The 57,671-nt window shown below is 53.0% G+C and carries 47 protein-coding genes, 1 pseudogene and 1 riboswitch (1 of these 49 only partly in view); of the genes and pseudogenes, 16 read left to right on the top strand and 32 right to left on the bottom strand.

Annotated features, from left to right (window positions below; genetic code table 11):
• From ctaD to M1D70_RS03645, 4 genes are all read right to left on the bottom strand, one after another.
• Positions 1 to 641, bottom strand: partial view of a cytochrome c oxidase subunit I gene (gene ctaD, locus M1D70_RS03660; protein WP_374705894.1) — the 5' end (the start) only. It extends 1,207 nt beyond the left edge of the window; only the first 641 of its 1,848 coding nucleotides appear in the window; its start codon is at positions 639 to 641; its stop codon lies beyond the left edge, outside the window.
• 83 nt (positions 642 to 724) lie between these two features.
• Positions 725 to 1,774, bottom strand: a complete 1,050-nt coding sequence (coxB, locus tag M1D70_RS03655; RefSeq protein WP_009590534.1) for a cytochrome c oxidase subunit II — start codon at positions 1,772 to 1,774, stop codon at positions 725 to 727.
• A gap of 437 nt (positions 1,775 to 2,211) precedes the next feature.
• A complete protein-coding gene (map, locus tag M1D70_RS03650) occupies positions 2,212 to 2,961 on the bottom strand; it encodes a type I methionyl aminopeptidase (RefSeq protein ID WP_456289153.1) in 750 nt (249 codons plus the stop codon).
• Between the two features lie 269 nt (positions 2,962 to 3,230).
• Positions 3,231 to 3,419, bottom strand: coding sequence for a hypothetical protein (locus tag M1D70_RS03645; protein WP_006208082.1), 189 nt, complete (start codon positions 3,417 to 3,419; stop codon positions 3,231 to 3,233).
• A gap of 378 nt (positions 3,420 to 3,797) precedes the next feature.
• On the opposite strand from M1D70_RS03645, the gene M1D70_RS03640 reads away from it, so the two are divergent.
• From M1D70_RS03640 to M1D70_RS03625, 4 genes are all read left to right on the top strand, one after another.
• Positions 3,798 to 4,835, top strand: a complete 1,038-nt coding sequence (locus M1D70_RS03640; protein WP_009590528.1) for a serine hydrolase domain-containing protein — start codon at positions 3,798 to 3,800, stop codon at positions 4,833 to 4,835.
• A 165-nt stretch (positions 4,836 to 5,000) separates the two neighbouring features.
• Positions 5,001 to 5,279: a hypothetical protein gene (locus M1D70_RS03635; protein WP_009590511.1), complete on the top strand. Its 279-nt coding sequence runs from the start codon at positions 5,001 to 5,003 to the stop codon at positions 5,277 to 5,279.
• Positions 5,280 to 5,343: 64 nt separating this feature from the next.
• Complete coding sequence (locus M1D70_RS03630) at positions 5,344 to 7,308, top strand: electron transport protein (RefSeq protein WP_456289152.1); 1,965 nt, start codon at positions 5,344 to 5,346, stop codon at positions 7,306 to 7,308.
• Positions 7,309 to 7,406: 98 nt separating this feature from the next.
• Entirely contained in the window at positions 7,407 to 7,745 is a 339-nt protein-coding gene (locus M1D70_RS03625) for a DUF4870 domain-containing protein (protein WP_009593435.1), read from the top strand.
• 125 nt (positions 7,746 to 7,870) lie between these two features.
• Here M1D70_RS03625 and M1D70_RS03620 read toward each other — a convergent pair whose 3' ends face one another.
• The 7 genes from M1D70_RS03620 to M1D70_RS03590 all read right to left on the bottom strand — a co-directional run bounded on the left by M1D70_RS03620 (position 7,871) and on the right by M1D70_RS03590 (position 17,831).
• Complete coding sequence (locus tag M1D70_RS03620) at positions 7,871 to 9,232, bottom strand: nucleobase:cation symporter-2 family protein (RefSeq protein WP_456289151.1); 1,362 nt, start codon at positions 9,230 to 9,232, stop codon at positions 7,871 to 7,873.
• 39 nt (positions 9,233 to 9,271) lie between these two features.
• On the bottom strand, positions 9,272 to 9,841 hold the full coding sequence (locus M1D70_RS03615) for a xanthine phosphoribosyltransferase (protein ID WP_009593434.1): 570 nt from the start codon (positions 9,839 to 9,841) through the stop codon (positions 9,272 to 9,274).
• Between the two features lie 147 nt (positions 9,842 to 9,988).
• Positions 9,989 to 10,089, bottom strand: a riboswitch (purine riboswitch).
• A gap of 164 nt (positions 10,090 to 10,253) precedes the next feature.
• Positions 10,254 to 14,009 (bottom strand): stalk domain-containing protein, encoded by a 3,756-nt coding sequence (locus tag M1D70_RS03610; RefSeq protein ID WP_456289150.1) that lies wholly within the window; start codon positions 14,007 to 14,009, stop codon positions 10,254 to 10,256.
• A gap of 229 nt (positions 14,010 to 14,238) precedes the next feature.
• Positions 14,239 to 15,342 (bottom strand): metallophosphoesterase, encoded by a 1,104-nt coding sequence (locus tag M1D70_RS03605; protein WP_456289149.1) that lies wholly within the window; start codon positions 15,340 to 15,342, stop codon positions 14,239 to 14,241.
• 111 nt (positions 15,343 to 15,453) lie between these two features.
• On the bottom strand, positions 15,454 to 15,765 hold the full coding sequence (locus M1D70_RS03600; RefSeq protein WP_009593441.1) for a hypothetical protein: 312 nt from the start codon (positions 15,763 to 15,765) through the stop codon (positions 15,454 to 15,456).
• 223 nt (positions 15,766 to 15,988) lie between these two features.
• Positions 15,989 to 16,903 (bottom strand): TrmB family transcriptional regulator, encoded by a 915-nt coding sequence (locus M1D70_RS03595; protein WP_456289148.1) that lies wholly within the window; start codon positions 16,901 to 16,903, stop codon positions 15,989 to 15,991.
• Positions 16,904 to 17,000: 97 nt separating this feature from the next.
• Entirely contained in the window at positions 17,001 to 17,831 is an 831-nt protein-coding gene (locus M1D70_RS03590; protein WP_456289147.1) for a zinc ribbon domain-containing protein, read from the bottom strand.
• A gap of 376 nt (positions 17,832 to 18,207) precedes the next feature.
• On the opposite strand from M1D70_RS03590, the gene M1D70_RS03585 reads away from it, so the two are divergent.
• The gene (locus M1D70_RS03585; protein ID WP_009592836.1) at positions 18,208 to 18,576 is read left to right on the top strand and encodes a hypothetical protein; all 369 of its coding nucleotides are present in this window, start codon (positions 18,208 to 18,210) and stop codon (positions 18,574 to 18,576) included.
• A 171-nt stretch (positions 18,577 to 18,747) separates the two neighbouring features.
• On the opposite strand, the gene M1D70_RS03580 is transcribed toward M1D70_RS03585, so the two are convergent.
• The 3 genes from M1D70_RS03580 to M1D70_RS03570 all read right to left on the bottom strand — a co-directional run bounded on the left by M1D70_RS03580 (position 18,748) and on the right by M1D70_RS03570 (position 23,737).
• The gene (locus M1D70_RS03580) at positions 18,748 to 19,626 is read right to left on the bottom strand and encodes a M15 family metallopeptidase (RefSeq protein WP_456289146.1); all 879 of its coding nucleotides are present in this window, start codon (positions 19,624 to 19,626) and stop codon (positions 18,748 to 18,750) included.
• 186 nt (positions 19,627 to 19,812) lie between these two features.
• Positions 19,813 to 20,556: a hypothetical protein gene (locus M1D70_RS03575; protein WP_456289145.1), complete on the bottom strand. Its 744-nt coding sequence runs from the start codon at positions 20,554 to 20,556 to the stop codon at positions 19,813 to 19,815.
• Between the two features lie 79 nt (positions 20,557 to 20,635).
• Entirely contained in the window at positions 20,636 to 23,737 is a 3,102-nt protein-coding gene (locus M1D70_RS03570; RefSeq protein ID WP_456289144.1) for a DEAD/DEAH box helicase, read from the bottom strand.
• 320 nt (positions 23,738 to 24,057) lie between these two features.
• On the opposite strand from M1D70_RS03570, the gene M1D70_RS03565 reads away from it, so the two are divergent.
• Positions 24,058 to 24,270, top strand: coding sequence for a PLDc N-terminal domain-containing protein (locus M1D70_RS03565; RefSeq protein ID WP_009593047.1), 213 nt, complete (start codon positions 24,058 to 24,060; stop codon positions 24,268 to 24,270).
• A 92-nt stretch (positions 24,271 to 24,362) separates the two neighbouring features.
• On the opposite strand, the gene M1D70_RS03560 is transcribed toward M1D70_RS03565, so the two are convergent.
• The 3 genes from M1D70_RS03560 to M1D70_RS03550 form a co-directional block, all read right to left on the bottom strand.
• Entirely contained in the window at positions 24,363 to 25,652 is a 1,290-nt protein-coding gene (locus tag M1D70_RS03560) for an ABC transporter substrate-binding protein (protein WP_009593050.1), read from the bottom strand.
• Between the two features lie 140 nt (positions 25,653 to 25,792).
• Positions 25,793 to 26,629, bottom strand: a complete 837-nt coding sequence (locus M1D70_RS03555) for a carbohydrate ABC transporter permease (protein ID WP_119850127.1) — start codon at positions 26,627 to 26,629, stop codon at positions 25,793 to 25,795.
• Positions 26,629 to 27,510, bottom strand: coding sequence for a carbohydrate ABC transporter permease (locus tag M1D70_RS03550; RefSeq protein WP_009593034.1), 882 nt, complete (start codon positions 27,508 to 27,510; stop codon positions 26,629 to 26,631). The genes M1D70_RS03555 and M1D70_RS03550 overlap by 1 nt, the downstream gene beginning before the upstream one ends.
• 153 nt (positions 27,511 to 27,663) lie before the next feature.
• Between M1D70_RS03550 and M1D70_RS03545 the strand changes: the two genes are divergently transcribed.
• The 3 genes from M1D70_RS03545 to M1D70_RS03535 all read left to right on the top strand — a co-directional run bounded on the left by M1D70_RS03545 (position 27,664) and on the right by M1D70_RS03535 (position 31,925).
• Positions 27,664 to 29,448 carry a histidine kinase gene (locus M1D70_RS03545; RefSeq protein ID WP_456289143.1) on the top strand — a complete coding sequence of 595 codons (1,785 nt, stop codon included), beginning with the start codon at positions 27,664 to 27,666 and terminating at the stop codon, positions 29,446 to 29,448.
• Between the two features lies 1 nt (position 29,449).
• Positions 29,450 to 31,066 (top strand): response regulator transcription factor, encoded by a 1,617-nt coding sequence (locus tag M1D70_RS03540; protein ID WP_456289142.1) that lies wholly within the window; start codon positions 29,450 to 29,452, stop codon positions 31,064 to 31,066.
• A 94-nt stretch (positions 31,067 to 31,160) separates the two neighbouring features.
• A complete protein-coding gene (locus tag M1D70_RS03535) occupies positions 31,161 to 31,925 on the top strand; it encodes a tryptophan-rich sensory protein (protein ID WP_433938313.1) in 765 nt (254 codons plus the stop codon).
• 106 nt (positions 31,926 to 32,031) lie between these two features.
• Here the strand turns inward: M1D70_RS03535 and M1D70_RS03530 are convergent, their stop codons facing one another.
• From M1D70_RS03530 to M1D70_RS03495, 8 genes and pseudogenes are all read right to left on the bottom strand, one after another.
• A complete protein-coding gene (locus M1D70_RS03530) occupies positions 32,032 to 32,412 on the bottom strand; it encodes a RidA family protein (protein ID WP_009593048.1) in 381 nt (126 codons plus the stop codon).
• A 68-nt stretch (positions 32,413 to 32,480) separates the two neighbouring features.
• Positions 32,481 to 33,153, bottom strand: a pseudogene (locus M1D70_RS03525) (NAD(P)H-binding protein).
• A gap of 71 nt (positions 33,154 to 33,224) precedes the next feature.
• Positions 33,225 to 34,511, bottom strand: coding sequence for an MFS transporter (locus tag M1D70_RS03520; RefSeq protein ID WP_456289141.1), 1,287 nt, complete (start codon positions 34,509 to 34,511; stop codon positions 33,225 to 33,227).
• 147 nt (positions 34,512 to 34,658) lie between these two features.
• A complete protein-coding gene (locus tag M1D70_RS03515; RefSeq protein WP_009593039.1) occupies positions 34,659 to 34,934 on the bottom strand; it encodes a hypothetical protein in 276 nt (91 codons plus the stop codon).
• A gap of 32 nt (positions 34,935 to 34,966) precedes the next feature.
• Positions 34,967 to 35,170 (bottom strand): CsbD family protein, encoded by a 204-nt coding sequence (locus M1D70_RS03510; protein ID WP_009593042.1) that lies wholly within the window; start codon positions 35,168 to 35,170, stop codon positions 34,967 to 34,969.
• 243 nt (positions 35,171 to 35,413) lie between these two features.
• Positions 35,414 to 35,635: a twin-arginine translocase TatA/TatE family subunit gene (locus M1D70_RS03505; RefSeq protein ID WP_036664551.1), complete on the bottom strand. Its 222-nt coding sequence runs from the start codon at positions 35,633 to 35,635 to the stop codon at positions 35,414 to 35,416.
• Between the two features lie 86 nt (positions 35,636 to 35,721).
• Complete coding sequence (locus tag M1D70_RS03500; protein WP_009593031.1) at positions 35,722 to 36,273, bottom strand: RidA family protein; 552 nt, start codon at positions 36,271 to 36,273, stop codon at positions 35,722 to 35,724.
• Between the two features lie 22 nt (positions 36,274 to 36,295).
• Complete coding sequence (locus M1D70_RS03495) at positions 36,296 to 37,900, bottom strand: flavin monoamine oxidase family protein (protein WP_456289140.1); 1,605 nt, start codon at positions 37,898 to 37,900, stop codon at positions 36,296 to 36,298.
• A 282-nt stretch (positions 37,901 to 38,182) separates the two neighbouring features.
• Between M1D70_RS03495 and M1D70_RS03490 the strand changes: the two genes are divergently transcribed.
• The gene (locus M1D70_RS03490) at positions 38,183 to 38,434 is read left to right on the top strand and encodes a MerR family transcriptional regulator (protein WP_012818886.1); all 252 of its coding nucleotides are present in this window, start codon (positions 38,183 to 38,185) and stop codon (positions 38,432 to 38,434) included.
• Between the two features lie 22 nt (positions 38,435 to 38,456).
• Positions 38,457 to 39,227 carry a twin-arginine translocase subunit TatC gene (gene tatC / locus M1D70_RS03485; protein WP_456289139.1) on the top strand — a complete coding sequence of 257 codons (771 nt, stop codon included), beginning with the start codon at positions 38,457 to 38,459 and terminating at the stop codon, positions 39,225 to 39,227.
• A gap of 113 nt (positions 39,228 to 39,340) precedes the next feature.
• On the opposite strand, the gene M1D70_RS03480 is transcribed toward tatC, so the two are convergent.
• Positions 39,341 to 40,846, bottom strand: a complete 1,506-nt coding sequence (locus M1D70_RS03480; protein ID WP_433938307.1) for an HD domain-containing phosphohydrolase — start codon at positions 40,844 to 40,846, stop codon at positions 39,341 to 39,343.
• 329 nt (positions 40,847 to 41,175) lie between these two features.
• A complete protein-coding gene (locus M1D70_RS03475) occupies positions 41,176 to 41,895 on the bottom strand; it encodes a hypothetical protein (protein ID WP_433938306.1) in 720 nt (239 codons plus the stop codon).
• Positions 41,896 to 41,983: 88 nt separating this feature from the next.
• On the opposite strand from M1D70_RS03475, the gene M1D70_RS03470 reads away from it, so the two are divergent.
• The gene (locus tag M1D70_RS03470) at positions 41,984 to 48,046 is read left to right on the top strand and encodes a WIAG-tail domain (protein WP_456289137.1); all 6,063 of its coding nucleotides are present in this window, start codon (positions 41,984 to 41,986) and stop codon (positions 48,044 to 48,046) included.
• Between the two features lie 323 nt (positions 48,047 to 48,369).
• On the opposite strand, the gene M1D70_RS03465 is transcribed toward M1D70_RS03470, so the two are convergent.
• Complete coding sequence (locus tag M1D70_RS03465; RefSeq protein WP_456289136.1) at positions 48,370 to 49,620, bottom strand: MFS transporter; 1,251 nt, start codon at positions 49,618 to 49,620, stop codon at positions 48,370 to 48,372.
• A gap of 359 nt (positions 49,621 to 49,979) precedes the next feature.
• Between M1D70_RS03465 and M1D70_RS03460 the strand changes: the two genes are divergently transcribed.
• Entirely contained in the window at positions 49,980 to 50,498 is a 519-nt protein-coding gene (locus M1D70_RS03460; protein WP_009591816.1) for a sigma-70 family RNA polymerase sigma factor, read from the top strand.
• Complete coding sequence (locus M1D70_RS03455) at positions 50,495 to 51,343, top strand: hypothetical protein (RefSeq protein WP_456289135.1); 849 nt, start codon at positions 50,495 to 50,497, stop codon at positions 51,341 to 51,343. The genes M1D70_RS03460 and M1D70_RS03455 overlap by 4 nt, the downstream gene beginning before the upstream one ends.
• A gap of 134 nt (positions 51,344 to 51,477) precedes the next feature.
• Here the strand turns inward: M1D70_RS03455 and M1D70_RS03450 are convergent, their stop codons facing one another.
• Both M1D70_RS03450 and M1D70_RS03445 read right to left on the bottom strand, forming a co-directional pair.
• Positions 51,478 to 53,154: a glycoside hydrolase family 13 protein gene (locus tag M1D70_RS03450; protein ID WP_456289134.1), complete on the bottom strand. Its 1,677-nt coding sequence runs from the start codon at positions 53,152 to 53,154 to the stop codon at positions 51,478 to 51,480.
• Positions 53,155 to 53,352: 198 nt separating this feature from the next.
• Positions 53,353 to 55,605: an ATP-binding cassette domain-containing protein gene (locus tag M1D70_RS03445; protein WP_456289133.1), complete on the bottom strand. Its 2,253-nt coding sequence runs from the start codon at positions 55,603 to 55,605 to the stop codon at positions 53,353 to 53,355.
• A gap of 288 nt (positions 55,606 to 55,893) precedes the next feature.
• On the opposite strand from M1D70_RS03445, the gene M1D70_RS03440 reads away from it, so the two are divergent.
• Both M1D70_RS03440 and M1D70_RS03435 read left to right on the top strand, forming a co-directional pair.
• On the top strand, positions 55,894 to 56,469 hold the full coding sequence (locus M1D70_RS03440; RefSeq protein ID WP_009591823.1) for a 5' nucleotidase, NT5C type: 576 nt from the start codon (positions 55,894 to 55,896) through the stop codon (positions 56,467 to 56,469).
• Positions 56,466 to 56,696: a hypothetical protein gene (locus M1D70_RS03435; protein ID WP_009591802.1), complete on the top strand. Its 231-nt coding sequence runs from the start codon at positions 56,466 to 56,468 to the stop codon at positions 56,694 to 56,696. The genes M1D70_RS03440 and M1D70_RS03435 overlap by 4 nt, the downstream gene beginning before the upstream one ends.
• Before the next feature lie 72 nt (positions 56,697 to 56,768).
• Here the strand turns inward: M1D70_RS03435 and M1D70_RS03430 are convergent, their stop codons facing one another.
• Both M1D70_RS03430 and M1D70_RS03425 read right to left on the bottom strand, forming a co-directional pair.
• Complete coding sequence (locus M1D70_RS03430; protein WP_006208027.1) at positions 56,769 to 56,924, bottom strand: hypothetical protein; 156 nt, start codon at positions 56,922 to 56,924, stop codon at positions 56,769 to 56,771.
• A gap of 190 nt (positions 56,925 to 57,114) precedes the next feature.
• A complete protein-coding gene (locus M1D70_RS03425; protein ID WP_254664037.1) occupies positions 57,115 to 57,642 on the bottom strand; it encodes a DinB family protein in 528 nt (175 codons plus the stop codon).
• Between the last annotated feature and the right edge of the window lie 29 nt (positions 57,643 to 57,671).

Below are 57,671 nucleotides of genomic sequence, written 5' to 3'. Positions count from 1 at the left end.
TTGGCACCGAGCAAACGGTCAAAGCTGAGCAATACGAGACCTACCGTAATGGCAGGGAATGCGAACAGAATCATGGCCGAAGTGATGAACGCCGTCCATGTAAACATCGGCATTCTCATGAAGGACATGCCAGGCGCACGCATCGTAATGATGGTAGCCAGGAAGTTGATACCACCGATCAACGTACCGAGACCTGCAATCTGAAGTCCTATCGTGTAAAAGTCTACGCCGTGCGTGGACGAATAGTCGTTGGTGGAGAGCGGCGTATAGGACGTCCAGCCCGCATCAGGCGCGCCGCCCATAATCCAGCTCAGGTTAAGCAAAAGTCCACCGAACAAGAACGTCCAAAATCCGAGCGAGTTCAGAAACGGAAACGCGACGTCGCGCGCGCCGATCTGAAGCGGGATGACCGCGTTCATCAAGGCGAAGATAACTGGCATAACGCCAAGGAAGATCATCGTCGTTCCGTGCATTGTAATCAATTCGTTAAATACTTGAGCCGATACCAGATCGTTCATCGGCTTGATCAGCTGCAAGCGAATCAGAATCGCTTCGATACCGCCTATCCCGAAGAAGAAACCACCCGCGATCAGGTATAATATACCGATTTTCTTGTGGTCGACGGTTGTCAGCCAATCCATGATCCCCGTGTAGCGTTTGACGCTATGGCTAGAAGCATGAGCGTGAGCCAAGGTTTGTACCCCCTTTTAAAGTTCTTGCTGTATTAATAATCCAACTTATAATTGGCCAAGTAATCGGCAATCTGCTCGATTTCTTCGTCACTGAAGCCGAGATCCTTCGGATTAGGCATCGTGTTGCCAGGTTTTACAGCCTGAGGCTCCATCAGCCATTCCACCAGGTTGTCTTTCGTCGGCTTAGTGCCTGGTTTGCCGCTTATGTCGTTCAGCAAGATACTCGCAATCGTCTCACGGGATCCAATGCCGGTCAGGTTAGGACCCATCGCTCCGCCTTGGTCGCCCACAGCGTGGCAGGAAAGACAGTTGGTCTTGAATTTCTCGGCGAGCGCCGCATCCGCAGGAAGCACGGCTGGCTCTTTGAATGCCGCCACCCATTTGTCAAATGCCGCATCGTCAACCGCTTTCACCCGGAATTCCATGAAACCGTGAGAAGGACCGCACAACTCCGCGCATTTACCAATGTATGTATCCGCTTTGTCAGCAACCAGAGTCATGTAGTTAACGCTGCCTTCCGTGTTTGTATCCATCTTGCCGCCGAGCGATGGTACCCAGAAGGAGTGAAGCACATCATTCGTTTTTAATTGGAATGCAATTTTCTTGCCTACGGGAACAACCAGCTCTTGAGCCGTTCTTACGCCGTAGTCTGGATAATTGAACTCCCACCAGAACTGGTGAGAAGTAACTTCCACCTTAACTGCATCTGGATTGTTCCAGTCGTTCTCTCCGTAAGCAAATACCTTTTGAATAGTAGGAACTGCAAGCACGAGCACCAAGAGCAGCGGAATCGCCGTCCAAATGATCTCAAGCTTATGGTTACCTTCCACTTGCTCAGGAATTTCATCTTGTCCCTTTTTTCTACGGAATTTAACAAGCACGTATGCGGCAATTCCAAATACCACAACCATTACGACGATCATAATCGAAATGGAGAGCTTAATTAAATCCAGTTGACCTTGTGCTACCGGACCTTGTGGTCTTAAGACCGACAAATCCTCTCGGCCGCAGCCGGATAACACCAAAGCAAACATGGCCATCAAAGGAAGAAGACGCTTTACAGCCTGCCACCGTTTCATCATTGATCTACCCCACTTTTCCGATTTTCGTAGACTACCATCCGGCGCAAACAGCGGTAATCTACCTGCACAATCACGGATGAAGTAATCCTGTCAATTAAAGCAATCACTTATTAAATATAAGTTCATGGGTTGCTTTTGTCAATCATTCACAGGGAGTTCACAAATTGTTCGAAAAGTCGTCAAAGTCGCGCCATTACTGATTTTGCAATCGCTTTCAAAGCGTACCTTCCACCCCGCGACCCCTCATTCGACATTCTTCACATCCCGTCAACGACAGCCTTCATAGCTATATATACAGTCATTTCCGCCTTTTTGAATCTGTATGCAGCCCTTCCCCCTGTCAACCCGGACAAACATGATGAAGGAGGTGTTCCTCGAAAGCCGCAACCGGCCCTGCAAAGAATGCCTCCTATTATTATGGTATATTTTTCGGCATCTTAATCCGTCAGAACAACAGCATCTCCACGCGTAATGGCAATCGTATGCTCATACTGGACGCCCACCGATCCATCCGCGCTGGAGATGGTCCAGCCGTCATCCCCCCAGAACACCGCCCCTGAAGGGCCCAGGGTGAATACCGGTTCGATGGTAATGACCATGCCTGCTTTGAGTTTGAGGCCCCTTCCGGGATTTCCATAGTTCGGCACATCGGGCGGCTCGTGGATGGCGCGGCCGATGCCATGACCGACAAGCGGTTTGACGATCCCATAGCCTTCTCTCTCGGCGACCCTTTCGATCGCATGGCCGACGTCACCCAAGGTTGCGCCATGCCGCGCGGCCTCGATCCCTTTAAACAGCGCTTCGTGCGTATGCTTCATAAGCTGCCTTACTTCCGGGGAAACCTGATCCACCGCGTAAGTCCAGCCGGAGTCGGCCAGCCAGCCGTTCTTGTTCACCACCATATCAATGGTGACGACATCCCCGGATTGCAGCGGCCGCTGGTCGGGAAATCCATGGCACACCACCTCGTTGACCGATGCGCAAGTCGCGTAAGGAAAACCTTTGTATCCTTTTTGCTCGGGGAAGGCCCCGTTCCTCTCCAGAAACTTCTCGACCCTGGCATCGATCTCGCTGGTCGTGATCCCCGGTTCGATGACTTTCGCTATTTCACGGTGACAGGCGGCCAATATGCGCCCCGCCTCGCGGATATGTCCGATCTCTTCCTTCCGTCTAAGCTGTATCCTCACATCTGCCCACTCCCTTATATCCTTATCGGATCGATTGCTAACAATATATGTAGGGACCGATGCAAAATGCCCCGAGAAGCAGACTTTCCGCGTAATAGGAAGACACCAAGATTGAAAAAACGGCTAAACGCAAAAAAACCGCTTTCGGGACATTTGTCCCAAAAACGGTTTAACCATAGGCGCTAAAATGGTTCATGTCATTAGTCGTTAACAAGGTGAAGATGCGATGCGTGTCTGTGATATTTCTATAGACCAGGTGCTGTTACAGGTTACGAAACGGAGGAATTCAGCTTGCCAAGTTCATGCTCAACAACAAGAGTAAGCTCTTCTTCGTAGCCCCCCATAATATGGTACTTCCGGACATACTCCTTTACAAATTTTTTCGGATCTTTAGGCCGGAAAATTCGTGTCATTTCCCGCAGACTTTCCTTAACCTCATTGTGACCTTTCGTTGCCATGATGGATCCCTCCCAAAACGTGTGGAATAAATTACTCCGTTTAAAGAGAATGCCGAAAAGATCTACCTCATTAAGTTGAAGCCATATTGCAGTTCTTACGGTGACCATTAGGTTGATATTCAGCAACTTACCAATGCACCTGACACTATACATACCCTAACAGCATGCAACTGAATCATTAATATATTATATCATATTCCTCTGTTTGTTTCATCTTTCCCAAAAATTGTTTTTCTGTACTATGTTTTTTCGCAGCGTCATCGGTTGCGCACAGAATTGGTTAAGATACTTTTAAACGATCCTGCCGGCTGCAAGCGGCGAATGCCGTCACCGGAATCAAAGATTTGAGAAGATGAGATACAAGGAGGCCATTATATCATGGTGAAGTCACAGACTATCCTGCATTCCCCCGTTGCCTCAAGCCCGCCTATTCCCGTTGCGGAGCCTGAAGACGCAGGCCTTCGGCGCGACGTGCTCGATCGGGTAGACCTGATCATACAGAAGCAATATCCGAAAATGCGGAGCTTTCTCCTCCTTCATGCCGGCAAACTTATCTACGAACGCTATTACGGCGGCCACGGCATATCCTCGCTGAATGATTTAAGGTCAGCCACCAAGAGCTTTACGTCTGCGCTTTGCGGCATCGCCCTCTCACGCGGCGAGCTGCCTGACCTGAAAGCCTCCGTGACCGATATCTTTCAGCGTTACGTTCCCCAGCGAGCTCATCCGTTATTGCGCAACGTGTCCCTTCATCATCTGCTGACGATGACCTCGGGCTTTGCGTGGCAAACCGGTAAAAAGCTCGGGGAACCGCTCATCCACCGTTTCCATCGCAACCGGAAATGGACGAGCTTCGCCCTATCCCTCCCTGTCGTCGAACAGGAAATGGGCCGATTCCAATACCGGAGCACCGATTCCCACCTGCTCTCCGTTGCGGTTAGCGAGGCCACGGGAATGGACGCCTACACCTATGCCCGGCAATATCTGTTCGAGCCGCTCGGCATTCGCCATGCCGCCTGGTCCCCGAGCCCCGAGGGCCACAGCATGGGTCATATCGGCCTGTATCTTACCTCCCGCGACATGGCCAAATTCGGTCAATGCTGCCTGGACGGGGGACAGTGGCAAGGCAAGCCCGTTATTCCTGAAACCTGGCTTAAGCAAGCGCTCGCTCCGCAGGTGAAAGGCTATCCCGCTTTCGGCGATTACGGGTTCCAATGGTGGACCGGCATTCAGAACGGATCGGTTTATGCGCTCGCCCACGGCCATGGAGGACAGCAAATCTACCTTTTTCCCCAGTTGGATGCGGTCGTCGTATTTACGGCCGACAGCAAGGTCAGCCGCTGGAAGAATCCGCGGGTACTGCTGGAACGCCACATCCTTGATACCCTGAAATCCGCAGCGGCTTCCGCCGAATAGCTGGCAATTCGCAAACCTCTTCTTTCTTCGCAAGAAAGCGTTTGTGCCTTTTCCAAGCCTATTCACTGGCTAACATGCAAATTTCGGCGGATAGTCCCCCCTCTTTCTGGTTACTTTATGCCATATGAATCATTTCTTAAAATCAAGCTGAGAGGAGCATGCGACATGTCCGGTAAAGACAAGAATCTTCACCCGATTTCGAGAGAAGGGGTGGACGTGGACGGAACGTACACGAATGAATGGGGACGGGAGGAATACCTGAAGCGAGGAGAGGAATTCCCGTTCGATCCGCAGATGGGCTCCACGGAGTGGCGGCTGGCGGAGTATGATTTCGACAACCACCATCAAGGCAGAACAGACGAGCGTCTGGTTCCGAAAGAAAAAGGTCCGGATAAACAGGTGAATGCCGAATCTCCGCTCCGCCATGACGTGGAAGTAGATTAAAGCCCTTGCATATCGGCAGCGAAGAGATGATTCATCAGACCTGCTAATAAAAGGGTGATTTGATATGCGAAAATCGAAGCGGCTTCTGCTGTGGCTGATCCCGATCGCCATCGCGGCAGCCTTATGGCTCATAGCTAATGTCGTGGAACCGGAGTATGCCTATGTACCGCCTGCGCATAAATTGGAAAATTCCAATTCCGCCCAAATCCAAACCCGGCAAACCGATGTCATTCGCCAGTATGACCTGTGGGGCAAGACGCTTACGGTCCCGGGAACCGCTTTGCAGGATCAGCACCCCCGTTTGACAGCGGCCAATGGCGCAGTTGAGGTAAACAAAGAGATGCTTGCCCTGGGGCGCCGCACGATGTATGAGGAATCCTTTGGCAATGAGGTGTTCTTGACCGATATTTTGGGAATCGTCGACGGTCCGATGAAGCTCAAAAACGTTGCTAAAGCCCTTGCCGAGCTGAAAGGACGGGGAACCACCAATTTGCGCGTCGAGCTTGATCAGGATGTGACCATCGGCGGCAAAACCTTCCGCAAGGGGGATAAAATCGATACCGGCTTTGACGTAGCCAAAGGAGCTTATTCCCCCATTGGCGTAACGTTCAAGTATGCCGAAGGCAAAACCCGCATCGGCGTTAGCTGCATGGCCTGCCATGCCACCGTGAACCGTGATACGGGAATGGTCGTGGAGGGCGCGCCCAATTCCGATCTGAACCTCGGTTTAATGCTGGCGTTGGCCCCGAATAGCGCAGCGTATTTCACCCACACAGACGTTGCGAACCTCGTGGATTATGTCAAGAACGGGCAGCGTACCGTCATAAATTCCAAAGGGCAAACCGAAGCCCTCCCGGATCCCGCCCTGCTGGAAAAAGCCGTTGACGACAATCTGATCAAATGGGCGCCCGGCAATTTCGATACCACCGTCGATAAGGTCAGCGACGTGACCCAAATTCCCGATATGTTTACAAAGGGCGACCATCCGTACAGCTGGAGCGGCTTCGCCATCGCGGGTCCCTTCAAAGGACTCAGCACCTTCAGCAACAATGTTCACGCCCAAAATACGGATACATTGAGCCAAACCGAGGTCAGCGAGCCGCTAATGGGGATCGACAAAGAGATTTATGTGGGCACAATCCTGCAAAATGCGGCCCATCGCAAGTTTCGCTATGATCCAAGCAGCGGGCTGAAGCCGACCGAATTCTTCGACCGCCTGGACCCGAATCCCGGAACCCCCGGCGTTAATGAGGTTATCAAGATTCCGAACTTCCCCAAGGTTTCGGCCATAGCGCCGAACGGGCTGTATATCAGCTCGCCGGGTTTTAAGGCCGGGGAGCAGGTTAATGCCATGTCCGCTTATCAGAATACCGTCCGTCCGCCTGAAACCGATAAGGCTGAAGCCTCCGATGCCAAGACCCTCAGCCTCGGGGCGGAAGTTTTCAAAAAAGCGCAGTGCATCACTTGCCACGCAGGCGACTATTTTACCAACAACCGCATTATGCGTGCGGCAGAAATCGGCACCGAGCCTGCAAGGGCGAAGGCCTTCCATTTTACGCAGAACGCTTTTGGCGAGGCGGAGTTCTACCCGCCCGATACGCCTGTCCCGATTCCTCCGGACGCCAAGGCGACTAAAGTCCCGCTGGATGGTATAGACCCGGAGCAGATCAAGCTGGGCTTCGGCCATAAATCGGGCGGCGGTTATAAGGTCAAAGGATTGATCGGCCTCCGCTGGTCGGCACCGTATTTGCACGACGGGGGCGTCGCGGTCGGGCCGGAGCTGTCGCAAGCCGGAGTGCCGGCAACGCTTATGAAGGGCATTCACCCGGATCCCTACAACAGCCTGAAAGCCCTGATCGACCGCAAGCTGAGGCTGCGGGTCGTTGAGGCGAACCGCAAGGATTCGAGACTCAGGGATACCCACGTCACCGGTCAGGGACATGAGTATTGGGTCGACGAAAGCAGCGGGTTCACGCAGGAGCAGCAGGATGCGCTCGTGAAATATCTGCTCCAATTGAAAATGAAATAAGTCCGGGATATATCCATCATACTTTGTCCCATCGGCTCATAAGGTAAGGTATATAGCTTGCCTACCCCAGAACCGGTCTAAGACAAGGAGTTGATGAGATGTCCCCTTTCAAATCGTCCACAGGACTTCCCGAGAATTTGGCCGCGACGCTGTGCTATCTTCTTCCCATGGTCGGAGGAATTCTGTTTCTTTCATTAGAAAAGAGAAGCCGATATGTCATATTCCATGCGCTGCAGTCCTTGCTGGCCTTCGGCCTTCTGGCCGTCGCCCACCTGCTGTCGAGCGCGGTGCCCATCATCGGCCTTCTTGCCTCCGCCCTCCTGGCGCTGGTCGGCGTGCTGATGTGGCTGGTGCTTATGTTTAATGCCATTCAGGGAAAATGGTTCAAGCTGCCGTGGATCGGCAATTTTGCGGAGAAACAAATGCAGCGCATCTAAAGCAATGCATGCAAAAACGGCTTCCTCCCATGATTGGGAGGAAGCCGTTTTTTGGGCTTCAGCCCAAGACCGAACAGGATCAAAAAAAGCAGCCGGAACTGATCCGGCTGCTTTCGAAGATCATCTTAAGCTGCGTGCCCTTCTGTCGTCTCACCTCGCTCAGTGCGGGTCGGCTTCGTATATTTCAAGCCGTTAAAGATCAGATTCAGCACAATCGCGGTCAAGCTGCCGGCCACGATGCCGTTATCGGCAAGAATGCGCAGGTTGTCGGGCAGGCTGGCGAACAGGCCCGGCACGGTTGTGACGCCAAGACCCATGCCGACGGAACACGCGATAATGAACAGATTCTCATGACGGTTAAGGTCTACTTGATCCCCTAACATCCGAATGCCGGAAGACACCACCATGCCGAACAAGGCAACCATCGCCCCGCCCAGAACCGATGTCGGCACAAGCTGCGTCATGGCGGCAATCTTCGGCACGAATCCGATCAATACAAGCAAACCGCCTGCCACTACGATGACGTCGCGCGTCTTCACGCGGCTCATCTGAATCAAGCCAACGTTTTGGGAGTACGTGGTATAAGGGAACGAGTTGAAAATACCGCCTACCACAATCGCAAGACCCTCCGCGCGGTAACCGCGGGACAAGTCCTTGGAGGTGATGTCGCGATCCACGATTTTGCCAAGCGCCATAAATACGCCCGTCGATTCGGCAACGCTGACGATCGCTACCAGAATCATCGTCATGATCGGAACGATTTTAAACTCCGGCGTGCCAAAAAAGAAAGGCTGCGGCGCGCGGAACCAGCCGGCTTCGCGCAATGGAGTGAGATCCACCCCGCCGTATAACGCGGCAACCAGGGTGCCGAGAACTAGACCCAAAAGAACGGAGATCGAACGCAAGAAGCCTTTGGCAAAACGATTCATGATAATAATGAAGGCAAGAACGCCGAAGCCAAGGGAAATGTTCAGTGCGCTGCCAAAATCCTCGCTGCCTTGGCCGCCCCCAAGGTCGTTCAAAGCTACGGGGATCAGCGTCAGACCAATAATCGTAACAACGCTCCCTGTAACGACAGGCGGGAATACCTTAATCAGCTTACCGAATAAACCGGAGAACAGAATGACAAATAAACCGGAAGCGATAATCGCTCCATAAATAGCCGACATGCCATGCTGCTGTCCGATAATGATCATTGGACCTACGGCCTGGAACGCGCAGCCGAGCATGACCGGAAGGCCGATACCGAAGTACTTGTTCCCGAATACCTGCAGCAAAGTAGCGACCCCGCATGCCAGCAGGTCGATGGCGATGAGATACGTCAGCTGCTCCGTCGTTAAACCGAGCTGCCCGCCAACGATAAGCGGTACGATGATTGCCCCTGCGTACATTGCCAATACATGCTGCAAACCCAGCGAAAAGGTTTTGCCCGGACTCCGATTTTTATCAAAAATCGGTTCTTGCACCGCTTGTTTCTGTTGTTCCATGGCTTTTTGATTCCCCCCAATAAATTGTTAGCTTTCGTTCTATGCGAATGTCACAACGCCGTCTTCAAGTGATGCAATCCGTACGAGCGATTCGACCCGGTAGCCCGCTTCGGCCAGCAGGCGTCCTCCCGGTTGAAACGCCTTTTCAATGACGATCCCGATGCCTACCACTTCGGCACCCGCCTGCTCGACGATTCGGGCAAGCCCGAATGCCGCCTCGCCGTTGGCAAGGAAGTCGTCCACGATCAGCACTTTGTCGCCCGGCTTGATGAATTTCTTAGCGACCGTAATTTCGTTGGTCTCCTGCTTCGTGAAGGAGTACACCTTCTCCACGAAAATATCCTCACGGAGCGTCAGCGATTTCTGCTTCCGTGCAAAGATGAGAGGCACTTCCATCTCAAGCGCGGTCATGATGCCCGGCGCGATGCCGGAGGATTCGATGGTCAATACGCGAGTCACGTTCGCTTCCTTGAACAATCGCGTAAATTCCTTTCCCACCTCTTTCATCAATACCGGATCCATCTGGTGATTCAGGAACGAATCCACCTTCAGTACCTGTCCGCTTAATACAATGCCTTCCTCTTTCACTTTGTTCTGCAGTAATTGCATGATGCTCCCCCTTAAATTTGTTGTCCGCATTCCAAGCAAAAAAGCCCACTTCCTCCCTTCACCGAATCGCCGGGAAAGAAACAAGTGGGCATAAGCAGCAAAAACGCACCGTTAGCCTTCCGGTCAAACGGAATTTGACCTGGCTTGTCCGCTGCTGCTATAACCCGTAGTCCAATCATTTCCGGTGATCGGGTAGAGACATGCAGGCCGATTCCTGCACCTATACGAGAAAATGTATGATATCCGAATTCCTTAGAATGCTTACGTAATAATGTTATAGTTCCGAATGAATGAAGTATAACGCATTCCCTATGAAAAAATAAAGTGAAAATTTACGGAAATAATAAACTGCTGGTCAATTAAAAGAAAAAAAGGCTGCCCCATACGATTAATGGGACAGCCTTCCCTTGAATCAACTTGTAGGTATCACTTCGATTATCCATTCCAGGGGATCACCGATGGGCACCGATATATCGCTGTTTATATCAACCAGCTGGATACGGAGCGTATAAGTCCCGACATGAGCTTGCTGCCAGCGGAACAGGATATCGCTCCCATTCCCTCCCAGATCCATATCCCCAGCCGTTAAACCTGCATTCACCCGGTATACCCCTTCACGATCTGGAGTTGCGATCTCATACCCCTCCGTCGGAACCGTTCCCGGCCCATGCGGCTTCATTCGGAATCCGAGTACGCCCAGACTTACCGGCTGACCATGGTCATCGAGAATCGTCAATTCATAGCCAACCCGGGTATCCTCGCTCAGTCCGTACGCTTTGGAATAAAACCCCCAATACATATCAAGGGCTGCCGGAAACGGCCCTTCGCCAATGAATTCGAACTGCGAGAAGGGACTGACCTGGATGGAACGGACGCCTTCTCCAAGCACAGTCCATTGGCCTTCCTTGATCTCAAGCAGCTCAATCTTCTCCGTATAGCTGCCCGGCTCCAGCAGATCGGCATAGAACTCCAGCGGAATATCCGGCGAAGCGACCTCGCTTAACTTAAAGCCGGTACCATCAACAGACTGCAGCGTAAAGCTTCCCTCTGCGTTGGATTCCACCGTCTGCTCGCCATGACGGACAGGCAGACCCACGACCGGGATTCCATCCCTTGTCAGCGTCACCCTGACTTGAACTTCCATGTCATCGGCTAAGCCTTTCGTCTCGAAATGAATGGATCCAAAATAATTGTCTGGGCGGGCCGACAGTTCACTGCTCATATCATCGCTATATATAACCTTCACGAAAGGATCGGTCCCCGGCGGCTCCGTCGTAGGAGGTTCCGTTACCGGAGGCTCAGTCACTGGGGGCTCGGTCACAGGCGGACCGGTTACAGGCGGCGACACGCTGCCTCCTGATCCCGAGCCGCCGCCCGGGCTAACCGGCGTCGGCTGCCGAGCGCCTTTCTCCTGCTCCGCTTCTTTCCTGCCCTGGAGAAAGCGTGCCTGCTCCTCTGCGCTTAAGGATTGAAGAAGCCGCTCTTCAGCCTTCTTCTTCATTTCCTCCTGTGCTTTTCGGTTCGCTTCATCCTGCTGCTTCTTCTGCTGCTCGATCTTAGCCAGCATGTCGCCGAGTTTCTCCTGCAGCTGATCCAGCTGATTCTGCTGTTGATCTTGCTTCTTCTGTATCTCTTCCTGCTTGCGCTTCAAAGCTTCCAAGCGCGCCTGCTCCAGAGCAGGGTCGAGGCCGGCTTGTTTATCCAAATCTTTCACTTGGCCCGGATCAAATATCTTCCCCGAATCCGGGCTTGCTTCTTTCATCAGTTTATCTACTTCTTCTTGGCTGGCTTTTTTCTTATCAAGCGCCTCTTTCGCGATATTTCCGATGAGGTTATTCAAATTATCCGCGACTTTTGCCAAATCGTCCGGCGATTTCATAATCAAGTCTTGAGCGCCGGTTCCGCTTTGTCCGGACTGTAGTTCTTGCCGCTTCTTCTCGAGAAACTCCTCGTTCTCCCGGTCGATGTCGTTCTTATTCTTAATTATCTGAGCAATGATTCCCGGCGAAGCGTTCCCCATCAAATCCTCAATATCGATGAATTGTACAGGAGGGCGTCCCTCCTGTGAACCGCCTAGCGATATTTGTTGCGTGGGACTAATCATGACCGGGCCGGATGGCAGCAAGGAACCTTCTGTGCCTGTCGGCACCAGCGAAGAGCTTACTTTCCCGCTAGCGGTCACTACGTTTGTCATCCCTGTTAAGGGGTTGACGGTGATTATAAAATGCGTGCCTTGTACGCTATTGTCCGCATAACCGGTCCGCACGTCGAAACGATCCGTCGACCGGGCAAGGTCGGTAACATCATAATAAGCCTGCCCAGCCTCCAGATTCAGCCGAGTTACGTTGGAGATGCCAATCTTGCGAAGCTGCTCGACCACCAACGTCGTGTCGTTGCCTAACGTAATGACATCTTCCGTATCCAGGATCCGAAGCTTGGCGCCTCCCGTGCCGGAGCCGGTAACAATTTCATCGTCTTCGCCCAGCATCATCCCCTTGTAGGCGTCCACCTGCGCATACCCGCCGTAACGGAGCTTGGCCGAACCGGTGATTTCCACGACCTGCATGCGTCTCGGCGTAAAGTTCGAAGTGCTGAAGCTAACATTCCCCGGCTTCGTTTCCCGTTCAGCCAAATCCCGGATGATAACCAGCTTTGTGCTGGCGTTCCATTGGACATCCTTGCCCATCAGTTCGGCCACCGCTCGCAGCGGAGCCATCATCTGGCCGTTGGCGATATACGGCTCAACTTCCTTCGCCGCTCGGGAAACTTCTTTGCCCGCCTGATCCCGGGTCATATAGGGATCTCCGGCTTGCAGCGTGATGACATCCTCGCCAAGGGTTAATGTCATTTCCTTATTCTTGGCATCATAACTCAAACGGGTTCCGAGCAGCGTGCCTAACGTTCTGACAGGCACCACGGTCTGGCCCTGTTTCATAACGGCCAAGTCGCCCAGTTGGGCCACCTGATCTCCGTAAGCTGCGGTGATCCCTTGGCCTGGTTGCCAAGCATCAGGCGTCTTATAGCTGGACCATGCCCGGACGGCCCCATTGCGTTGGTCCGCGATGAACAGCTCCCCACTATCCGAAGCGACCCCAATATCCGCCGGCGCGTTGAATCGGACCTCGCTTTCAATTCCGTCCGCGTAACCTCTCGTTCCGCCGACCATGGTGGTCACGCGTTCGTCTTTCAGTTGACGCACGGCATGATTATGGGAATCTGCAATGAGAAGTCCATCCTCCACGCTCCATGCCAATCCCCGAGGCGAGTTGAAGCGGGCTGCATCCGCAGCTCCGTCCAGATAGCCAGGATCAGCGTATAACGCGTCCTTGGCGTAGCCATCGGATGACGGAACGCTGCCGGCGGCCGTCGAAACGGTCCCTTTCCCGAAATCGATATAGCGGATCGCGTGATTGCCCGAATCGCTGACATACAAATTGCCTTTACCGTCAAGCGCAAGACCTGCCGGCTCGTTAAATTGCGCTTCAGCAAGCGATCCGTTCTTGTAGTCCCCTGCCAATGCGATGACTCCGGCGCGAACCTGGACAGCACGCGTCGACGGGCTGCCAATCGTCGTTACTTCCCCATCCGGAGAGATCCGCCTAATGACGTGGTTCAGCGTATCCGCCACATACAGAATGCCGTCCTCGGTAACCGCAACGTCCTGCGGCTCGTGGAACAAGGCATCTTGAGCCTTCCCGTCCTTCAGCCCAATCCGTCCGTTGCCCGCTATGGTGTTTACTCTGCCCGCTTGATCGATTTTACGAATGGCATGGTTGCCTGAATCGGCTATGTACACTTGACCTTTTCCGTCAACGGCAATCCCGGACGGCCGATTCAAAAACGCAAGCTCGCCCTGGCCATCCAGGAGCCCGCCGATCGGAAGTCCCCCGCCGTCCCGCTTGTAGGACAAGGAGGCGCCTGCGAGAATGCTGCTCTTCCCGTCCTTTATTTTGCGAATCACATGGTTCTCCGTATCGGATACGATAACGGAGCCGTCAGGCAGCCAAGCCACACTGCCCGGTTGTCGTAATCCTTCGGAAGCCAGTGACGAGGATAGCCCGGCTGCATGCCCCGGCCCACCTGCAATCGTAGTCGATTGACCTAAAGGTAATCCGTTGCCGGCAACGAGCCTCTCTTTGCTTGGCAGAGGCGCAGTTGATGCTGCCATGGCGTCGCTTGCTCCCCCAAATACACTCCCCGCAAGGACAGCGGCTAGTGCCATCATGCCCATCTTTCTAAACCTAATCAAACCCAAACCCTTAACCCCCCTATACCTAAGTGATATTTCTAGCAAAAATCATACAATAATCCGGTCCTATCTGGATACATAATTTTCCCAATATATCTGACATCAAAAAAAAAGCCACCTCAACGGCAGCTTTCTCCGAAAATTTCATCTATTGAAACGTAACGTGGATCTGCACGATCTCGGAACGGGAGCCCAGCCGAATCGGCGGTCCCCAGAAGCCGTAGCCCGAGGACACGATGGAATGCATCCGGCCTTTTTGCAGATATCCCCAATCGTTCTCGAACAGGGCCCTCGTAATCAAATGCGCCGGGAATACCTGACCGCGGTGCGTATGCCCCGACACGATCAGATCAACGCCCTGCTGCTGTGCTTCGTCCAGCGCATTCGGCTGATGATCGAGCAGAAAAACCGGCTTGGATAAATCCGCCCCTTCCATGATCATGGACAAACCTGCGCGGTCCTGATCCTGCTTATCCCGCCTGCCTACCAGCGTCAAACCCTCCACCGTCAGTTTCTCGTCATACAGCACGGTCATGCCGCTGTCCTCAAGAGCCGATATCAGCTCCGTGATCTCCCCTTCGAATCGGTCATGATTGCCAAGCGAAGCATATACGCCATAGGTTGCCTGGATACCGGTCAAAACCCGATCTATCCCCTGGCTTAAATACGCATCCAGATCATCATCAATAATATCGCCCGGAAACAGAACCAGATCCGGCTTCAAGCCATTGATCTCCTTCACCATGCGCTCAGCGTGTGCCTTGCCTGACAAGACGCCGAAATGCATATCGGACGCCATGACGATATTCAGCTTCTCCATGGTTCCCGCATCCTTGTCCACCTGAATATCGTAAGCACGTACGGTTGGACTATAAGCGTTAAAAGAGCCGAAACCGATCGCGATCACCATCAGCACCAGCACGACGGATACCGCCGCCTTCTCCAGCCCATCTCTTCGCAATGCCGTCATCCTCAGCAGCCATAACACGATGTGCATCAACGGGAGAAGGATAATCAGCACATAAAAAACAGCCATCCAATACGATCCTATGATATTGAGAACGGTTTGATTACCGAAAAACCGTCCTGATATAAACGATGTCGATACCACGGTCAGCACGACTATGTATACCCATTTGAGCGCCATGGACGGCCCCGGCCTCAACCAGCTCCATACGCTTCGGCCAATATAATAAACCAGCAAGCCGTAAATCAACAGCGCCACGATTCCTGCAATAATAAACATCGCCATCCCCTTCCGTACATCCATTATAGCAAGCGGATTTTACAAATCCCAGCGGACGTTGGCGGAAGGCGGAGGGCTTATGATCTTCGCATGGTTCTTAATGACATCAAGAAGCCGTTACAAACCCGTGCGTTGTTTCGGCAGCAGCTCGTTCAGCAGCGCCTTCAAATTACGGTCTTCCGTATATCGCTCCTGCCCCATATCCAATTCATTCACGCGTATATACGTATAGCTTTCCGCGCCGTTCTCCGGTTTAAAGAGAAGTTCATCATGCGGGTCAGGCACCACCCGGTACTCCATTTCATGAAACATATCGAGCAGCTGCTCACCTGTAGGAGTCTCTCCCTTATCAACAAAAATCAATCCCCGCAGCTTCTTGGGGCCTTCTTTATGTCCGACTGTAAAATGAACGATGCATTCCATGCTCATCCATCTCCCTTCTTGGTTGTTATGTTATCGGTTCACATCCGTCTCATTCATGTTCTCCTGCCATCTCGGCCTTCATTCACGCCGGTTGCCGGTCTTAAGCAAATAAACGCCAAGATGAATCCCGGCGTTCCTAATCATTATGTCTATTCCATTCTACGATGAAACATGATGCTTAACTGTGACAAAAGTCACTTCCAGAAAGGTATTGATCTAAAACCTGCCCCTAGGCCGTATTGCGATTGGAGTCCCCGTTCACCTCTTCTTCGGGATCGCCTTCATGCCCCGCCAGCGGGCGGGTTATCGATGACGCAGCCTGGTCTTTCTGGTCTTCCTGCGCTTCAGCCTCCGGCTCCGCATTAAGATACTCGCTTTGAATCAGGCCAAAGTGTTCTCCGTAACGCGCTTCCAGCTGCTCGCCCATGTCCTGTTCCAACTGGAACAATACCATCTCTTGGGTAAAATGATGCAAGAGCAGCTCTGCCATGACCGGATGCTCCGTGATGACCGCTCCCGTATCATAGTCCCCGCCGCGCATCCCTAAGATGCACCATTGCCGATCGACGACAAACGAGAACTTCCGGCCGCCGGCCCTGCGCTCCGCAAGGTCGCTCCACCCGGGCCACGCCAAAGTTCTTGAGAGTCCCTGATCCGGACCGTCGCAAGCCCACAGCACCTTTACCCCTCTGGCCTCCGCTTCAGCCAGCGGCTCACGGAGCAGCGACGCTTCCTCGCGCCAGACGTCAACGACGATCTCCCGTTTCGCCCGCTTCAGTTCCCGTACAAGCACATCAAGCACCGCCTGATCGCCCTCCATGCTAAGGAAGGGAGCGGCCGTGCCGCTGCTCCGCGGCAGGCTCTTCTCAACAAAAGCGAGGGATGCCTCCACGCGCCCGGATATCATCCGCGTCAATTCCTCCGGCTTCAGCGAACGGTAACGGACAGGTTCCCCGTCCATTCGCTCAAGCGCTCCCTGCCGTTCCAGACGCTGCATGGCCGCATAGACGTTGGAACGCGAAGCGCCCAAACGTTTAGCTACCTCATACCCGCCTGCAGGCCCATGCTCGGCAAGGTCCACCATAATCTTCGACTCAATTTCAGTAAATCCCAAATTGCGCAAATGATGCAGCAATTGTTCCATAATATTAGTCCTCCCATAGATGCTCGAACGCTTGCTCTATCATTCACACTGTCCTTTATTCATCGCGCAAGGGCATGATCGTCCGAATCCCTATCTCTTAAATCTGTTCAGCTCCGCAGCGCGGACACCATTTCGAGCCTTTCGGCAGGTCGACGCTGCAAATTTGGCACTTCACCATGTCGCGGGTCGCTTCATCGTCTCCGACGTAGTCCTGGCTTTGATTATTTTCCTGCCAGAAACGAATGCGGCGGTCCAGCTCCAGCTGTCTCTCCCGCTCGCGCTCGAGCTCTTCCCAGTGACGGCGTTCCCTCTCCTGCTCCTCCTGCTCGAGGCGCAGCCGTTCCGGATCAACCTCCGGTTCAGACGACCGCTCGATGATCTCCTCGCGCTGGCGTTCCGGTTCAGGATCATACAGGTCGGGCTCGTACGGATCCGGATTCGGACGATAATCATAGGTCTGGACATCGTCCTGTTCCTCCTGGATTTCTTCAGCCGCCGCATATTCGCGTTTATCGAACATGCTCTTGCGCTCGGGCTCCCGCGGCTCATCCGGCGCCGACTCCTCAGGGTCCATCAAATTGGCAAGCTTGTTTCCGCAATACGGGCAGAAATTCGCGTCCAGCGCGACCACGCGTCCGCATTCGCAGACCCGTTCATTCTTGAGCACCGCGATGCGGTTCCGTATCGCTTCGATTTGCTCTTGCAATCCATCGCAGGTTTGCGCGAGCTCGACCATCTCCTTTTCCGCAATCGTCATATCCTGCTGACGGTAGCCCTCATAGAATACTTTACCCATCTGCAGGTAATACGAGTTCTTCTGCTGTTCGATTTCGGAAATTTGGCTGTTGAGCTTATTCACTTCGACCACGTGCTGCGCCTTTTCCGTTGCACGGTTAGCTCCATCCTTGAGCTTCTGTAAAATCTTCATTTATGAATCCTCCTCTTTCTCATATCCCGATTCACCGGCGGTCAGCCGGCACATTGTCATATCTCTTCATCAAGGTTATAAACGATTTGTAGCCAGCCATAAACCGGCTGCCCCATGTTTCTTTGCAGTTCGCAGATTTGCTCATGTATCATGAAATGATCCTCATCGTCCAGTATACTGCCGTCATGGTGATTCTATCATACCAAATTCCTTGCCCCATGTGAAAAAGGAAGCCCCTTCCAACTTCGCTTCTGATTCATCCGGGCCCCGAACGTGTATATGATTAGAAAAATGCATAGTAAGGGGCGGCGGCCGGCTTAAACCCCGTGTCCTATTCCGAGCAGCCTTGCGCTGCCGAAGTCTGGAGGGATTTATCATGACAAACGATAAAAAGACGTATTATGTTTCAGTCAATCACAACCTGATCCAGGATGTACCGAACGATACGAACGAATATGTCGTATATATGGATGATGAAGAGGTCTCGAAGCTGAGAGGGCTGCTCCATGAGGTCAGCAGCAGCGACCGGTATGCATTTAAACGGACGTTCGTCCCATATAAATCGGCAGATCATGACGATGCCGCCGAGGAATACGATGAACGGACGATTAATCTTTATATCTTTCTCCACGAACATGGGGATGAACGCACCCGCAAAACCATCGAGGATATGAACATCATCGGCAAGCTGAACGATACCGGCTACGATGATCCCGGTTATGAAGACTCGCCGCTGAATAAGTAATCCGAATGCTTCAGTCCAAAAACAAAGGAATCCCGGAGCGAGCCGCTCCGGGATTCCTTTGTTTAACTAGAACATCGCCCGGCCTTGCGCAGGTCCTGTTCTACTTTATAGATTCGCAAGCCGCGGTACAAGGATAAAAAGTCCCGTTTATCCTACGACTATTAGCACAGCTTACAGTTTAATGTTCGCTTCGTCGAAATACTCCTCCAGCGTCAGGCCGCTGTCGGCGATATCCGGTGCCAAATCCTTTCCTACGTAACGGATATGCCAAGGCTCGTATACATAGCCGGTAATATCCTCGGCCCCTTCCGGATAACGAATGATAAAGCCGAATTCCGGCGCGCGGCTCGCCAGCCACTGTCCTTCCTCCGTATGGCCGAACGTTTCCTCCAGCGCATTGCCCGCGCTTGGGCTGGATACGTCGATGGTCAGGCCGGTTTGATGCTCGCTCGTACCCGGCACAGCGCTTACGCGGTTAGCCTCGGCTTCCCCCTTGGTACGAACATTGTTCTCATATATGGTTTTTTGACGGGCATAAGAACGGTATCCCGATACGGCCCGAAGCTCGATGCCGTCCGCTTTGGCCGCATCGAACAATTCCTCGAGCGCATCCGCCGCTTCTTGTCTCAGGTGCCGTTTCTCGTGCGGCTCGTCAAAAGAAAACGGAACGTCCGGCTCCACAAGATCACTCGGCTCATAGCCATCCGGCAAGCTGCGCTGCTTGTTCACGACTACCGTCATGGCCTCCGCATTGGTCACGACCTGCTTGCCGCCGCTCTCCTGGATGGTGGCCTGGAGTGCATTCTCGCTGCGCTTTGCCATGACCGGATCCGCCGGCTGATTCTCAGCCCCCGTCTCCCCATTCTCCGATCCGCCTTCAGGAAGCGTGCTGCCTTCCTGACCCTCGGCCGGCGACTGCAATTCCTGCCCCTGTTCCTTGCCGGAGCCGGCATCGTCGGATTGGCATCCCGCCAGAATGGCTCCTGCTAACAGCAGGGATGACAGCATTACGCTTGTAAACCGGATTCCTCTTCCCGAAAATGCATTCATCTCTGCTACTTCCTTTCCCACAGTTTGTCCTGCCCCCATTGTACCTTATTCGGAATAAGCAGGACAAACGAGCCGCTGACGAATCATGACGGATTTACACCGTTTACGTCAGGTATTCGGCAGCTTGCCTCGATTTACGGCGCCGCTCTTATCGAATTCCATACCATTCTGCAATGGATGCCCAAGCTATGGCGAAGGCGGCTCCAAGCTGCGGCGCTTCTGGTCCGCTTGCTTGGCCGCCCCGCGAGCGATCAGGGCAAGCGCTTTGGACGCGCCGCGAACGCCCGGCAGCAAGCCTGTCCAGTCGCCGGCCGGGCCGAGCTGATCCGCCGGAGGCGGCGGCGACAGCTGCACCGCCAGCTCGCTAAGCTGCGGGCCGGGCCGGTGCAAGCGGCCCTCGGCCGCCGCTTCGGCCACCCATTCGCCCGGAGAAGGACCGGACGGTCCCTTCTCCTTCGCGCGGGCGGCCGACTCCGCGGCAGAGCTGCCTGCCGGCGGCGGGGCTGCTTTGGCCCAGGCGTGGAAGACGCCAGCCAGCAGCGCTTCCCGCGGCAGCCCCAGCAGCGTCAGCTGCTGGAGCGGCTCTGCCGCTAGGCGCCGGGATGCGGCAGCCAGCAAGGCTGCGGCATGCGCGCAAGCCGCTCGGCCGCATGTGCAGCGCGCTTCGGCGGCAAGCTCTCCGCCCCGCAGGGGGGATGGCGCCAGTTCATCCAGCCAAGGGGCGCACTGACCTGCAAGCAGGCGGTACAACGCCTGCGGGTCTTCCTCCAGATAAGCCAGAACCGCCTCGCGGGCGGCAGGATCCAGTTTCTCCACCTGAACGCTGACCTCATAAGTCTCCGGCGATTCGATGTCTCCATCCGCTATTCCCTTCAACCATCCCGGTTCGATCTCGAGTCTGAGCCCTTCGGCTAATCCCGCAGTTTCCATAGCCCGCACCTCCTTACATTCCATTCGCGTACCGGTACGCCTGGAAGGCATGATGCCATCCGCGGACCGGCATTTTCGGTTACATCCAATCCTGCTCCTGAAGCTCGATCAGCTGGCGGAGCTCGCCGTCCGACATCTCCGTCAGCCAGGTTTCGCCCGACCCGACCACCTGCTCGGACAACGCCTTCTTCTGTTCGATCAGCTCGTCGATCCTCTCCTCCAGCGTTCCCTGGGAAATCAGCTTGTGCACCTGCACGTTGCGGTTCTGCCCGATCCTGAATACGCGGTCCGTTGCCTGGTTCTCGACCGCCGGGTTCCACCATCGGTCATAATGGAGCACATGGTTCGCACGGGTCAAATTCAGGCCAACGCCCCCGGCTTTCAACGACAACACAAAGAACTCCGTCCCCTCGCCTGCCTGGAACGCCCGTACCATCTCATCCCGTTCGCGTTTTTGCACCCCTCCATGAAGGAAATACGGCTGTTTTCCGTATTTGCGTCCAAGCATGCTCACCAACAGCTCGCCCATGCCCACATACTGGGTAAAGATCAGCGCCGATTCTCCCACATCCGCGATGCTGTCCAGAATTTCGAGCATGCGCTCCATCTTGCCGGAGGACTCGGGACGCACAGCGCGTCCATCGTCGCGTCGAAGCAGCTGCGGATGATCGCATATCTGCTTCAGCTTGGTGAGGGATGAAAGCACAAACCCCTTGCGGGCCATGCCCGTCCGGCTCTCGATCTGTCCCATCATCTCGTCGACGACGGCTTGATACATCGCGCCTTGAACCTCGGTCAGCGGACAATACGATTTCAGTTCCAGCTTCTCCGGCAGATCCTTGCGGATGTCCGGATCGCTCTTGAGTCTGCGCAGCATGAATGGAGAAACCAGTTTGTGAAGCTCCCGGAATCTCTCCTGCTGCCCTTCCCCCGGCGCATAGCGCTGACGGAAGCTGTTAAACGATCCGAGATATCCCGGATTGAGAAAATGGAAGATCGACCACAGCTCCGCCAGACGGTTCTCCACCGGCGTCCCCGTCATCGCAATGCGGTGCGGCGCGGATAATTTCATGACGCTCTGCGCCTGCTTCGTACGATAATTTTTAATATACTGGGCTTCATCGAGCACCACGCTCGACCACTGGATCGCGGATAAGTCCCCGCCGTCTCTTCCGGCCAAGTGATACGTCGTCAGCACGATATCATGATCGGCCGCCTCCTGCAGGAAATCGTCTCCGCGCAGACGGCGAACGCCGTGGTGCACATGCAAGGTCAGATCCGGCGCAAATCGCTGAATCTCCCGCTGCCAGTTGCCCAGTAGCGAGGTCGGGCAAATGATCAGCACCGGGTCTCCCGCAGCTTCGGTATTGAGGCGCTCCAGCAGGCAAGTGATGACCTGCACCGTTTTTCCAAGCCCCATATCGTCGGCAAGGCAAACGCCAAAGCCCAAATCGCGCATCACGCTTAGCCACTGATATCCCCGCTCCTGATACGGCCTCAACTCTCCGTGAAGCGAGGAAGGGATCGGGCGGGACGGCAGCTTGCGCACCGTTTCCCCGTCCAGCAGGGAGGACAGCAGGCCCGTTGTCTCAACTTCTTCAATGAAGAGCCCCTTCCACAAGCGCTCTCCATCCATTTCGGCGCTCAGGTGCATCCATTCGGCCAGCTCCATCTCGCCCTTCTCATGGCGTTTCATGAAGCGCAGCACCTGATTGATCTCCTTCAAATCCACCTCGACCCATTCCCCGCGGAACTGGACGTAAGGCAGATTCTGCTCGGCCAAAAATTTCAATTCCTCTCGCGTCAGGGTATGGCCGCCCATCGCTGCGGATATTTGGAAGCTGACCAGATGCTCCATTCCGAGCACCGGCGTCGACTGTGCTTCGCCTGACGATCTTGCATCCGGCATCATTTTGAGGGATAAGCCGACGCGGCGGCGTCCTTCCCTGCTCCAGCGGGACGGCATTTGAACCGTAACGCCGCTCGCCGTTAATCTCGGAACCGATTCCTTCATGAACGTCGACAACCGCTCAAGCAGAAGGGTAACGCTCTCCGGAGCGCGCCCATACAAGCCTGCCGCCAGCTCGGGAGCCAGCGCTGCGGCTTCTCCCAGCCTCATGAGCAGCTGCAGCTGGGCCCCAGCATACATCCGTCCGCGCAGCAGCTGATCGGATTCCGGACTTCCCCATACGCTGCGGACCGGCATCAATAAGCCTTCATCCTCCTGGCTTCGCGCCCAGAAGGTTACCTTCCAGTCCTTCCGGCTCTCTTCCAGCGGCGGTTCGAGCCGCAGCCCAAGGGCAAGGGTTCCGTTCTCAGGAGGCTGATCCTCCCCGCCGGCGTAAGGGAACACGGTCCCCCCGACCCGTTCTACGGCTTCCTCCAGCTCGCCCACTTCCTCCACCGTTCCTTGAATGGGAATATCCCGACTGACCGTCAACAGACTGTTCCACCACAGCTCGGTAAGCGGGGATTGTCCCCGCCGGTAGTTCGCCAGATAGGCCCTCAGCTTGTCCTCCGATTCGCGGACGGCAGCCCTGGCTTGACTGTCGATCACGCCGCACAGGAAAGAATACAGCACAATCGCCCCCGCTTCCTCCCGCGTGGAAGGATCGGTTCCGGCAAGCGCTGCAGGCGTCCCGATGGCAATAGGAGGAATATTCGCCGCCAGCTGCAGAAAACGGGCCGTATCCTCGGTATTCAACTGCGGTTTCCATACCGCTTTTATCGTGTGCATCGACGTTTTGCGCCTTCCGGCGGAAGGATCCTCCGCCGTCCCTGGTGCAATCTTCCCCTGCAATAACAGCTCCAATGCGAATCTGCTCGCTTGCACCCAATATTCCATTTCTTCGCCGACGGCCAAACCCTGAGCTTGGGTATGCTCGGGATCCAGCGAAACCAGCATGGAGAATGCGTCTCCCGGTGTCAGCGCAAGCCCTTCCATCGTCCGTCCGCCAAGCGTCTTCCGTTCCGGGCGCCGCGCGCTTTTCGATCCGAGGACTTTGGCCGGATATCTGAGCTCGGCAAGCCGGAGGGAAGCGTTAGCGAAGGGACGGGTTCCATCCGGTTTGCGAAAGGTTCGGACCACTCTGCTCCATGCATCCACTCGGGGCTCCGAAACCTCACCGGAAAAACAAAAGAATACGTCACCTAACCATACGCCATAGAGCGGTTGATTCATCGTTGTCTCCCGTCTTTTCCTGCTTTATAGATATTATTACTATCTTATACGATAGCAACCTAATTTCAAAACGATACGGATTACGGCCAGCGCCAAAATAACGTCAACCTTTATCATACCATGTATTTACTATTTCGTTATGATCTATGTATTGCATATCGAATTCTTCTATATATAGAGTAATGAAAAATCCTTGTTCTTATGCAGTCTCCCGTTCATTCTTGCCGCCCAAATTTTCGAAGCCTGCATTTTTTATGCGACCCTTCCGCTGATCCGGCGTATGTAGATCATACATTAAGAGTTCGGGAGGTCTTGCATTTATGAGTTTTGTTGGCTTTGGTATTTTCGGGATTGCGACTTTATTGCTGGTATTGTTCTTCTTTCTTCTTCACATTGCCGTCTGCGTATGGGGTTATAACGATGCCCGGCGGAAAGGGCGCAGTCCCGAGTTCGCGATTCTTGTTGTGCTGGGTTTATTGTTCTTCCCTGTCGTGGGTCTTATTATTTACCTGCTGATCCGCAATAATTATTAGCCTCCACAACAAAAAGACGGTGCAGGTTCGTCCTGCACCGTCTTTTTTTGACGTCCATAATCATTCGGATGGCACTCGTGCCGACCTCGCGATTACTTCGCCTTCAAGCTCTCCCATGATTTCTGAATGCCTTCGAACAATTGGTTCTTGTCCACATTGCCAGCAACATAACCCTGCATCTGGCTGCCGAATTCATTCATGCCGCCATCAGGGAATTTGTTGAACTCCCAGCTGAGCGCTTTGTTTTCTTTACTGTATTTCACGACATCGTTACCCAAATCGCCAAGCGTCTCGCTATTCGCCTCGATGCTGGTCAGCGCCGGGATGAACTTGAACTCTTCTGTAATATAACGTTTACCGGTCTCCGAAGTAACGAGCCAGTTCAGGAATTCCTTGGCTTCATCCTTCACCTTGGATTTGTTGTTCACGACCCAGTTGTTTGGCACACCGATCGGAAGCTTGTCGTTCTCTTCGGCGTTGTCATTGATCGGCATTGGCAGAAGGCCAATGTTCAGATCCGGATTGATGCCGTCGATTTGCACTTGCGTCCAGTTCCCGTTCTGGGTCATGGCTGCTTCACCGCTGGCAAAGGTCGTGATTTCCGTGTTGTAATCGGTCGTCAGCGGGTTCTTCTGGCCGTATTGGACGGTGAGGTCGAACAGTCGCATCCATTCATCGAACTTCGCGTTGCCTACCAGCTTCTCCGTGCCTTCATTCATTCCTTTGACGAATGCATCGGGGTCTTCCTGATGGGCGAACGGAATGTTCAGCAAGTGGTTGGCCAAAATCCAGGTTTCCTGATATCCGTTCACGAAAGGCGTAATCCCAGCCGCTTGCAGCTTTTTGGCAGCTTCCTCAAGCTCCGTGATCGTCTTAGGAAGTTCGGTGATTCCCGCTTGCTCAAACAAATCTTTGTTATAAATGAATCCGTAGCCCTCGATGGTCATCGGTTGTCCATACAGTTTACCGTCTTTTGTCATCGGTTCTTTGGCAACGTCAACAACGTCCTTCACCCATGGCTGGTCCGAGAGATCCTCGACATTCTCAAACCATGTCTCCAGATCGCGGTACCCGCCGACGTTGAAAATGTCGGGCTCATCGCCGGAAGCGAACTTCGCCTTCAGCGCCGCACCATAATCGGAGCCGCCGCCAACCGTTTGAATATCCAGTTTGATGCCCGGATGCTCTTTTTCATACTCGGCCTTCAGTTTGTTCAAAGCCTCGGCGATTTCGACTTTAAATTGAAAAATCTTAATCGTTTTCGTTCCGCCCTCGGCACCGCCTTCAGCGCCTTGGCCGTCCTCATTGTTGCCGCCGCAGGCTGCAAGCAGCGTGGAGAAAGCCAATACCATGACCAGGAGCAGCTTACCGTATTTCTTCATTGTAAAACCTCCCTTTTTTTCTATACCAAGTGTGTCCAGCATTCGTTGATAGCGTTTACTTTTTCAGTATAATCAACCTATTTTCGTTAAATCAGGTATTATATTGATCTTTGAGGGGGAAGGAATTGACCGTTTGGTTATTATCCCTTCACCGCTCCTTGCGTAATTCCCTCAATGATGTACTTCTGCATGGCCAGGAAGAACAGAATGACTGGCATGATCCCCAGCACCAGCGCCGGGAGGGCCAAGTCCCACTGCTTGGTATACTGCCCAAAAAAGGCAAAAGTAGCAATTGGAATCGTCCGAAGCTCGGCAGACTGCAGAATCAGGGATGGCAGCAGGTAGTCATTCCATATCCACAAGGTGTTCAGGATGATCACCGTCACGAACATCGGCTTCATCAGCGGGAAAACCACCCGGAAGAATACGCCGTACCCGCTGGAGCCATCCACGGTTGCGGCTTCCTCGATCTCCATCGGGATCGATTTCACGAAGCCATGGAACAGGAATACGCTCAGCGGAACCCCGAAGCCCAGGTAACAGATAATCAGTCCGTACAAGCTGTTGTTAATGCCGAGCGTTGCCGTTACTTTCACGAGCGGAATCATGATCGATTGGAACGGAATGACCATCGCCGCCACAAACAGCGCAAACATGATTTGGTTAAAACGCGTGTTGCGGCGAACCATCTGGTAAGCGGTCATGGCGCTTAACATCGCCAGCAGCAGGTTGCTCGCCACCGTAACGACCAGCGAATTCCAGAACGCCTTCGGGAAGTTGGTAATGTCCCACGCCCGTGAATAGTTGCTCCATTCGAACGTGGTCGGAAGCCCCGCCGAATCGGTTAACAGCTCGCCGAAGGTTTTGACGGAGTTCACGAACAGGAAGTAGAACGGAACCAGGAAGAGCAATGCCAAGATGACCATGATGATCTCGGTGGCCATGGTGTTCAGCCGGTATTTTCTTGTAGTCTCCATTAGGCTTCAACCTCCTTGCTCTTCGTGAATCGGACTTGCAGGCTTGTGATGATGGCAACCACGATGAAGAATATGACCGCCTTCGCCGTTCCGAGTCCGAGACGGTTATTCGTATAGGCCTCGTTGTAAATATTCATGGCCACCGACTCGGTCGAGCCGAACGGGCCGCCTTTGGTCAGGGATAGGTTCAAGTCAAACATTTTGAATGACCAGGAAATCGCCAGGAACAAACATACCGTAACCGCCGGCATGACAAGCGGGATGATAATGGACCGCAGTACCTGCCCTCTGCTTGCCCCGTCGATTTCGGCAGCCTCCAGAATATCCTTTGGCACATTGTTAAGCGAGGAGATATAGATGACCATCAGGTACCCCGCCGTCTGCCATACGAAAACGATTACAATTGCCCAAAAGGCAGTTCCCTTTGTGCCGAGCCAAGGCAGGTTAAAGAATCCAAGGTTCGTGGCATTGCCGATCGCCGCAAACCCTTTGACAAAGATAAACTGCCAGATGAAACCGAGCAGCAGGCCGCCGATGACGTTTGGCATGAAGAAGATCGTCCGCAGCACGTTGCGTGTCTTCAAAGGCTTTGTCAAAAAGTACGCCAGAATAAATCCTAGAAGATTCGTAAGGATGACGCCAAGCACCGTAAACCGGGTCGTAAACCAGAAAGCATCCCGGAATTTATCATCGTTGGTAAAGATGGTAACAAAATTATCAAAGCCGACAAAGTCGATTTTGCTTGACACGCCATTCCAGTTCGTGAAGGAATAATAAAGACCCAGGAGGAACGGAATGATCATGATGAGGATGAAAAATATGGTGGACGGCCCCACGAAAAGAAACTGCTGCAGCAGCGCCGAAGATTTTTTTCGATTCATCCCTTGATCTCCCCTTTTCGTTAAGTTGTTGTATGATGTACAGCTATTATGCGGTAACCTGTAAACAATAAACACGGAGAATCATGAACCGTTAGGTGTAAAATATTGACCATACGCGCTTATGCCCATTCGATAATTCCGAGGTGATCCTTCATGAAATATCGCAGCATCCAGACCCGGCTGATCACGTTTATGCTCGCCGTCACGACCATTCCGCTCCTGCTCTCGTTAATCATCACGTTTACGCATACCCGCGAGTCCGTGAAGGAGCAGACGGTGAACGAAAATGTACGGCTGATCTATCAAGGAGCGACCAATCTGATGAACTATCTGCGCGGCATCGACCGCGCGTCGCTGTCCGTTTATTCGGATCCCCATTTTTTGCGCAACCTTGCCCTGGATCCCGATAACCACCGGGTCGTAGCCGAGCTGTATGCCACCTTGCAGGCCATCCAAACGGGCACGCAGGACGTTCACCAGATTTATCTGCACAATCAATTGACGGGACAATCCACCCAGATATCCAGCAATCTGCCAAGAAGGGAATTCCGGCAGGCTCCGTACCGCAAAATAGAAGAGTTCGGCGAAGGCAATACAGCCATCGAGCCCGTCCATCAGGTGCATAGTTACGGGTTCCCTCCGCGGCCCGCGGACATCCTGGATTTTGAGGTGATCACCTTCTACCGATCCATCACAAACGTGCCTGCGCCGGACCAATATGCCCTCATGGCCATTGACGTGAAACTCGACAGTATCTTGGCCATATGCGATCAGCTTTATGCTAAAGGGGAAGAGGCGCTATACTTGATTGATAGCAGCGGCAGCATCATATACGGTCCGGATCCGCAGCAGAGAGGTCAAGCACTGGACGATCCTGAGCTTATGGACGTCATCGCTCAAGCGGAAAGAGGATATTATGACGGCGAGGATGCGATGATTGTCTATGAGAAGCTCGATTTGCCTTACGCACCCTGGACGCTCGTAAAACAAATTCCGCACCAAACGCTGTACAAACATTCGACGGAATTAACGAGCATTAACGCGATTATTGCGATATTGGCGCTATTCATTGTCATATTCGGCACATTATGGATATCGATTCGAATCACAAAACCCATTAAACAGCTCACAACCTATATGAATCAGGTGAAAACCGGGCGGCTCGACGTGAATATCGACGTGACAAGCCCGGATGAGATCGGCATTCTGTCCCGACGCTTCCGAACGATGATGGATACCATCAACAACCTGATCCTGCGCGAGTATCGGCTGGAAATCGCCAATAAAACCAACCAACTGAAGGCGCTCCAGGCCCAGATCGATCCGCATTTTCTGTACAATACGCTCCAGTCCATCGGCACCTTGGCCCTGCAGCACAACGTGCCGAGGATTTATTCCTTGCTCTCTTCGCTGGCGAATATGATGCGCTACAATATGCGTAACAGCGAGGGCAAAGTGACGCTTCAGGATGAGATCAACCATGTGCGGCTGTACCTTGAACTGCAGAAACAGCGGTTCCGCGATCAGCTGGAAATCATCTGGGATGTGGATCCGGAGAGCCTCACGGCCCCGGTTCCGAAGATGATCCTGCAGCCGATCGTTGAGAATTATTTCAAGCATGGCATGAACACGCACGCCGGCGTCGGCCGCATCTCCATCTCCACCCGCATCGCGGAGGATGGCCGCTTAATCGTTGTCATTGAGAATAACGGGGCTTCCATCGAGGAGGCAGAGCTTGCCTCGATCCGCGGCAAACTTGAGACGGCCTTTCATCATCCTGACCGAAACGATGCCGGCGAAGATTCCATCGGGCTGTTGAACGTATTCATGAGGTTGAACCTGTACTCCAACAATCATGCTGAATTAACCATAGAGAATGCAGAGCCCCACGGCGTCAAGGTTACGCTCGATATCAAACCACGGGAGAGTGAACACTAGAATGAGAGTATTGATCGTAGATGACGAGCAGCACGTTCGGGAAGCTATAGGGCTTCTGGCAGACTGGGAACGGCATGGCATAACGGAGATCGACCAGGCCGCCGACGGCGAGGAAGCGGTACGGCTTATCGAGGAGAAGAAGCCGCAGATTGTCATGACCGACATGCGGATGCCCCGCAAAAACGGACTTGAGCTGCTGACCTGGCTGCATGCCACGAAACCGGATATTAAAGTGCTTGTCATCAGCGGATACGATGATTTTGAATATGTGCGCCATACCATCCGTTCGGGAGGCATCGATTATATTCTCAAGCCCGTGGATCCGGACAGCTTGAACGAGGCGCTGGCCAAAGCGGTTGAAACCTGGCGGCTTGAGGAAGAGAAACGGCGGCATATGACCAATCAAAATATTGAAATGAATCAGATGACCCCATTCTATATGGACCGCCTGCTCTCGGATCTTGTGAACGGTTACGGCAGCAGGGAAAGCGTCGTCTCTCAATTGCGGAAACGGATGACGCTGCCCGAAACCGGCATGGCTTGCAACGTTGCCGTGCTCCGCGATGATCAATTTGACGAAGCTTTGCTGTCCAAATTCCGCAATAGGCGGCATCTGCTGAGCTTCACCCTCATCAACATTTGCAATGAGCTGTTGAAGGATCGCGGAGTAGCCTTCCGACATATCGACAAGCCCGGAGAAATCATCCTGCTCTGTTGGAATCCACGTCTTCCCTTTAACGACCTGCTGGATCGAATCAATGACGGGTTCTTCTCCACCCTTCGCAGGCGGGGCCATTTCGGCGCCGCCGAAGCGGGCGCTTTTCCCCATGATTTGCCCAAGGCATATTCGACTGCAGTCCAAGCCCTGTGCAGCCGTAATTTATTGACCGGCAAGTCCCACATCCATCGTGAGCGCGCCGTCGAAAGCGAGGGCTCGCGCACCCTGCGCCTCTCCTCCTACGAGGAGGAATTCAAGCTGGCTGCACTCAGCGGGAGCAAGGAGCGCATCGAGGCGGCCACGGAAGAGTGGCTGCAGGAGGTTCGCGAGAGGGATCTTGTGTCGCCGGAGCATCTGATGAGGTGGAATTCGGAATGGGACTGGATTCAGTATCATTGGACGGAAAATGAAGTGAAGAGCACGCAGGAGCCCGTCGAGGACGCTGAAATTTCGCAGGACCTTCCCTCTGCGCTCCCTTACAGCGAGGATGGCATGATTTGCTGGGACCGCTGGCGCGAACAGATCAGTGGTAGACTCTACGCGGCATCCCGGGTCCTTACCCAGATCCATTCGAAGGACAATCACATCATTCATGACATAGCCCAATATTTGGAACAGCACTATCATGATGAGATTTCGCTGCAGCAGATCGCAGGCAAGTTCTTTCTTAGCAGGGAGTACATTTCCCGTAAATTCAAGCAGGAATTCGGCGTGACGTTATCGGATTTCCTCGGGCGGATTCGAATCGAGAAAGCCAAAACGCTGCTGCTCAATCCCCAAATTCGGATTGCCCAGATCGCGGAGATGGTCGGTTACCAGGACGAGAAATATTTTAGCAAAGTGTTCAAGAAGATGGAGGGTTTCACGCCGAACGAATATCGCAAGAAGCATATGAATTAAGAAGACTAGAACCCCCTTCTTTTAGCTGCTGGCTCGATATCCAAACTTTTGGGTATATTCTATATAGTCCAGACTGATTTCAGGAGGAGATTGTATGTACCGTACGAACCCGTACCGCTGGTGGAATCTGCTGTTCTTCCTCGGGGTTATCACCGTGAACGTGTTATCGGGCATGCTGCCGCTGGGCGGCAGAACGACCGGGGAGATATCGGATATGTATTATACGGCGATCACTCCCGCTGGGTATGCCTTTTCCATATGGTCCGTCATCTATGTGCTGCTGCTCTTTTTTGTCATCTACCAGCTGCGCCGCGATTCCGGAAACCGGGATTCCGTCAAATCCATCGGTCCATGGTTTATTCTCAGCTGCGTATTCAATATGGCATGGCTTGTACTATGGCACTATTTGTATATTGAATGGTCTGTCGTTGTGATGTTATTGCTGCTGCTGACCCTATGGGTTCTATATGTGCGCACGCATGCGATAGACTATCCGACGAACGGCGAGAGATTCTGCCTGAAGCTGCCGTTCAGCCTATATATCGGCTGGGTGTGCCCTGCCTTTATCGTCAATGTCGGGATCGTGTTCCAGAAGAATGGCTGGAGCCTCTTCGGGCTGCGCGAGTCCGCTTTGGGTATCGCCCTGCTCTGCGTAGGCGCTTTGCTCGCCATCCTGATCGGACTGCGATACCGGGACGGCATCGTACCGCTGGTCTTCACCTGGGCTTACATCGCCATCGCCGCCGAGCATCGGGAGACCGACAGTATTTTAATGACCGCCTTCGTGCTCTCGATCGTCTTGTTTGTATTTGCCATATGGCTCTTCTTCACGCGCAACCGGAGACGATCCCGGTATTAAAGCGCGGATTCATCGGCTCGTCCTTCAGAATCTTCATCGAAAGGATTTAGAACAAGCAAAAGGAGCTTTGCCGACGCAGGCAAAGCTCCTTGTACGTTCATGTCGTTTAATTCTTAACGGCTATAACCTCGATCTCTACCAATCCGTCCTTCGGCAGACGAGCAACCTCCACGGCACTGCGCGCAGGATACGGCTCGGAGAAGAAACTGCCGTACACTTCGTTCACCGCCGCGAAATCGTTCATATCCTTCAGGAATACCGTGGTTTTAACCACTTGATCCAGGCTTGTCCCGGCAGCTTCGAGAATTGCCTTGACATTGCTGAGCGAAAGCTTCGCTTGTTCCTGAACCCCTTCACCGAATTCTCCTGTTTCCGGATTCAATCCCAGCTGGCCTGAAGTATATACGAATCCGTTGATTTCTACAGCTTGGCTGTATGGTCCGATGGCTCCCGGGGCTTTGTCGGTCGATATGATATGTTTACTCATGATATATCACCCTTTCTATGTATTCCTATCTGTGTACATTGTAATCCGCTGCGGGTTCTCTGGCAAATTTAATCAGCGGCCTCGCCTAGAACATGCATCACTTCATTGGTATACATGATGGCCTTTTATATCCGTTAGACCGATGTTCACCATCGACCTGGCGACCTTCTGCGCCGGAATGGCCCGGTATGGGGCAAGCTTCGGACCCCTGAAGGCAAAGTCGAGGGAAGTCATCAGAAGCGAAGCCGCCCGCTCCCCAAGCCGCCGTTCGGTTCTATCCCCCAGCAATAATGACGGCCTGAACAGATGCAGTCCCCGGAAACCGATTCCGGCCAATCGCTCTTCAACCTCTCCCTTGGTGCGAAGATAGAAATTGCGCACCTTCGGATTGGCACCTACGGAGCTGACCGCCATAAATTGCCTCACCCCGTTCTGCTTGGCCAGCTCTGCCGTCTTGATGACATAGTCCACATCCACCTTACGGAACTGCTGCTGGGACCCCGCTTTCCTGATCGTGGTCCCCAGACAGCAGTACACGCTATGGACGCCGGAAAAAGCGTCGCCGTATCGTTCCAGCTGATCCCACTCCACCAGGATGGGCAGCAGCTTGGGATGTGTGACATCCGGGAGTCTTCGCACCAGCACGCGAACCTCGTCAAGCTCCCCGCGGCCCAGCAGCTCGTCGGTCACCGAACGCCCCACAAGCCCCGTGGCCCCGACTACGAGTGCAACCATTCCCAACGAAACCCCTCCTTTTCGTTCATCATATGAAATATCCATGACATGAAAGACATCGGCTGTCTGCCGTTCTTCTATGCGGTACGAAGCACTCTCCGCCCCACCGTCAAAGCAATCAACACCATCAGCACGCCCACCGCTGTTTGAAAACCATATCGGGAGATCCAGTCGGGCGCATGTGCAATCCCTTTGAATATGAGACCGCCCAGCATGGGTCCGAGAAAAGAAGCAAACCCCGTGATGGAGGAGTATACGGCAATGAACATCGGCCGTTCGCTTTTCGGCGTATCTCCGATCATGAAGTTAAAGGCAAGCTGGTTAAAGCCGCCTACGCCGGCACCAAGCAGCATATGCGATAACAGCAGCACCGGGATCACGGGCAGGACGGACAGCAAGCCCCATGTCAAGCACGACCCCGCAATCAGCGGCAATGTCCAATAGAGCAAGGTTCTGTTGCTGAAACGCGCATTCAAATTCCCCCATACGTAGAAGCCGATCATCATGATCACGGTCTGCGCAACGGTCATGATGGATACGATCGAATACGAAATATGCAGAACGTCCAGCATGGCGTACGAGTAGAGCGGAACAATCAACGTCTGCAGAAAGAGCCAGCCAGCCAGAAACAGCGTAGATTTGATAAACGTGGTATCCGACAGCGGCTTGCGGATCATCGCCCTAAACTGACGCTCGCTCGAATGCTCGAAGGGAGGATCAGGATACAAGAAGAACATGGATAAGTTCGCAGCGATGGCAATCCAAGAAATCATAAACAGAATCAGGAAGCCCCCGCCGCCGGGGTAACGGTCCAGGATGATCCCGCCAACAAACAGGGTCAGGGCTCCGAGCGCATTCAGGATGGTATTGCGTATGCCGAAATAACGTCCCCGCACTTTGGCCGGCACCATGTCGCTTATCAGCGAGGTCCACAGCATGCCGGATACGGTATTGGCAATAAAGGCGCCCATATAAAGGATCATAAACACCGGAACCCACCATCGTTCCGGGAAAATAAACGGGATCAGGCCCGTAGCCCCCCACAATATGCGGTGCATAAAGGTAAACACAATCATTGCTTTCTTGCGGTACTGCAAGCGCTGGATTAGGTACGCAACCAGAATCTGAAGCACGTTGAACAGCGTGGTGACGGCCAGAACAAAACCAACCTCACTGGATTCCGCGCCTAAGTACAATAAGTACCCTGTCAAGAAGGGACCGCCCAGCAGCGTCTGCAAAATGATCGCCGGAACCCCTTCCCATGTGGCCGTCATCAAATGTTTGCGTTGATGCGAAACCTGTTTGCGCGGCTTGTGAATAACCTGGACAGCCTTGATGTTGATACACTCCTTCGATGTCTTCAAATGGGCTGATCAAACTTCCTTTTGACCTCATTCTACACCGCATCGGACCCAAGTCAATATGACTTTTGAAATATAAAACTCACATGAATTTCTCATTGCATATTAGCTGGACAGCCAGGCTTAAAGAGTCAAAAAAAAGAGCGCAAATCAGGCTCGATTTGCACTCTTTCTCCATGCGGTTATGAAACTGGCCAGCGGTTTCCATTCCCTGCCGAGCCAGCCGGAGGACTCGGAAGATTCCTCCGCCATGAGGCCCGCAGCGGGCGCTGCCGCCTGCTGACTGTCCGTGACAGGGAGAATCTCCTCGTTCGTCATCTCGTAGTATCCCAAATGATAGGTGCTGACCATATCTCCGTGTAAGGTAAACACCTTGCCGTCACGAATATCGATCACCTTGCCGGTCACAACACGGGATTCCAACATGATTCGTACTGCCTCCCTTATCGTCTTGTGGACTAGTCGCGGTATCTTGCACTCCAATCCGTATATTCGCGCTCTGCCGCATCCTTCGTATGCCCGTAGCGTTCCTGCAGCTTGCCAACCAATTTATCTTTCTCGCCGTCGATCACATCAAGATCGTCATCCGTCAATTTGCCCCATTGCTTCTTCGCTTCACCCTTCATCTGCTTCCATTTCCCTTTAAATACGTTGCTATCCATAAGTATCAGCTCCTCTTAGCGTAATGGATGATGAATTGTATCATTGCCTGTACTTGTGTATACCCGCCAGGAGTTTCTCTGAATCCTGGCAAACGATGACAACGGGGAGTTCCGCTCTCGAACCATACCTCAAGCGCCGCATGTAAAAAGCTGCCGCCGTGGACTTCAATCATCCGTGGCAGCAGCTTGGATTGTACAGAGATATCCATTTTCATAGCATAAGGGAGAAATTAAACTTCCCTATCAGCCTTTCAGTTTGATGACGGCTCCCTCCCTTTCCCTCTCCCTCTCCTTATCCTTCTCCTCCTCTTTATCCTCGCCAACCAGCTCTCTGGCGGAGGCTTTGAATTCGGACAATGTGCGGCCCACCGCCCGGCCGAGCTCGGGCAGCTTGGAAGGTCCGAACAGAATGAGCACGACAATCAAGATCATCATCAATCCGACAAAACCGACATTTTGGAACATAGAACCCAACTCCTTTAATATGTGATGGTAACGGTTCATGTTGAAAGCCAGCGGCCATTCGATCCACCGCTGCGAACGAGAACAACTTACTTTTTCTTTTCCTTATTCGGGTATACGGCTACGGCCTCAATCTCAATCAACCAATCGGCATTCACAAGACCGGCAACTCCCACGGTGGAACGCGCAGGCTTAACCGGATTCTCCTTCGTATTAAAGAATTGGGCGTATGCGTCAAACCAGCCGGTATAATCAAAGGTCCCGTTCTTCGCTGCATCCGGGGTCAGGTACACTCTCAAATAGACGACATCCTTCATCGTCAATCCCTGCTCCTTCAGCTGCTTCTCGATTTCCTTCAGGATGCCGATCCCCTGGGTTTTCGTATCCCCATAGCGTTCATACACCGTTTTGCCGTCCTTGTTCAACAATGGCGGAACCGTTCCGCTCGTATAGAGATAAGAGGAACCCTCCGGCACGACTACCCCGCTGGAGATCGAGGATGTAGGACTGCCGTAAAATTTGGGGGCCGGCAAAGCTTTGGCCGGCTTCTTATGGGCAGAAGCACCGTCGGCATATGCGGTTACGCTTACGGCACTGAACAGCATGGCGAGTGCCAGGAACGTCTTCAGTTTATTTTTCATGGATTATGGACTCCCTTCTCCATTATGATTTCATGACGCGTTGATGGATATCGGTTACGACCTCGCGGGCGGATTCGATGGCACCTGCCTGCCAGGCCGTAATGTAGCTGATATGCTCCCCTGCCAGGTAAATGCGGTTATCCGGCTTGCAGAGGGTCGGGTAGTAGGTTTTCCTATCATTGGCGGAATAGGATACCCAGCCTCCCTCCTGGTATTTGGTCTTCTTCCAGTCGATCGAGAAGGAGGCCTCAAACTCCTTCGGATACTGCGGATGGATCTTGGCCCCCTGCGTCAATGCCAGTTTCTCGCGCTCGGCATACGACATGCTGCCGAGTTTATCGGCGATGCCCCCGTACGCATAATAGCCGAGCAGGATCCCCTTCTTCCCGAAATAGTCTGTCGGCGGATAGTAGATTTGCGTAATGTCCATATTCGTCAAGCTGCTGCCGCCGTACAGATACTCGTCCTCTTCCCAGAAACGGCGCTTGAACTGCAAACCGATTTTACCTGCGGAGGCGTAGCCCACGCTGCCGATGGCTTTGGACATCTCCGGCGAGAAGTCGGCGGGGATCTTCTTCAGTACCGTCAGCGGTATGGTGCAGATGCAGTAATCGCCGCGGAGTTCCTGCTCTCTGCCGGAATGGCCGTCCACATACACAATCCGCACGCCGGAGGAGGACTGGCGAATTTCCTTCACCTCGGCCCGGTACTTGATTCGGCTGCCTACCCGTTTCTCGAATGCCTTGATGATGGCGTCCATGCCGCCTACGGGGTGAAACATCATCATCTGCTGGTCGTAACCGTATTCGTTGCTGAAATATTTGCCGAAGCCGGAATTGATGATGGCCTTTAAATCGAACGGATCGCGGAGCACGCCGGCATCCAGGCGGCTTCCCGGTTCATCCTTATACCCGCCGCGCTCCGATCCCTTGTAGAACAGGTCCGGATTCAGATCGCCTTCGGCCTTCAAATAATCCACCAGCTTCAGCTTCTCTTCCGCCGTCAGCGGCAGATCCAGCGCATTTTGATTCACGGCCTTGGCCAGCATCTCGGCCACGTAACCGCGTACGTCGGCTTTGGCTGCACGCTTGGGGACGCGCTGTCCGGACAAAGCCCCCACATTCTCGTTATAGTAATAGCCGCTCTCGTTCACGTTGTTGAAGGGCTCGATGGCTACGCCAAACTTCTTGCAATAATCCAGCGTGACGTGAAACTGGGGAATCCGCATCGGGCCTGCATTGAAATACAGTCCGTTATCAAAACGGGAAGTCTGACGGCCGGATCCGATCTCCGACACGGAGGTTCCTTTGCGTATCGTCCAGTTACGCCCGCCGGCAAAGCTTTTTGCCTCCAATATCGTGCAGTCGTAACCTGCCAGACCAAGCTCATACGCTGCCGTCAGGCCCGCGATCCCTGCGCCGAGAATAACGATCTTCTTGCCGCCCCGGCCGCTGAGATGCAGATCATTCTTTCCGGGTGGAGTATATTCCGCGGCTTTCAACGTTTCCGGCGTAAGGAGCCCCATCGTACCCATCAAGCTGAAGACGGCGACAGATCCGCCCACCTTGCCAACGGTCGTCAGAAATTGTCTCCGGGTCATCTCTTTTGGTTGTTCTTTTGTAGCCACCCTCGTTCACTCCTTCGCTAGTTTGGGATTGGATTGGATTCATGAGCCGATCTTAGCAGAGAAAACAAGGTTTGACTTAAAATATGTAAGAATTCCTAACATAGTTTTTTTATTTTTGAAAAATGATTGCTTTTTCACCTTCTTTTTCATAAAATCATGTCATAAATCCTTCCAAAGGGAATGGTTCCACCCAAATTATTACCGTTTTATCTTCTTTGGTTTTAATCCCAAGCCATTAACAAAAGCTCAGGGTTAACAATACTTACATAGGAGGTAAAGAGCATGGAGAGTAAGGTGATGAGTATTGGGGTTGTTTGCGAACTGACCGGATTGACGGAAAGGCAAATCCGGTATTACGAGGAACGCAAGCTCATATTTCCGGAGCGTACGAAGGGAGGGAACCGAAGATATTCTTTTGAGGATGTGAAGAGCATTCAGGAAATCCATCAAAAAATGCAGGAGGGATTTAATACGTTTGAACTGAAGGAATTGAATAAGTCGAAAAAGCAGCGCTGCACGCCTATCTTCCGATGATAACAAAGGAGTGACGAAGTCTATGGAGTTCAAGAATACCATGACGCTGCTCGAGCACATCGCCGAACTTAGAAAGCGAATCCTTCTTGTAGCCGCCGTCTTTCTCCTAAGCATGGCGGCAGGCCTATTCGCCGCACCCTATGTGTTATCCATGTTAAAGCATCATTCGCCGGCCTTTCAGGTAACCTGGAACGTATTCTCGCCCTGGGACGGACTCCGCATCTACATGAGCATCAGCATCGTATTGTCTCTGCTTCCTACCTTGCCGTTCGCCCTGCACCAAATCTGGCTGTTTGTCAATCAGGGACTGAACGGCCGCGAGCAGAAAGCGGCCCTTCGGTTGGTCCCCTTCTCCGCGTTATGTTTTCTCATAGGGGTCGCGTTTGCGTACTTTGTCGTTTTTCCGATGAGCCTCGCTTTTACGACGGGAATCAACAGTCAGATGGACCTCGTCGAGACGTACGGCGTCGCCCAGTACTTCGGTTTCATGTTCAATATCATCATCCCGCTGTCTCTTGCCTTCGAGCTGCCTGTCATCGTCCTGTTTCTGACGCGAATAGGAATATTAAGCCCGGCTCTCCTGCATACCATGAGGCGCTACGCCTACGTCGTTCTGGTTATCGTTGCGGCGCTGATCTCGCCGCCTGACCTCGTATCCCACCTCATGGTTGCCGTCCCGCTCATCGGTCTGTATGAAATCAGCACATGGCTGGCAGGCTGGATGCATCGCAAGAGAGAGCATGCAGAGCATGAAGAAGGTACGGAAATCGATACGGCTCACCAGATGATCTGATATCCTTGTTTTTTCCATGTCCACAAAAAAAGAGGCCGTATACCTGCATAGGTACGGCCTCTTACCTATTCATCAAAGAATCCGTGCAGCTGCGTTCCTTGGCTGGTCCCCCGCTAACGGATCGTAATGACCTTCTTCTCCGCTTTCATGTATTTCACGAACATGCCCGCATAATCGGGATCCCACTGGGTTCCCCTACCGGCTTCCAATATGCTCAATGCATCCGAAGATTTCATGCCGCTGCGGTACGGCCGATCCGACGTCATGGCATCATAGGCATCGGCCACCGCAATAATCCTGCCGAACAGCGGAATTTCCTTTCCCTTCAGCCCGTCAGGATATCCGCCTCCGTCATAGCGCTCATGGTGGGAGCGCACCCCCTCCAGGTAAGGAGCCATCGCATCGGCAGGCTCGATTTGCAGCAGAATGTTCTCCCCTTGCGCCGGATGAGCCTTTACCTGATCGAACTCCTCTGCCGTCAGTTTCCCTTCCTTCAGCAAAATGTTGTCCCTGACCCCGATCTTGCCGATATCATGCAGCAATGCCGTCTTATGCAAAAGATCAACCTGTTCTTCGCTTAGTCCGGCCAGACGGCCGATCAACACCGAATATTCCGCTACCCGAAGCGAATGGCCGGCCGTGTAAGGATCTCTGGCATCCAGCGCCGCTGCCAAAGCGGCAAAATAACTGTCCAGCAGCTTGCGATTCCGTTCCTCGCGCACCTGCAGCCCGCGGACCATCATATTAAAACCCGCGATCAAATTGGAAAATTCATCGGAATAGAGATTGGAAGTCTGAATCAGACGCCCCTCCTTGATCTCATTCATCGCCCGGTACAGCTGACGAATGGGACGCTGCAAATCCTGGGTCAAGAGCCAGGCGCCGATATAAGCAAATCCGACCCCAAGCAGCAGTATAAATCCGGCCCAGCCCCAATACTGCTGGGCTACAATCTGACTAAGCCCCTCCAACCGGATCTGCACGGCCAAACTGAACAGAAATAGCGGAAAGGTGCCGATCAGCATCGTGCTTAGCAGAAATTTCGTCCGAATCGCCATGAACACATGGCCCTCAAGAGAGAAATCCACGCCATAACGCGACAGCGCCTGCCGCCGAACTTCCTTGATCAAAGGGCGAACGGCGGCTATGGTCAGGAAGAATTCGATCATGGCGTGACAGCTGGCCAGCAGGACCGCCCCCAGACAAGCCAGCCAGATATAGAACGGCGGGAAATTCAGCTTCCCCTGCTCCATCATCCAAACGGTAAGCAGAATGGCCGGAAGCGACAAACCGAGCAGATGCGGTCCGAATATGCGATATACCGCCAAACGCGGCATGCGGTGAATGCTCAAATACGCTTTTTCCAACGTTTCCAAATCCGTATGGCCCTCATCAAATCCCGCGTGAATCGGCCGTAAATGGCGAAGAAAGACCGTCAGCTCCGAGGCGACCATCACCATGAACGAAACGGCCAATATGAGCACTAGACGCACGCCTTCCCGGGTGGGAATCTCCAGGGTCGTTACCATTAATACGCCACCCACAACAAGCACAGCTGCAATGGACCCGATCATATAGTTCCGGATTAGCTGTTTAAGAAAAGACTTATACAGTTGCATGGAACGCCTACTTTCATTAACGGATAATAAATATCGGCAAGGCATATGCAATCCGAACATATTCGACATGATGCTACAAGTTTAAGAGCTCGGCAGCAGAATTCACAAGAAAAAACTGTTAATATGAATATCGTAGGATTTCAGGAAAAAATCAAGCGTTTTTGCATATCATTCTAATATTCGTTTGAATATCTTTGCTTATTACACGCAGTTGTGCTATAATTATTAATTGTTACACGAAGTTTAACCCCGTAAGTTCCTCGAAACATGGTTATTTACATCTCTGTTGAAGTGCAAATTCCTATTTTATGACCCTAAAAGTATGAGTTTTATGGAACGGTTTTCTGATTCACACTGGAGCGGTCATCGGAGCCGCAAGGACGAAAGAGAGGCAGGGCTTTTGTCGTTTTAGAAGCAAAGATTCTTGAAGAAACTTCAAATACGGAACCGACTGTGCAGCCGTAAAGGCGCCAGGGGTTAAATTTTATAAGCGCTATTAAGCGCACAATGAAGGACTCGGCCTTTGCCGGGTCCTTTTTCCATGGATGCGCCGCCATTTCGATTGTACGAATCCCAAAAGACCAGTGACAGCCGCCTAAACGGCTGCATATGATACCGGAGACGATCAGTATTCGGAAGGAGCGTGCAGTTTTGAAGAAAAAGAAAAAAAACTCGTCAACATCTTCTAACCAACCCTTCAGAGTTGACCCTAGTACCAGGGAACTCGACCTGTTGGGGCGGGGTAATGGACGCAGTCCTGAAAAAGAAAAAGAAACCGAAACAGAACAAGATAAAGAAGCCCGCATTCTTTCAACATTACCCCTCGCGGATCCGGAAGAGGATCTCATCGGCATTTTCGAGTTAAGGCAGCAAGAAAGAGAAGAAGTCATCAAGCCCGTAATATCAGACGAAGCTATTTCTTTATCGACAGAGGTTACTGCATTTTCTGATACCGTGACAGTAAATTCCGACTCCGCCGCGGCAGCATCTGACTCCACAGCATCATCTTCTACAGATTCCGTGACACTGTCTTCTGCAGATTCTTCCATAACACTGTCCTCTGACGATTTGACGCTATCTTCCGATCCTCTGCCGAACACGGAAATCGAGCCGGAGCAGTTGATTCTTGAAAAGGAAATGCCAGAAATTAAGGGAGCCTTTATATTTACAGAGGACATAGGTGAATATGCCATAACCGAGAACCGGATCGCCTCCAAGTCGGTTACGGCTTCCAAGCTTGCTCGTGGAGCGGTCGGTCCAGAAGCGCTGCAAGACTATAGCGTTTCCAGCCTTCATCTTGCAGACGAAGCCGTGACCTCAAGCAAAATTGCTCCATTGTCAGTCACGGGCGAGCATCTCATGGATGGAATCTTATCGACGCGCAAATTCAGGGACGGCTCGGTCAACGCAAGCAAAATCAAGGATGGCAGCATAACCACCCAAAAGCTGGCGGACCATGCCGTTGAAGGGAAGAAAATAGCCGACGGAGCTATTACAGCAAGGCATCTCGAGCAGCTGCTCGTATCGACGGAGCTGCTGGACGACCAATCTGTCATTGGAGAAAAAATCGCATCAAGCGCCGTAGAAACCCGGCATATATCCAATGAGGCGATTCACACTTCCAAGCTTGCCGACAATGCCGTCACGTCATCCAAAATTCGCGATGGCGCCATCACCGGAAACAAAATAGCGGATAGCGCCGTAGACGGCTCCCATATACAGCAGAAATCCATTAACAGCGACCATCTCGTCAGCAGGGCCGTGACATCGGAGCATATTGCCAAGGGAAGCATCGGCCCAGACCAAATTGCTGTTAGAGGCATTGGCGCCGACCATATTCAGAATGGATCGCTGGGCGCCCGCCATCTGGAAGACGGTGCAATAGGGCCTGATCAGATTCAGCCTGGTTCCATCGGTCCCGAACAGATCGACATCAGCGCCGTGTCCACCCGTCACTTGAGCGATTCCAGTATAACGAGCTCCAAACTTGCCGATCAGTCAGTCCATACAGCCAAACTGGTCGAGCAGGCAGTTACGGCCTCAAAAATTGCTGATCAGAGTGTTCTCCCGAGTAAGATTGCCAATGAAGCTGTACAAACCCGTCATTTGGCTAAAGGGGCCGTAGAATCATCCCAAATCGCTTCGGAGGCTGTTCAAGCCCGGCATCTCTCTCAAGATGCAGTGAAAGCAAAACATATCGCAATCGGCAGCATCTTGCCACAGCACTTTGCTCCTGAAAGCGTGCTCGGTGCGGCAATCCATTCCAGAACGATTGGAGAGCAGCACATGGCCGACCGTTCCATCGCGAGACAGCATCTTCAGCGAGAATCGGTTGGGGAAGAACAGCTTGCACCCGAAAGTGTAACGGGCAGCAAGCTGGCGTTGGGCTCGGTTGGCGGCAGCATCATTAGGCAGAGTGGCGTGACTTCCAGCAATATCGCAAGCCAATCCATTCTGCAGCAGCATCTGGCAGCAGACAGCGTCGGAGCACATGCCATACAAGACGGGGCGATTCAGTCATCGCATTTGACCAACGGCTCGGTTGCCAGCTGCCATTTACAGACCGAGAGCGTAGGAACAGAAGCGCTTGGACGCGGAGCGGTAACGAGCGACAAAATTGCCGAAGGCAGCGTAATCGAATCTTCTATCGGCGAAGGGGTTATTGCACCTCGGCATCTGGCAGACCATGCTGTAACGTCCCTGAAACTGTCACCGGAAAGCGTGTCGACCGACAAGCTGGTGGATCTTTCCGTTACGTCATCCAAACTTGCCGAAGGCAGCATCACTGGTGACAAAATAGCATCCCAATCCATCCGTTCCACCCACCTGTCAACCCATTCCGTCGCCAAGGACGCCATTCAGAATGGAGCCGTTACCTCAGACAAAATTGCCCAGCAGGCGGTTGAGGGAGTGCATCTTGGACTGGAATCCATCTTAGGCAAACATATCACCCAGGAAGCAATTCACGGCTACCATTTGAAAAAGAAGTCCATCACGCTAAACCATTTGGCTGACGAGAGCCGATCGCCCAATATGCTGTTTGCCGACGGAAGCATTCCAGGAGCGAAGCTTGAATCGCAATCGATTACGGAGGACCACCTCACCCCTTCATCTGTGTCGGGGACCGTATTGAAAACAAACGCCGTTAGCGGAGAAAAAATCAAACCGCTCTCCATCTCGGCAGTGCATCTGCAAGAAGCGAGCGTCCTTTCGGACCATCTTGGTTTGGAAGTGGTCAAATCACAGCATATTGAGGATATCGCTGTAACCGATCGGCATATTGCGTCAGGCTCGATCAGCGCAAAGCATATCCAGAACGAAAGCATTGAATCGTCGCACATCGAGAACGGTGCCGTTCTTTCCGAGCATATTGCCGGAGAATCGATCCATGGAAACCATCTCAGTGAAGGGGCTGTGGCATCCAAGCATATAGAATTATTCTCTATTCAAAGTCACCATCTCGCCCCTTACTCCGTCAACATGGCCCATCTGGCGGATCAGTCTGTCGGCCATGTCCACTTGCAACCGGATAGTGTGGGAGTCGATCAATTGCAGCCCGGGTCTGTCAAATCAAGACAATTGGCAGAAGGTGCCGTTCTTCCTCATCACTTGCAGACGCAGAGTATCAACACGAAGCATATTGAAGCCGGTGCGATTACAACGGAGCTTATTCAGGATCACGGGGTTACGGGAGCAAAAATTGCCCATGGAACGATCACCGGCTCAAACATTGCGGCAGGTTCTCTGAACGGCTCCAAAATAGCCGAGGGCTCTATTGAAAGCCGACATCTCGGGCCGGACGCCTTTGATAACTTCAACCTGGCTAACGGCTCCGTTACGGGGAGCCAAATCGCCAAGGAAACCATCACAGGCGCGAACATTGCGGCTGGTGCTTTGAACGGGTCCCAGATTGCCAAGGGCTCTATCGAAAGCAAGCACCTTGCACCGGACGCTTTTGATAACTTCACTCTAGCCGAAAGCTCTGTAACAGGAAGTCAAATTGCTGAGGGAACCATCACCGGCGCGAACATCGCCGACGGCTCCTTAAACGGATCGCAGATTGCCGAAGGCTCCATCGAGAGCAAGCACCTCGCACCGGATGCTTTCGACAACTTCACCTTAGGTAAAGGTTCTGTTACGGGAAGTCAAATTGCTGAAGGCACCATCACCGGCGCGAACGTAGCCGATGGGTCCCTGAAAGGTTCGCAGATCGCCGAAGGCTCCATTGAAAGCCGCCACCTCGGTCCGGACGCTTTTGATAACTTCACCCTGGCCGGCGGATCTGTATCCGGAAGGCAAATCGCTAAGGGGACCATCACGGGCGCGAACGTCGCCGACGGCTCCTTGAACGGGGCGCAGATTGCCGACGGCTCCATCGAGAGCCGACACCTTGCACCGAATGCTTTTGACAACTTCACCTTAGGCGAGGGCTCTGTTACGGGAAATCAAATCGCTGAGGGAACCATCACCGGCGCGAACGTCGCCGACGGCTCCATCGAAAGCAAGCACCTTGGACCAGACGCTTTTGATAACTTCACCCTGGCCGGCGGATCTGTATCCGGAAGACAAATCGCTAAGGGAACCATCACGGGCGCGAACGTCGCCGACGGCTCACTGAACGGGGAGCAGATTGCCGACGGCTCCATCGAGAGCCGACACCTTGCACCGAATGCTTTTGACAACTTCACCTTAGGCGAGGGCTCTGTTACGGGAAATCAAATCGCTGAGGGAACCATCACCGGCACGAACGTGGCCGAGGGATCCTTGAACGGTTCCCTGATCGCCGAGGGATCCATTGAGAGCAAACACCTCGCATCGGATGCCTTTGATAACTTCACCCTGGCAGAGGGTTCAGTAACAGGAAGCCAAATCGCTGAAGGTACTATCACTGGCACGAATGTCGCCGACGGCTCCTTAAACGGGGCGCAGATTGCAGAGGGCTCTATCGAGAGCAAACACCTCGCACCGGATGCTTTTGATAACTTCACCCTGGCTGACGGCTCTGTTACAGGGAGCCAGATCGCTGAAGGTACTATCACTGGCGCGAACGTGGCCGAGGGGTCCTTGAACGGGGCGCAGATTGCAGAGGGCTCTATCGAGAGCAAACACCTCGCACCGGATGCTTTTGATAACTTCACCCTGGCTGACGGCTCTGTTACAGGGAGCCAGATCGCTGAAGGTACTATCACTGGCGCGAACGTGGCCGAGGGGTCCTTGAACGGCTCCCTGATCGCCGAAGGTTCCATCGAGAGTAAACACCTTGCGCCAGATGCCTTTGATAACTTCACTTTGGCCGATGGTTCAGTAACAGGAAGCCAAATCGCTGAAGGGACCATCACTGGCGCGAACGTAGCTGAGGGGTCCTTGAACGGTTCCCTGATCGCCGAAGGTTCCATCGAGAGTAAACACCTTGCGCCAGATGCCTTTGATAACTTCACCCTGGCTGACGGCTCTGTTACCGGAAGCCAGATCGCTGAAGGGACCATCACTGGCGCGAACGTAGCTGAGGGGTCCTTGAACGGTTCCCTGATCGCCGAAGGTTCCATCGAGAGTAAACACCTTGCGCCAGATGCCTTTGATAACTTCACCCTGGCTGACGGCTCTGTTACCGGAAGCCAGATCGCTGAAGGTACTATCACCGGCGCGAACGTGGCCGAGGGATCCTTGAACGGTTCCCTGATCGCCGAAAGTTCCATCGAGTGTAAACACCTTGGCCCGGATGCTTTTGATAACTTCACCTTGGCTGATGGTTCAGTAACAGGAAGCCAAATCGCTGAAGGGACCATCACTGGCGCGAACGTAGCTGAGGGGTCCTTGAACGGTTCCCTGATCGCCGAAGGTTCCATCGAGTGTAAACACCTTGGCCCGGATGCTTTTGATAACTTCACCTTGGCTGACGGCTCTGTTACCGGAAGCCAGATCGCTAAAGGTACTATCACCGGCGCGAACGTCGCCGACGGGTCCTTGAACGGCTCACAAATCGCCGACGGCTCCATCGAGAGTAAGCACCTCGGACCGGATGCTTTTGATAACTTCACCTTGGCCGAGGGGTCCATTGAGAGTAAACATCTAGCACCTGATGCCTTTGATAACTTCACCCTTGCTGACGGCTCTATTACAGGAAGCCAGATCGCTGAAGGTACTATCACTGGCGCGAACGTGGCCGACGGATCCATCGAGAGTAAGCACCTTGGACCGGATGCTTTTGATAACTTCATCTTGGCCGAGGGGTCCATTGAGAGTAAACATCTAGCACCTGATGCCTTTGATAACTTCACCCTGGCTGACGGCTCTATTACAGGAAGCCATATCGCTGAAGGTACCATCACTGGCGCGAACGTGGCCGAGGGATCCTTGAACGGCTCCCAGATTGCAGAGGGATCCATCGAGAGTAAACACCTTGGACCGGATGCTTTTGATAACTTCATCTTGGCCGAGGGATCCATTGAGAGCAAACACCTTGCGCCAGATGTCTTTGATAACTTCACCTTGGCCGAGGGGTCCATTGAGAGTAAACACCTCGCACCGGATGCCTTTGATAACTTCACCCTGGCTGACGGCTCTGTTACCGGAAGCCAGATCGCTGAAGGTACTATCACTGGCGCGAACGTGGCCGAGGGATCTTTGAACGGCTCCCAGATTGCAGAAGGATCCATCGAGAGCCGGCACCTTGGACCGGATGCCTTTGATAACTTCACCTTGACCGAGGGTTCTGTCACCGGAAGCCAAATCGCTGAGGGGACCATCGAGAGAAGACATCTTAGACCGGACGCTTTTGATACCTTTACACTTGCTGACGGCAGCATTGACGGCGACAAATTAGGCAAATCGGCTGTCACTAGCGTTCATATTTCCGACGGGGCTGTTACCGGCCAGCAATTGGCTGAATCAGCAGTCACTGCACAGCATCTGGCCTTCACGCCGGTGCGCAGCTCAAGCGGGAAGCCGAAACTTCAGCAATTCGGAATGACTCCCTTTGTATTGACAGGGGCCGACACTCAGACCGAGGTGACCGTCCAATTCGACGAACCTTATGCCGGTATTAACTATGTTATCGTGGGGATGAGCAACAACCCCGGCTTCCAGATTTCACTGAAATCCCAGCGCGAGGATGCAGCAGTTCTGGAAGTGATCCGCCAGCCGAATTGCAGTATTTCCTACGGCTTCGTGTCCTGGATTGCCCTTGGCCCTTCACTGTAACCAGAATATCAAGCCCAAAAGCGGCTCTCCTATAGCGATAGGAGAGCCGCTTACACGTTATTCATGCTATCGTCATTCTAGGGAATCGTATGCTTAGCCAGCCTATGTTTCCGCAGGAAAAGGCGTGGATTGTTCAAATACAGCTCACGAAATTAAAGTCTTGCATAAGGATAGGGATGAAACGCCTGTTCATAACGTGAGTTCCAGTAGTATTCAAAAATAAAAAAGACGAGCTTCACGCTCGCCTTTTTTATTTTGAAATCGCCTGCATGTATGAACTTTGCAGTCATCAAGTCCGGCAGGAGGATAAACCTATATGCAGATTAAACCGCGCGTCCTTCCCCCTGTGCTGCGCTCTCCCCTGCCTCCGGCCATCTCGTTCGTACGATTGCAGCGTAACAGCCCGAGATAAACAACAACGCAGCTGCAATGATATACGTAGCCCGGACGCCGTATTCGTCGGTGATGAACCCGAACAGCAGCGTGGACAGGCCAAATACCAGCGAAACCATCGCGCTTTGAGCCGCGTACACTTTGGGCAACAGTTGAACGGATACGCTTCGCTGCAGAGTGGTCTGCAGCGAGACGGATTTCAGCTGTTCAAAAACGCCAAAGCCTGCCGAGAACATAAGGGCCAGCCAAGGCACCGAGGTCAATCCAAAACCGAGCGTCATCAGACTGATGCCGAAGGAAGAGCAGATGACGAACTTGCGAATATTGCGGTCGATCAGCCCCCCGCCTCTCATTCCGAACAGTCCGCCCAGCATGAGTCCCAGGAAAAAGCTTGCGTTGATATATCCCCACCACGCCTCCTCCCTGTGCAGCGCATCAGCCACGTACACGTAGATGATCGCTGCAATCCAGATCACGCCTGCCATCGTCTCCAATACATAAATCACATGAATCGCCCGCAGGGAAGGCTGCTTCCAAATGAGTGTCCAGCCTTCTTGAATGGAGCGCCCTTTCGAAACGCGCGTCTTCTCTTTCGGTTCCGAGGCGGCTTCATGCCGATCCTCTATAAGTTTCATGAAGACTGCCGCTGCCAGGGACAGCGCAAAGGTCAGTCCTATCACGCTGCTTCCGCCCAGGACTGCGACCAGCAGTCCCCCGACGGCCCAGCCTCCCAGTTGGATCATCTGATCCACGATGGCAACAAAGCTGTTCGCTTTCGTTAACTCGGCGGCATCCACCAGACGAGGCAGCATGGCATGGCTGGCAGGTGCAGCCCAGCCATCGAGCAAGGAGATGAGAAATACGAATCCGAGAATCGCATAAACCGTCGCCTCCTGCGCTCCCAGTGCATAGCAGGTTACCATCAACAGGAACAACACGGCCGTTTTTCCGATCTGAGACGAAACAAGCAGCGTCTTGAGGCTGTACTTGTCCATTAAAACGGGTGCAAAGCTCCCGCTTATAAACCGGGCCGTCGTCGTAACGAAAGGGATCATGGCCATCAACATGGCGGATCCCGTAATCCCATGGATCATAGCCATCAGGCCGACAATGTAAAATAAATCGCCGCTATTGGCGAGCGCCTGGCCTATCCAGAGATATCGAAAGGATTTCCGTTTCATCTTTCTACCCCAATTCTGTATTTAGTTGTGCGGGTTGGGTAGAAAAACCTACATGTTCTGGCCTCCGTCATTTCATATGACTCATATAGTAACATCCTTCATGTCTTCTGTTAAGCTGCTCGGTATTTTTCAATCCCTTCTCATTTCAGCTTTGGATTCGCATATACGGCGTAATCGGCCTGGTATATCCCTCCATTCGCCTATTTTTTATCCCAGGCTAAAACTATTTGGCCCTCTCCTCGGTCTAATGATCAGTCAAGCGCACTCAAGTACTTGAGTTGATCCCATCCATCCGGCCAATGAATGAACAGATCAACGAATTCGTGCCATGACATGTATACTAGTGCTAGTAGTTAGGAGTGAGTGAACTGAGAGCGAAAGAATCGAAGCAACAACAGTTCAGCGAACATATCGAGAAATGCAAGAACAAGTTATACCGGGTGGCCTATTGCTATGTCAAAAACGAGCAGGAGGCACTCGACATCGTCTCGGAAGCGACCTATAAGGGATACCTCGCTTATGAACGGATGAACGAGCCGCAGTATTTTGATTCTTGGATGACCCGGATCGTCATTAACGCTGCCATCGACCATCTCGGTCGCAAGAAGCGGTTTACCTATATGGAAGACCAGGCTCAGGACTACGCGGCTGCAGAGCATGCGGTCCCGCTGGAGGAGAAAATGGATCTGTACGATGCGCTCGACAAACTGCCGCCGGAGGAGAAAACCTACATCATTTTGAAGTTTTTTGAGGACCTGCGCTTTAGGGAAATGGCGGATGTGCTGTCATTATCCGAGAACACCGTCAAGACCAGGTTTTATCGCATTATCGGAAAATTGAAATCTTATTTAATCGAGGGAGAGGTCGATAGCCTATGACTGGAAAAGAACGCTACGAACACATTGAAATTCCCGCTCAGTTAACAAGCGTTATAGATGCTGCGCAGAAAAAGGCGGCCACCCGTAAACGATCTAAACGCATGATGAGGTATTCTTCCGTTGTTGCAGCGGCCGCTGCCCTGCTCTTCGTGGTCAATATCCCAACGGTAGCCAATGCCTTATCCAAAGTACCCGTGGTGGGCAGCATCGTTCAGGTGCTGCAATTCGGGAGCGGCGGCGAGCGGACCGACGGCGTTACCGTAGGAACGGAAGCTTCCGAGGATGTATTCAAGATTCATTTTGATCAGGAGGGCGAGTCCGTTTCCAGCGTGCCTGCCTATACCGTCTACCATAGAGATGCCCCGAACCGCCTTATTTTCACGTTTAACGGGGTTCGAAATTTTGACTACGATACCATCAAGAAAGACATGCTTGCGCTTCCGCTGGTGAAGGATGTTTATGAAAATGTGATTCTGGACGATTCGGCCATGCGTTTTGTCGTTGAGCTGAAGGACGGCGTGAAGCATTCCGTATCGGAATATAAAGATCCCGGCTATTTGGAGCTGAAGCTTACTTCGACCGGCGAGCCGGTAACGCCGCGCGAAGTCTTCTATATCCGCAGTGAGACGATGCCGCAAGGGGAATCCCTTGCCATTCTTGAAGAGATTTACTTGGAAGACGACGTGACCTTCATTAAGGCGGCCGGAGGGGACTTCATCGCGGTCATCGGCGGATTCGATACCCGCGAGGCTGCCGAGCAGAAGCTCAGTGAGATTTCGTCGCGCGAGAACTACGGCGATGACCTTCGCATCGACAGCTGGATGAGCAATGAGCGCCCGGACTAACCGGTAACATGATAGAAGCACCGCTCCGACAAGTGTGGGAGCGGTGCTTTTTTGATGATCACATGATTCAAGTTCGATGTACCGTCAGCTCCGGATGCAGCTCTCCGGCCGCAAAGAACGTTATGCTTACCCACTTAGTTCACACGATAAACTATCGCTTCATAAGGGTTTAAGGTGAATGGGCCGAAACTCCGGTCCGACCGCTCGTAATTGGAAAGCACCACTTCCGGATGACGGCCGCTCCATTCCGCGGGAAACTGAAAATCCGGCGTCCTGCCGTAAAAGTTCAATACAATCAGATATACCTCGTTCCCTAATGATCTGGAATAAGCGAAGATCTCCGGATGCTCCTCCAGCACGGCTTCGTATTTTCCGTAGATCAGCACCTCGGTGGACTTGCGCAGACGGATCAAGGCCTTATAGTAATTCAGAATGGAATCCGGATCGGCCAGCTGATGCTCCACGTTGATCTCATGATAATTCGGATTGGACCGAATCCACGGCACGACGGATGAGAAACCGCCATAAAGCGTGTCATCCCACTGCATCGGCGTTCTTGCATTGTCCCTGGCCCGGTACGCGATTCTGCGCATCGTCTCGGACACCTCTTTTCCGTCCAACAGCCGCTCGCGATAATAATTGTAGATCTCCACGTCCCGATAATCGCTCAGCTCCGGAAACTCGACATTCGTCATCCCGATTTCCTGCCCCTGGTAAATGAACGGGGTCCCTTGCATCAGCATAAAAAAAGTAGCCAGCATCTTGGCCGATTCCTTATGATAGTGGACCGGATCGCCAAAACGGGATACGGAGCGCGGCTGATCATGGTTCTCCATATAGAGAGCGTTCCAGCCTGTCCCTTCCAGGCCCGTCTGCCATTTATGCATGATCTGCTTCAATTCGGCCAAGTCCCAGACGGCGTAATCCCAGCGCCCTTCGAGTCCGAAGTCGAGATTGACGTGCTCAAATTGAAAAATCATGTTCAGCGCCCCGTTCTCCTCCCCGATCCAGCGGTCTGCTTCGGCGATCGGAATGCCGCTGGCTTCGCCCACCGTCATAATGTCATAATCGGCGAACGCTTCGCGTTTGAATTGCTGAAGAAATTCATGGATTCCCGCGATATTCCGGTGACCGGGATTTGAATCGACATATCGAAGGTTGTTTGGATTCGGCATGTCGGGCAAACCCGGCAGCTTCTTAATATGGGTGATCGCGTCCACGCGAAAGCCGTCGATCCCTTTATCCAGCCACCAGCGGATCATCCGCACCAGCTCTTCCCGGACCGCCGGATTCTCCATATTTAGATCAGGCTGCTTTTTTGAATAGAGATGGAGATAATATTGACCCGTTAACTCGTCGTACTCCCAAGCGGAACCGGTGAACACCGATTCCCAATTGTTCGGCTCGGCCCCATCCCTCGGGTCCCGCCAGATGTAATAATCCCGCTTCGGATTCGTTCGGGAGGAGCGGGCTTCCATAAACCACGGGTGTTCATCCGAGGTATGATTAAGCACCAGATCCATGATAAGGCGCATGCCGCGCTTATGAATTTCGGCCAGCAGCCGGTCGAAGTCGGCCATCGAGCCGAATTCCGTCATAATATCCTGATAATCGCTGATATCATAGCCGTTGTCGTTATTGGAGGATCGATAGATAGGGCATACCCATATGACGTCAATCCCGAGATCCTTCAAATAATCCAGACGGGATATCACTCCTTGCAGATCCCCGATGCCGTCTTCATTCGAATCCATGAAACTGCGCGGATAGATCTCATACGCAACGGCTTCTTTCCACCATGCTTTCCGCATTGCCTGATCCCCCGTTTACAATCAAAATGCTGCCCATCGCGGTATACGGACATTAGTCGTTTATACATTCTTATGAACCGACTCCTGCCTAAGCCGCAGTCTGTGGCAGCATACAGTATTGCCGTTTAAACGATCATATAAGCCTGGTAACCATAGAATGGCCATGCCGCGGGGATATGCGGCACAGCCATTCTAAGTCTATCCTCTCACGTATTTACCGGTCAGGGAGTGTTCCGCCGCGATCAGTTCGGCGGGCGTTCCTTCGAACATGACCCTCCCTCCCCTGCTGCCGCCTTCGGGCCCAAGATCGATGATCCAGTCCGCCTGACGAATCACGTCCAGATTGTGCTCGATCACGATCACCGAGCTGCCGTTATCGACGAGCCGATTCATCATGTCCAGCAGATGCCCGACATCCGACATATGCAGCCCCGTCGTCGGCTCATCCATGACGTAAATCTGCCCCTGCTTGTGCAGCTCGCTGGCCAGCTTGATGCGCTGGCTTTCCCCCCCGGACAGGGTGCTCAGCGGCTGTCCGAGGGTCAGATAGTGCAGGCCCACGTCATGCAATGCTTCCAGCCGCCGCCTGATTTCTTTTTTCTCGAAAAAACCCAGCGCCTGCAGCACCGTCATGTCCAGCACCTCGGTGATCATTTTTCCCTGGAGCTTGTACTGAAGCACATCATCCTTAAAACGTCTGCCGTCACAGGTATCGCACGGCGACTTGATGCCTTCCATGAAAGCCAGGTCCGTATAGATGAAACCGAGCCCGTGGCAGTCGGGGCAGGCCCCTTTGGAATTGAAGCTGAACAGGGATGGACTCTGATCGTTCGCCTTGGCGAACATACTCCGGATGTCATCCATGATCCCTGTGTAGGTGGCAGGATTGGAACGGATCGAGACGCTGACGGCGGATTGATCGATGACAACAGCCTCGGGATGCTGGGACAGAAAGGCATGGTGAATGAGCGAGCTCTTTCCTGATCCCGCTACGCCCGTGACCACGGTCAATACGCCTACCGGGATATCCACCGTCACATGGTTCAGGTTATGATGATTCGCATTGGCAATGCGCATATGCCCTGTAGGTACGCGAAACTGTTCCTTCATCGGCATCCACCGCTTCATATACTGCCCTGTTAAGGTGGAAGCTTGGTCGCACAGCTGCTCGACCGTCCCTTCGAAGACAATTTCCCCTCCCCGGGTACCGGCATTGGGCCCCACATCCACCACATGGTCGGCAATTTCAATCACGTCACGGTCATGCTCCACGACCAGCACGGTGTTGCCCTTGTCGCGAAGCTTCCTCAGCATGCCGTTCAGACGGTGAACATCCCGCGGATGCAAGCCCACGCTCGGCTCATCAAAAACATACATCATGTCCGTCAGGCTGCTGCCCAGATGCCGGACCATCTTGACCCGCTGCGACTCGCCTCCGGAGAGCGTGGTCGTCTCCCGGTTCAGCGTCAGGTAATCCAGTCCCATATCCATCAAATGCTGCAGCCGCTCCGCTAAGCTGGCTACCATGCCGGCAGCGATCGGCTCCTTGATATTCAGGATGAACGCTCTTAGATCCCCGATCTCCATGGCCGCACACTCGGCGATGTTGAATCTGTTGATCCTGCAGCTTAACGCAGCTTGGCTGAGCCGTGTCCCCTCGCATAACGGGCATGTGCCGTGCGTAATGAAATTTTTCACGTGATTGAAGGTTCGTTCGGACAATTCGCTGCTGTCTCGCTGAATATACAGCCGGTTGAACTTCAGCACGAGGCCTTCGAAGTCGGACTGCACCGGTCCGCCTTTGGACGGGAACGTCACTTTTCCCTCCTTGCCGTACAGGAAGAGATCCCATTCCGCTTCGGAATAATCGGCCAGCTTCTTGTCGTTATCAAAGAAACCGGACATGGTGTAGTTCTTCATATACCAGCTGTCCACCGAGAAAATCGGAAACCGGACCGCTCCCTCATTCAAGGATTTGGTCGTATCCAGCAGCTTTGTCAGATCCAGCTCCACCTTCTTCCCGATTCCCTGGCATTCGGGGCACATGCCCTGCGGATCGTTAAAAGAAAACGCATTGGAGTAACCCACGAATGGCTGCCCCACCCTCGAAAACAGCAGTCGAAGAACGGCGTACAGATCGGTGATCGTGCCGAGCGTAGAACGCGAGTTCCCTCCCAGCCGCTTCTGGTCGATGACGATGGCGGTCGACAAATTCTCGAGCGAGTCCACGTCCGGGCGGCTATGCCGGGGAAGCCGATTCCGGACAAAAGCGGTGAACGTCTCGTTCAGCAATCGCTGGGCCTCGGAACTGATGGTATCAAACACGATGGACGATTTGCCCGAGCCGGATACGCCGGTAAAGACGGTGATTTTTCGTTTTGGAATTTGGAGCGAAACATTCTTTAGATTATTCTCCCTGGCACCGCGAATGCGGATATATTCTTGCGGCATGGCCGTTCCTCCTTTGTGCCCTGTAGTGCTCCTATTATAAAAGGGCATTCATGACATGTACTGTCATAATGAAGGAAAGCTGCTATGATTCCGGTCGAACCCGCGCCGGGAAAATATCAGGAGGGTTGCTGGCCTATTAATGGTATACTTAGTTTATAATGAGTCAGGGGAAAGAAATGCAACATCCTTCCATTTTTGATTTCGGTTTGCCAATATGCATCCTGTCCATTACAATTTACGGAACATCATCTTTCGAAGATTTCATGATTACAGGAGAATAATGACGATATGAGCAAAAAAATAGTCGCCATCGATATGGATGATACGATCTGCCATCTGATTCCCAAAGCCATCCATTATCACAATTTGCAGTACAAGGATCCCCAGCTTACGCTCGATCAGATTACCGATTACAACCTGCACCAAATCTGGCATCCTGAATGCTCGGAAGAATTTTTCTTCGGAAAGCCCGGCTTGTATGAAGAGCTCGAGCTATTTGACGAATATACGATTGACGAGGTTCACAGAATGACACATGATTATGATGTCATTGTCGTTACCGCAGCCCGCCCATCCTCGGTGCCCGAGAAATGGAGATGGCTGCAGAGGCATATGCCTTTTATTCCGTTCGAGAATTTTTTCGTGGCCAAGCGCAAGGATTTGGTGGAGTTTGACCTTCTGATTGACGATGGTCCCCATAATGCGATTGCTGCGAGAAAAGCCGGAAAACAGACCATCCTGATTCCGCGCCCATGGAATGCGCATATTCAGCATGAATTTATTCTGAAGGACTCCTGGAAGGGAATGAACGAGTTAGTAGACCGCATTTTATCCGATTCTAATCATCAAGGGGAAATGAAATGAATATAGACCGCAATAGCCGGTACCTATCGCAAGACATCCATTTTTTCGCTGCCGCGCTGTCGGAAACGCTGGTTTCCGTGTGGGAGGAAGACCCCGCAAGCGTATACGTGGAGATCGAGCGAGGTTACATTGAATGCTACACGCCGGATGTCGTCCGCATCCGCAACGAAGAAACAGGTTATTTGACGCACTACAGCCGTGATACCGCGATGTTTCAGCGGATGTAAAATACGATAAGAGCCGCTTCCCTTGCCGGGAGGCGGCTCTTTTTATTGCCCGATTTACCTTTTTTGCCAAGTTCACCTTTTAGCTGACAAGACAAGAAACAAGGTTGCGAGCGGGCCTAACAACAGCGACAGCAGAAACCAGTTTAAGCCCGTTCTGTTCTTTCCTTGGGCCAGCCCGGCATTGATCAGTGCCAGCGTTCCCCATCCCACGTAAAATTCGTTATTCATCGTATCCCCTCCGAACGCATTCTATCTGGCTTAATACGTATGGCGGAATGAATCGTTGCAGGATATGCGCAAAAAGAGCAAGGAATGCTCCCTGCCCTGCGTGGTTATAAAAATTACGGCACATTCGCTTAAAATGCCGCGATGCGCGGCTCCGGGAAGAAGCCGAAGCTTCCCAGCGTCGGGACGATGCTCACGCTTGCTCCAATTCCCTTAACAGCTGAAATATCTGTCCCCTGTGATGGGACTCATGCTCAATCAGATGATAGATGACCCATTCGGGCGTCACATCGTACGGCTCCAGTTGTCTGGGCCTTCTCCAGTCCGAAAGGTCCATGCCTCGGAAATGGGCAACCAGTTCCTGACGAACCATGTCCATACGGTGGAGATGCTCAGCGAGCGGCTGATCCGGCACTTCGGAAAGACGGTTATCCTCCGTACGGTGATCCCAGGGGAAACATGCCTTTATTTTCGGGTCCCAATCGGATTCAAGCACCTCGGCGTACAGCCAGTCCGCTTCGATTAAGGCAATATGGTATAGCAGTGAACCGATGGATTGCCGGCCGGCCGCCTTATGATTCAAATGCTCATATCGGATCCCGGCCAGCCGTTTCAATATCGTCCGCCGCACCTCCTCGAGTCCCCATATCCAGCGGCCGATCTCCGGCTCAAACCCAGGCAGCGCCTCAACGGTCAACGTTTTCCTTTGCAAGTCTTTCACGCTCCCTCTCATGATCTCATGAACTTTAG

The sequence above is a fragment of the Paenibacillus sp. AK002 genome, from assembly GCF_053903045.1.
Note: the sequence above shows the minus strand (reverse complement) of the source record. Positions and strands in the feature narration are given on the sequence as shown.

Coding starts and splice junctions, on each gene's coding strand:
- M1D70_RS03565 (WP_009593047.1), top strand. CDS start 24,058: ATGAGTTTTGTTGGCTTTGGTATTTTCGGGATTGCGACTTTATTGCTG.
- M1D70_RS03610 (WP_456289150.1), bottom strand. CDS start 14,009: ATGGCAGCATCAACTGCGCCTCTGCCAAGCAAAGAGAGGCTCGTTGCC.
- M1D70_RS03555 (WP_119850127.1), bottom strand. CDS start 26,629: ATGGAGACTACAAGAAAATACCGGCTGAACACCATGGCCACCGAGATC.
- M1D70_RS03515 (WP_009593039.1), bottom strand. CDS start 34,934: ATGTTGGAATCCCGTGTTGTGACCGGCAAGGTGATCGATATTCGTGAC.
- M1D70_RS03640 (WP_009590528.1), top strand. CDS start 3,798: ATGGTGAAGTCACAGACTATCCTGCATTCCCCCGTTGCCTCAAGCCCG.
- M1D70_RS03530 (WP_009593048.1), bottom strand. CDS start 32,412: ATGAGTAAACATATCATATCGACCGACAAAGCCCCGGGAGCCATCGGA.
- M1D70_RS03645 (WP_006208082.1), bottom strand. CDS start 3,419: ATGGCAACGAAAGGTCACAATGAGGTTAAGGAAAGTCTGCGGGAAATG.
- M1D70_RS03560 (WP_009593050.1), bottom strand. CDS start 25,652: ATGAAGAAATACGGTAAGCTGCTCCTGGTCATGGTATTGGCTTTCTCC.
- tatC (WP_456289139.1), top strand. CDS start 38,457: ATGGAGTTCAAGAATACCATGACGCTGCTCGAGCACATCGCCGAACTT.
- M1D70_RS03570 (WP_456289144.1), bottom strand. CDS start 23,737: ATGAATCAACCGCTCTATGGCGTATGGTTAGGTGACGTATTCTTTTGT.
- M1D70_RS03510 (WP_009593042.1), bottom strand. CDS start 35,170: ATGGATAGCAACGTATTTAAAGGGAAATGGAAGCAGATGAAGGGTGAA.
- M1D70_RS03585 (WP_009592836.1), top strand. CDS start 18,208: ATGACAAACGATAAAAAGACGTATTATGTTTCAGTCAATCACAACCTG.
- M1D70_RS03600 (WP_009593441.1), bottom strand. CDS start 15,765: ATGAGCATGGAATGCATCGTTCATTTTACAGTCGGACATAAAGAAGGC.
- M1D70_RS03550 (WP_009593034.1), bottom strand. CDS start 27,510: ATGAATCGAAAAAAATCTTCGGCGCTGCTGCAGCAGTTTCTTTTCGTG.
- M1D70_RS03620 (WP_456289151.1), bottom strand. CDS start 9,232: ATGGAACAACAGAAACAAGCGGTGCAAGAACCGATTTTTGATAAAAAT.
- M1D70_RS03575 (WP_456289145.1), bottom strand. CDS start 20,556: ATGGAAACTGCGGGATTAGCCGAAGGGCTCAGACTCGAGATCGAACCG.
- M1D70_RS03500 (WP_009593031.1), bottom strand. CDS start 36,273: ATGAAAAATAAACTGAAGACGTTCCTGGCACTCGCCATGCTGTTCAGT.
- M1D70_RS03535 (WP_433938313.1), top strand. CDS start 31,161: ATGTACCGTACGAACCCGTACCGCTGGTGGAATCTGCTGTTCTTCCTC.
- M1D70_RS03475 (WP_433938306.1), bottom strand. CDS start 41,895: ATGGAAGAATCTGCAGAAGACAGTGTCACGGAATCTGTAGAAGATGAT.
- M1D70_RS03595 (WP_456289148.1), bottom strand. CDS start 16,903: ATGGAACAATTGCTGCATCATTTGCGCAATTTGGGATTTACTGAAATT.
- M1D70_RS03505 (WP_036664551.1), bottom strand. CDS start 35,635: ATGTTCCAAAATGTCGGTTTTGTCGGATTGATGATGATCTTGATTGTC.
- M1D70_RS03455 (WP_456289135.1), top strand. CDS start 50,495: ATGACTGGAAAAGAACGCTACGAACACATTGAAATTCCCGCTCAGTTA.
- coxB (WP_009590534.1), bottom strand. CDS start 1,774: ATGATGAAACGGTGGCAGGCTGTAAAGCGTCTTCTTCCTTTGATGGCC.
- M1D70_RS03445 (WP_456289133.1), bottom strand. CDS start 55,605: ATGCCGCAAGAATATATCCGCATTCGCGGTGCCAGGGAGAATAATCTA.
- M1D70_RS03470 (WP_456289137.1), top strand. CDS start 41,984: ATGCCAGAAATTAAGGGAGCCTTTATATTTACAGAGGACATAGGTGAA.
- M1D70_RS03615 (WP_009593434.1), bottom strand. CDS start 9,841: ATGCAATTACTGCAGAACAAAGTGAAAGAGGAAGGCATTGTATTAAGC.
- M1D70_RS03490 (WP_012818886.1), top strand. CDS start 38,183: ATGGAGAGTAAGGTGATGAGTATTGGGGTTGTTTGCGAACTGACCGGA.
- M1D70_RS03580 (WP_456289146.1), bottom strand. CDS start 19,626: ATGAATGCATTTTCGGGAAGAGGAATCCGGTTTACAAGCGTAATGCTG.
- M1D70_RS03430 (WP_006208027.1), bottom strand. CDS start 56,924: ATGAATAACGAATTTTACGTGGGATGGGGAACGCTGGCACTGATCAAT.
- M1D70_RS03630 (WP_456289152.1), top strand. CDS start 5,344: ATGCGAAAATCGAAGCGGCTTCTGCTGTGGCTGATCCCGATCGCCATC.
- M1D70_RS03625 (WP_009593435.1), top strand. CDS start 7,407: ATGTCCCCTTTCAAATCGTCCACAGGACTTCCCGAGAATTTGGCCGCG.
- M1D70_RS03545 (WP_456289143.1), top strand. CDS start 27,664: ATGAAATATCGCAGCATCCAGACCCGGCTGATCACGTTTATGCTCGCC.
- M1D70_RS03605 (WP_456289149.1), bottom strand. CDS start 15,342: ATGGCGATGTTTATTATTGCAGGAATCGTGGCGCTGTTGATTTACGGC.
- M1D70_RS03450 (WP_456289134.1), bottom strand. CDS start 53,154: ATGCGGAAAGCATGGTGGAAAGAAGCCGTTGCGTATGAGATCTATCCG.
- M1D70_RS03635 (WP_009590511.1), top strand. CDS start 5,001: ATGTCCGGTAAAGACAAGAATCTTCACCCGATTTCGAGAGAAGGGGTG.
- M1D70_RS03590 (WP_456289147.1), bottom strand. CDS start 17,831: ATGAAGATTTTACAGAAGCTCAAGGATGGAGCTAACCGTGCAACGGAA.
- M1D70_RS03435 (WP_009591802.1), top strand. CDS start 56,466: ATGAATATAGACCGCAATAGCCGGTACCTATCGCAAGACATCCATTTT.
- M1D70_RS03465 (WP_456289136.1), bottom strand. CDS start 49,620: ATGAAACGGAAATCCTTTCGATATCTCTGGATAGGCCAGGCGCTCGCC.
- M1D70_RS03440 (WP_009591823.1), top strand. CDS start 55,894: ATGAGCAAAAAAATAGTCGCCATCGATATGGATGATACGATCTGCCAT.
- M1D70_RS03480 (WP_433938307.1), bottom strand. CDS start 40,846: ATGCAACTGTATAAGTCTTTTCTTAAACAGCTAATCCGGAACTATATG.
- M1D70_RS03540 (WP_456289142.1), top strand. CDS start 29,450: ATGAGAGTATTGATCGTAGATGACGAGCAGCACGTTCGGGAAGCTATA.